Annotated in this window: 48 protein-coding genes and 1 tRNA gene (1 of these 49 cut by a window edge); 10 read left to right on the forward strand and 39 right to left on the reverse strand. The window is 72.0% G+C overall.

The window, feature by feature from the left end; translation table 11 throughout:
• The coding region (locus ABZT74_RS31660; RefSeq protein WP_356440576.1) for a DUF6777 domain-containing protein at nt 1-1066 on the reverse strand (1066 nt) is incomplete at its 3' end.
• Between the two features lie 79 nt (nt 1067-1145).
• Here ABZT74_RS31660 and ABZT74_RS31665 point away from each other — a divergent pair.
• On the forward strand, nt 1146-2573 hold the full coding sequence (locus ABZT74_RS31665) for a lipase maturation factor family protein (RefSeq protein WP_356440579.1): 1428 nt from the start codon (nt 1146-1148) through the stop codon (nt 2571-2573).
• A gap of 26 nt (nt 2574-2599) precedes the next feature.
• On the opposite strand, the gene ABZT74_RS31670 is transcribed toward ABZT74_RS31665, so the two are convergent.
• From ABZT74_RS31670 to ABZT74_RS31705, 8 genes are all read right to left on the reverse strand, one after another.
• Nucleotides 2600-3439 (reverse strand): amidohydrolase family protein, encoded by an 840-nt coding sequence (locus tag ABZT74_RS31670; RefSeq protein ID WP_356440582.1) that lies wholly within the window; start codon nt 3437-3439, stop codon nt 2600-2602.
• A complete protein-coding gene (locus tag ABZT74_RS31675; protein ID WP_356440585.1) occupies nt 3436-3750 on the reverse strand; it encodes an L-rhamnose mutarotase in 315 nt (104 codons plus the stop codon). Before ABZT74_RS31675 ends, ABZT74_RS31670 begins: the two co-directional genes overlap by 4 nt.
• Entirely contained in the window at nt 3747-4733 is a 987-nt protein-coding gene (locus tag ABZT74_RS31680) for an aldo/keto reductase (protein WP_356440588.1), read from the reverse strand. Before ABZT74_RS31680 ends, ABZT74_RS31675 begins: the two co-directional genes overlap by 4 nt.
• Nucleotides 4730-5485 carry an SDR family oxidoreductase gene (locus ABZT74_RS31685; RefSeq protein WP_356440670.1) on the reverse strand — a complete coding sequence of 252 codons (756 nt, stop codon included), beginning with the start codon at nt 5483-5485 and terminating at the stop codon, nt 4730-4732. Before ABZT74_RS31685 ends, ABZT74_RS31680 begins: the two co-directional genes overlap by 4 nt.
• Before the next feature lie 14 nt (nt 5486-5499).
• Entirely contained in the window at nt 5500-6855 is a 1356-nt protein-coding gene (locus tag ABZT74_RS31690; RefSeq protein WP_356164383.1) for an L-fuconate dehydratase, read from the reverse strand.
• Nucleotides 6856-6928: 73 nt separating this feature from the next.
• Nucleotides 6929-7954 carry an ABC transporter permease gene (locus tag ABZT74_RS31695; protein ID WP_356440591.1) on the reverse strand — a complete coding sequence of 342 codons (1026 nt, stop codon included), beginning with the start codon at nt 7952-7954 and terminating at the stop codon, nt 6929-6931.
• Nucleotides 7947-9503 carry a sugar ABC transporter ATP-binding protein gene (locus ABZT74_RS31700; protein ID WP_356440593.1) on the reverse strand — a complete coding sequence of 519 codons (1557 nt, stop codon included), beginning with the start codon at nt 9501-9503 and terminating at the stop codon, nt 7947-7949. The genes ABZT74_RS31695 and ABZT74_RS31700 overlap by 8 nt, the downstream gene beginning before the upstream one ends.
• Nucleotides 9500-10576, reverse strand: coding sequence for a sugar ABC transporter substrate-binding protein (locus ABZT74_RS31705; protein WP_356164389.1), 1077 nt, complete (start codon nt 10574-10576; stop codon nt 9500-9502). Before ABZT74_RS31705 ends, ABZT74_RS31700 begins: the two co-directional genes overlap by 4 nt.
• 194 nt (nt 10577-10770) lie before the next feature.
• Between ABZT74_RS31705 and ABZT74_RS31710 the strand changes: the two genes are divergently transcribed.
• The gene (locus ABZT74_RS31710) at nt 10771-11505 is read left to right on the forward strand and encodes a FadR/GntR family transcriptional regulator (protein WP_356164391.1); all 735 of its coding nucleotides are present in this window, start codon (nt 10771-10773) and stop codon (nt 11503-11505) included.
• 219 nt (nt 11506-11724) lie between these two features.
• Here ABZT74_RS31710 and ABZT74_RS31715 read toward each other — a convergent pair whose 3' ends face one another.
• The 6 genes from ABZT74_RS31715 to ABZT74_RS31740 form a co-directional block, all read right to left on the reverse strand.
• Nucleotides 11725-14748 carry a glycoside hydrolase family 38 C-terminal domain-containing protein gene (locus ABZT74_RS31715; protein ID WP_356440596.1) on the reverse strand — a complete coding sequence of 1008 codons (3024 nt, stop codon included), beginning with the start codon at nt 14746-14748 and terminating at the stop codon, nt 11725-11727.
• Nucleotides 14749-14781: 33 nt separating this feature from the next.
• Nucleotides 14782-16782, reverse strand: coding sequence for an endo-beta-N-acetylglucosaminidase (locus ABZT74_RS31720; protein WP_356440599.1), 2001 nt, complete (start codon nt 16780-16782; stop codon nt 14782-14784).
• 43 nt (nt 16783-16825) lie between these two features.
• Nucleotides 16826-18058: a glycosyl hydrolase gene (locus ABZT74_RS31725; protein WP_356440601.1), complete on the reverse strand. Its 1233-nt coding sequence runs from the start codon at nt 18056-18058 to the stop codon at nt 16826-16828.
• A 69-nt stretch (nt 18059-18127) separates the two neighbouring features.
• Entirely contained in the window at nt 18128-19030 is a 903-nt protein-coding gene (locus tag ABZT74_RS31730) for a carbohydrate ABC transporter permease (protein WP_356440673.1), read from the reverse strand.
• An 8-nt stretch (nt 19031-19038) separates the two neighbouring features.
• The gene (locus tag ABZT74_RS31735) at nt 19039-20010 is read right to left on the reverse strand and encodes a sugar ABC transporter permease (RefSeq protein WP_356440603.1); all 972 of its coding nucleotides are present in this window, start codon (nt 20008-20010) and stop codon (nt 19039-19041) included.
• 6 nt (nt 20011-20016) lie between these two features.
• Nucleotides 20017-21303: a sugar ABC transporter substrate-binding protein gene (locus tag ABZT74_RS31740; protein ID WP_356440606.1), complete on the reverse strand. Its 1287-nt coding sequence runs from the start codon at nt 21301-21303 to the stop codon at nt 20017-20019.
• A gap of 220 nt (nt 21304-21523) precedes the next feature.
• Here ABZT74_RS31740 and ABZT74_RS31745 point away from each other — a divergent pair, with 220 nt between their 5' ends.
• A complete protein-coding gene (locus ABZT74_RS31745; RefSeq protein ID WP_356164404.1) occupies nt 21524-22573 on the forward strand; it encodes a LacI family DNA-binding transcriptional regulator in 1050 nt (349 codons plus the stop codon).
• 413 nt (nt 22574-22986) lie between these two features.
• Nucleotides 22987-24327: an amidase family protein gene (locus tag ABZT74_RS31750; RefSeq protein ID WP_356440609.1), complete on the forward strand. Its 1341-nt coding sequence runs from the start codon at nt 22987-22989 to the stop codon at nt 24325-24327.
• Nucleotides 24328-24471: 144 nt separating this feature from the next.
• On the opposite strand, the gene ABZT74_RS31755 is transcribed toward ABZT74_RS31750, so the two are convergent.
• On the reverse strand, nt 24472-24645 hold the full coding sequence (locus ABZT74_RS31755) for a hypothetical protein (protein WP_355863918.1): 174 nt from the start codon (nt 24643-24645) through the stop codon (nt 24472-24474).
• Nucleotides 24646-25176: 531 nt separating this feature from the next.
• Between ABZT74_RS31755 and ABZT74_RS31760 the strand changes: the two genes are divergently transcribed.
• Complete coding sequence (locus ABZT74_RS31760; protein WP_355863916.1) at nt 25177-25737, forward strand: HD domain-containing protein; 561 nt, start codon at nt 25177-25179, stop codon at nt 25735-25737.
• Between the two features lie 274 nt (nt 25738-26011).
• On the opposite strand, the gene ABZT74_RS31765 is transcribed toward ABZT74_RS31760, so the two are convergent.
• The 6 genes from ABZT74_RS31765 to ABZT74_RS31790 form a co-directional block, all read right to left on the reverse strand.
• The gene (locus ABZT74_RS31765) at nt 26012-27526 is read right to left on the reverse strand and encodes an SDR family NAD(P)-dependent oxidoreductase (protein WP_356164406.1); all 1515 of its coding nucleotides are present in this window, start codon (nt 27524-27526) and stop codon (nt 26012-26014) included.
• A gap of 101 nt (nt 27527-27627) precedes the next feature.
• Nucleotides 27628-28956 (reverse strand): wax ester/triacylglycerol synthase family O-acyltransferase, encoded by a 1329-nt coding sequence (locus ABZT74_RS31770; protein ID WP_356164407.1) that lies wholly within the window; start codon nt 28954-28956, stop codon nt 27628-27630.
• 155 nt (nt 28957-29111) lie between these two features.
• On the reverse strand, nt 29112-31445 hold the full coding sequence (locus ABZT74_RS31775; protein WP_356440612.1) for a GH92 family glycosyl hydrolase: 2334 nt from the start codon (nt 31443-31445) through the stop codon (nt 29112-29114).
• Between the two features lie 330 nt (nt 31446-31775).
• Nucleotides 31776-32996, reverse strand: coding sequence for a glucose-1-phosphate adenylyltransferase (gene glgC / locus ABZT74_RS31780; RefSeq protein WP_355863907.1), 1221 nt, complete (start codon nt 32994-32996; stop codon nt 31776-31778).
• An 85-nt stretch (nt 32997-33081) separates the two neighbouring features.
• Nucleotides 33082-34233: a glycogen synthase gene (gene glgA / locus ABZT74_RS31785; protein WP_356440676.1), complete on the reverse strand. Its 1152-nt coding sequence runs from the start codon at nt 34231-34233 to the stop codon at nt 33082-33084.
• 127 nt (nt 34234-34360) lie between these two features.
• A complete protein-coding gene (locus tag ABZT74_RS31790) occupies nt 34361-35110 on the reverse strand; it encodes a (2Fe-2S)-binding protein (RefSeq protein WP_356440615.1) in 750 nt (249 codons plus the stop codon).
• 210 nt (nt 35111-35320) lie between these two features.
• Here ABZT74_RS31790 and ABZT74_RS31795 point away from each other — a divergent pair, with 210 nt between their 5' ends.
• On the forward strand, nt 35321-36697 hold the full coding sequence (locus tag ABZT74_RS31795; protein ID WP_356440618.1) for a DMT family transporter: 1377 nt from the start codon (nt 35321-35323) through the stop codon (nt 36695-36697).
• Here the strand turns inward: ABZT74_RS31795 and ABZT74_RS31800 are convergent.
• A complete protein-coding gene (locus tag ABZT74_RS31800) occupies nt 36687-37892 on the reverse strand; it encodes a transglycosylase family protein (RefSeq protein WP_356440621.1) in 1206 nt (401 codons plus the stop codon). The genes ABZT74_RS31795 and ABZT74_RS31800 overlap by 11 nt on opposite strands.
• 550 nt (nt 37893-38442) lie before the next feature.
• On the opposite strand from ABZT74_RS31800, the gene gndA reads away from it, so the two are divergent.
• Complete coding sequence (gndA, locus tag ABZT74_RS31805) at nt 38443-39882, forward strand: NADP-dependent phosphogluconate dehydrogenase (RefSeq protein WP_356164417.1); 1440 nt, start codon at nt 38443-38445, stop codon at nt 39880-39882.
• 985 nt (nt 39883-40867) lie between these two features.
• Here gndA and ABZT74_RS31810 read toward each other — a convergent pair.
• From ABZT74_RS31810 to ABZT74_RS31835, 6 genes are all read right to left on the reverse strand, one after another.
• Nucleotides 40868-41569 (reverse strand): aspartate/glutamate racemase family protein, encoded by a 702-nt coding sequence (locus ABZT74_RS31810; RefSeq protein WP_356440624.1) that lies wholly within the window; start codon nt 41567-41569, stop codon nt 40868-40870.
• Complete coding sequence (locus ABZT74_RS31815; protein ID WP_356164421.1) at nt 41569-41913, reverse strand: GNAT family N-acetyltransferase; 345 nt, start codon at nt 41911-41913, stop codon at nt 41569-41571. The genes ABZT74_RS31810 and ABZT74_RS31815 overlap by 1 nt, the downstream gene beginning before the upstream one ends.
• 69 nt (nt 41914-41982) lie before the next feature.
• A complete protein-coding gene (panD, locus tag ABZT74_RS31820; protein WP_356440627.1) occupies nt 41983-42402 on the reverse strand; it encodes an aspartate 1-decarboxylase in 420 nt (139 codons plus the stop codon).
• A 204-nt stretch (nt 42403-42606) separates the two neighbouring features.
• A complete protein-coding gene (locus tag ABZT74_RS31825) occupies nt 42607-43548 on the reverse strand; it encodes a diacylglycerol kinase family protein (RefSeq protein WP_356440630.1) in 942 nt (313 codons plus the stop codon).
• Between the two features lie 77 nt (nt 43549-43625).
• A tRNA-Cys gene (locus ABZT74_RS31830) sits at nt 43626-43712 on the reverse strand.
• A gap of 193 nt (nt 43713-43905) precedes the next feature.
• Complete coding sequence (locus ABZT74_RS31835; RefSeq protein WP_356440633.1) at nt 43906-44541, reverse strand: TetR/AcrR family transcriptional regulator; 636 nt, start codon at nt 44539-44541, stop codon at nt 43906-43908.
• Nucleotides 44542-44740: 199 nt separating this feature from the next.
• Here ABZT74_RS31835 and ABZT74_RS31840 point away from each other — a divergent pair, with 199 nt between their 5' ends.
• The 3 genes from ABZT74_RS31840 (at nt 44741) to ABZT74_RS31850 (ending at nt 49400) form a co-directional block, all read left to right on the forward strand.
• Entirely contained in the window at nt 44741-46336 is a 1596-nt protein-coding gene (locus tag ABZT74_RS31840) for a DHA2 family efflux MFS transporter permease subunit (protein ID WP_356440635.1), read from the forward strand.
• Complete coding sequence (locus ABZT74_RS31845) at nt 46336-48498, forward strand: MmgE/PrpD family protein (protein ID WP_356440638.1); 2163 nt, start codon at nt 46336-46338, stop codon at nt 48496-48498. Before ABZT74_RS31840 ends, ABZT74_RS31845 begins: the two co-directional genes overlap by 1 nt.
• A gap of 203 nt (nt 48499-48701) precedes the next feature.
• Nucleotides 48702-49400, forward strand: coding sequence for a GDSL-type esterase/lipase family protein (locus ABZT74_RS31850; RefSeq protein ID WP_356440640.1), 699 nt, complete (start codon nt 48702-48704; stop codon nt 49398-49400).
• A gap of 77 nt (nt 49401-49477) precedes the next feature.
• On the opposite strand, the gene ABZT74_RS31855 is transcribed toward ABZT74_RS31850, so the two are convergent.
• From ABZT74_RS31855 to ABZT74_RS31900, 10 genes are all read right to left on the reverse strand, one after another.
• Nucleotides 49478-49960 carry an SRPBCC family protein gene (locus ABZT74_RS31855; RefSeq protein WP_356164433.1) on the reverse strand — a complete coding sequence of 161 codons (483 nt, stop codon included), beginning with the start codon at nt 49958-49960 and terminating at the stop codon, nt 49478-49480.
• A gap of 22 nt (nt 49961-49982) precedes the next feature.
• Entirely contained in the window at nt 49983-51218 is a 1236-nt protein-coding gene (locus tag ABZT74_RS31860) for a beta-ketoacyl-[acyl-carrier-protein] synthase family protein (protein ID WP_356440643.1), read from the reverse strand.
• A complete protein-coding gene (locus tag ABZT74_RS31865) occupies nt 51218-51457 on the reverse strand; it encodes a phosphopantetheine-binding protein (protein WP_081220508.1) in 240 nt (79 codons plus the stop codon). The genes ABZT74_RS31860 and ABZT74_RS31865 overlap by 1 nt, the downstream gene beginning before the upstream one ends.
• Before the next feature lie 74 nt (nt 51458-51531).
• The gene (locus tag ABZT74_RS31870; protein ID WP_356440646.1) at nt 51532-52554 is read right to left on the reverse strand and encodes a beta-ketoacyl-ACP synthase III; all 1023 of its coding nucleotides are present in this window, start codon (nt 52552-52554) and stop codon (nt 51532-51534) included.
• Entirely contained in the window at nt 52551-53606 is a 1056-nt protein-coding gene (locus tag ABZT74_RS31875; RefSeq protein WP_356440648.1) for an acyl-CoA desaturase, read from the reverse strand. Before ABZT74_RS31875 ends, ABZT74_RS31870 begins: the two co-directional genes overlap by 4 nt.
• Nucleotides 53603-54586 (reverse strand): VlmB-like protein, encoded by a 984-nt coding sequence (locus tag ABZT74_RS31880; RefSeq protein WP_356440650.1) that lies wholly within the window; start codon nt 54584-54586, stop codon nt 53603-53605. The genes ABZT74_RS31875 and ABZT74_RS31880 overlap by 4 nt, the downstream gene beginning before the upstream one ends.
• Nucleotides 54587-54588: 2 nt before the next feature.
• Nucleotides 54589-55227 carry a flavin reductase family protein gene (locus tag ABZT74_RS31885; RefSeq protein WP_356164442.1) on the reverse strand — a complete coding sequence of 213 codons (639 nt, stop codon included), beginning with the start codon at nt 55225-55227 and terminating at the stop codon, nt 54589-54591.
• Nucleotides 55224-55718 (reverse strand): hypothetical protein, encoded by a 495-nt coding sequence (locus ABZT74_RS31890; RefSeq protein ID WP_355871126.1) that lies wholly within the window; start codon nt 55716-55718, stop codon nt 55224-55226. Before ABZT74_RS31890 ends, ABZT74_RS31885 begins: the two co-directional genes overlap by 4 nt.
• On the reverse strand, nt 55718-56278 hold the full coding sequence (locus tag ABZT74_RS31895; RefSeq protein WP_356164444.1) for an SRPBCC family protein: 561 nt from the start codon (nt 56276-56278) through the stop codon (nt 55718-55720). Before ABZT74_RS31895 ends, ABZT74_RS31890 begins: the two co-directional genes overlap by 1 nt.
• Nucleotides 56279-56280: 2 nt before the next feature.
• Nucleotides 56281-57346: the 3' portion of an aminotransferase class III-fold pyridoxal phosphate-dependent enzyme gene (locus ABZT74_RS31900; protein WP_356440654.1), read on the reverse strand. The gene runs 221 nt beyond the window's last position; the window shows 1066 of its 1287 coding nt (coding positions 222-1287); the start codon falls outside the window, past its right edge; it ends in the stop codon at nt 56281-56283.

Raw genomic sequence — 57346 nt, forward strand, 5'->3', positions numbered from 1 at the left:
AGCCCGCGGGCTCGCCGGCGCCGGACGCGCGGTCGCGGCGGGAGACGCCCATGACGGTGTCGTCGGTCGGTGTGGCGGAGGGCCCGGTGCCGGATCCGGCCGACTCCTCCGGGGTGGTGGTCGGGCCGCTCTGCGGCGGCTCGCCGCGCGTCGCGTCCGGCGTGACGCAGTCCTCGTCCCGGGGAGCGCTGCCGGAGGCCGAGTCGTGCGGGCCGGGGGACGCCTCCGGGCGGTCGGGCGGGGTCGTCCCGCCGGGCCGCGGTACGGGGTGGTCGTGCCGGTGGCCGTCCTGCCCGACGGGCCGCTCGATCCAGGTGTCCGCCGCGACGTCGAGGATCGTGAGGCCGGTGATCACGACGGGTGCCGGGGTCACGACGACCACCCGGGCGGGCCGGTATCCGCTCCAGGGCCTGCCGCGGGTGGGCGGGTCCGCGTCCGTCGCGGCGGGCCGGCCGAGCGGGTTGCCGCAGGCGCAGCGCACCCGGGGCACGCCCCGGTCGTCGACGAGGACGGCCGTACCGGCCTGGAGCACGGCCGGGAACCCGGTCGCCTGCCCGTCGCGGAACCCGTGGTCGGTGACCCGGGTGTCCGCGCGCAGCACGACCGAGGTCAGACCGCGCAGGTAGTCGGGGACGGACTCGGGTGAGATGCCGGAGGACTGGGCGAAGGCGCGGGTCCTGGCCCGGTCGGCGGCGAGAGCCTCGACCTGTCGCCCGGCGTCGCAGCTGCCGGTGTTCCGGGTGCCGCCGTAGAGACCGGGCGTGGCGCCCGACACGGAGCGCGGGCCCCGGCCGCCGGTGGCCGAGGGTTGCGGCGTTCGGGTGACGGGCGGCGGGGTGCCGACGGAGGTGACGGTCGACTCCGTGAAGGGGTCGGGGCCCCGTTCCGAGAGCGGCTGGAGCAGCACCTCGCCGTCTGCCGGTCCGTTCGCCGCCGTGTCCCGGTCGTGGCCGCCACCGCACGCGGCGAAGAGCAGAACCGCCGCGAGGGCGCCGCCGGTGGACGAGGGGCCTGGTGGGTATCTGCACCACGTTCTCCCGTTCATCGCGGGCCAGTCGTGGATCATTCTCTGCGTCACCCTCTTGGCGCACGCAAGCGGAGTACGGTCACCCAGCGTCACAATGGACGGGAGAGGAGCGCTCGGCGTGGAGTGGTTCACGGCACCCGACTACTGGTTGTCCCGGCTGGTCTTCCAGCGGGGGCTGGCCGTGCTGTATCTCGTCGCGTTCCTGGGCGCGGCCCTGCAGTTCCGGGCGCTGATCGGGGAGCGCGGGATGCTGCCGGTGCCGCGATTCGTGCGGCGGGTGGGATTCCGGGACGCCCCGAGCGTGTTCCACCTGCGCTACTCGGACCGCTTCTTCGCGGCCTGGTCGTGGACGGGCTGCGCGGTGTCGGTGGCGCTGATCGCGGGCGTCGACGGGTATCTGCCGCTGTGGGGCTCGATGCTGCTGTGGCTGCTCCCGTGGGCGATGTACCTGTCGGTCGTCAACGTGGGCCAGACCTGGTACGCGTTCGGCTGGGAGTCCCTTCTCCTGGAGGTCGGGTTCCTCGCGGTCCTCCTCGGCAACGACGAGGTCGCGCCGCCCGTCGTCGTCCTGTTCCTGTTGCGCTGGCTGCTGTTCCGCGTCGAGTTCGGGGCGGGGCTGATCAAGATGCGGGGCGACCCCTGCTGGCGCGACCTGACCTGCCTCGACCACCACCACGAGACCCAGCCGATGCCGGGGCCGCTGAGCTGGTTCTTCCACCACCTCCCCAAACCGCTGCACCGCGTCGAGGTGGCGGCCAACCACGTCACCCAACTCGTGGTGCCCGTCCTGCTGTTCACCCCTCAGCCGATCGCGACCGCCGCGGCCTGCCTGATGATCCTGACCCAGCTGTGGCTGGTCCTGTCCGGCAACTTCTCCTGGCTGAACTGGACGACGATCGTGCTCGCCGTGAGTGCGGTACGGATCCCCGGCACCGCTCCGCACACCGCCGCGGCGCCGCTCTGGTACGAGATCGTCGTCCTCACCGTGTCCGCCGGGCTGCTCGCCCTCAGCGTCCGGCCGGTGCGCAACATGCTCTCGCGGCGGCAGGTCATGAACCGCTCCTTCGACCCGCTCCGCCTCGTCAACACCTACGGGGCGTTCGGCAGCGTCAGCCGGGTGCGCCACGAGGTGGTGATCGAGGGCACCGCGGACGAGGTGCCGCACGAGGACACCGGCTGGCGGGAGTACGAGTTCAGGGGCAAGCCCGGCGATCTCCGGCACTGGCCGCGCCAGTTCGCTCCCTACCACCTGCGCCTGGACTGGCTGATGTGGTTCGCCGCGCTCTCCCCCGGCTACGCCGACGCGTGGTTCGGAGGGCTGGTGGAACGCCTTCTGGTGAACGACCGGGACACGCTGCGGCTGCTGCGCCGCTCGCCGTTCCCCGCGGACACCCCGCCGCGGTACGTCCGCGCCCGCCTCTTCCGCTACCGGTACACGACGTGGCACGAGCTGCGCGAGACGGGCGCGTGCTGGCACCGGACGTACGTACGCGACTTCCTTCCGCCGACCCGGCTGGAGGGTGGCGCGCGACGGCGGGTGCCCTGAGCCGCCGCGGGGCCGGGGCCCGCGGTTCAGAGTCCGTAGACGCGCGTGGCGGTCCCGGCGAACACCGCCTCCCGTTCGCCCGGGCTCAGACTCATCGTCAACTCCTCGGCGAGGTACATGACTTCGCCGTAGGACGCGGCGAGCGTGCACACCGGCCAGTCCGAGCCGAACATCGTCCGGCCGGGCCCGAAGGCGGCGAGGGCGGTGTCCGCGTACGGCCGCAGGTCGTCCGGGGTCCGCCGGGCCGGGTCGGCCTCGGTGACCAGCCCGGAGAGTTTGCAGGCGGTGTTGGGCAGCGCTGCCAGTTCCCGGACGGCGCCCGCCCAGGGTTCCGGGGCGCCGGAGGCGATCGGGGGCTTGCCCAGGTGGTCGAGGACGAAGGTAAGCCCGGGGTGGGCGGCCGCGGCCCGGGCGCACATGGGCAACTGGTGCGGCAGGACGACGAGGTCGTACACGAGGCCCGCCTCGGCGACGGCATCGAGTCCGCGCCGCACGTCCGGGCGCAGCAGCCATCCGGGGTCGCGTTCGCCCTGGACCTGGTGGCGGATGCCCTTGAGCCGGTGGCCTCCGGGCAGCTCCCGCAGTCGTGCCAGTTCGTCGGCGACGTCGGCGCGGGTCAGGTCGGTCCAGCCGACGACGCCGGCCACCAGGGGGTTCCTCTCCGCCAGGGAGAAGAACTCCGGGGTCTCCTCGGCCACGGTGACCGTCTGCACGAGGACGGTACGGTCCACGCCCGCCGCCACGGCCTCGGGTTCGAGATCCGCCATCCCGAAGTTCCTTCGCAGTGGCCGGAGTTCGGCGCCGGTGATCCAGTCCTGGTCCCGGACGGCGAGGTCCCACACGTGGTGGTGCGCGTCGACTCTCACGGCAGTTCCCAGACCACCGGCAGTCCCGCGTCGGCGCCCGAGCCGGAGTAGTCGTGCGCGACGTCGAGGAGTTCGGCCATGCGGGCCTGCCAGGCGATGTTGGCGGGCAGCTTCTCCAGTTCAGCGAGCATCCGCCCGTAGTCCTCGCACTCCAGGAGGTGGAACAGGTCGGTGCCGCTGCGCCAGATGGTCCAGGAGGTGGCTCCGGCGGCACGGATCGCCGTGACGAGTTCGGCCGGCACCCGCCGGTGCGCGGCCTCGTAGGCGGCGACGCGCTCCGCGCGGACCTTGGTGTGCAGGGCGACTCTCATGACGGCTCCGGTACGGGGAGGGGGGCCGCGTGCGGCAGCAGGCCCTCGGCGCGCAGTTCCCGCCAGAAGGCGGCCGGCACCGGGGTGGCGAACTGCTGCGCACAGTCCTGGACTTCGGCGGCGGACCGGGCGCCCACGAGGACGCTCGCCACGGCGGGGTGTGCCGCGGGGAGGGCGAGTGCGGCGGCGCGCAGCGTGGTCCCGTGCCGCTCGGCGATCTCCTTCAGCCGGAGCGCCCGGTCCAGCAACTCGGGCGGAGCGGGCGCGTAGTTGTACGTCGAGCCGGGTCCCGGGTCCGCGAGCAGACCGGAGTTGAAGGCGCCGCCGACGACGACGGAGGTGCCGCGCCGCCGGGCGGCGGGCAGCAGGTCGGTGAGCGCGCGGTGGTCGAGCAGGGTGTAGCGGCCGGCGCACAGCACCACGTCGACGTCGGTGTCCTGGACGAAGCGCGTGAGCATCGCGGTCTGGTTCATCCCCGCGCCGATCGCGCCGACGACGCCCTGCGAGCGCAGTTCCTCCAGGGCCGGGTAGGCCTCGTGGAAGGCCTGCTCGGCGTGGTCGTCGGGGTCGTGCAGGTAGACGACGTCCACCCGGTCGAGGCCGAGGCGCTCCAGGCTGGCGTCCAGGCTCCGGCGTACCCCGTCGGCGCTGAAGTCCCAGACGCGGCGGTGGGTGGCGGGCACCGCGAAGCCCTGGGCGAGGTCGTCGCCGCCCGGGTCCGCGGGTTCGAGCAGGCGGCCGACCTTGGTCGAGAGGGTGTACTCGGCACGGGGCCGGTCGCGCAGGGCCGCGCCGAGCCGCCGCTCGGAGAGTCCGATGCCGTAGTGCGGGGCGGTGTCGTAGGTACGGATGCCGCAGTCCCAGGCGGTGTCGACGGCCGCGCGGGCCTGTTCGTCGGTCACCTCGGTGTACAGGTTGCCGATGCCGGCGGCGCCGAAGGAGAGCGCGCCGACCGGGACGCCGCTGGCGCCGAGGGTGTTCACCGGCCCGCCGGGCGCAGTCGCAGCCCCTGCATGCCGCCGTCGACGGCGAGCGCGGTACCGGTGGTGGCGCCGGACAGGGGGCTCGCCAGGTAGGCGATGGCGCCGGCGACCTCCGGTGCGGACACGAGCCGGCCGGTGGGCTGGCGGGCCTCCAGGGCGGCGCGTTCGGCGGCCGGGTCGGGGGCGGCGTCGAGGAGCCGGCCGACCCACGGGGTGTCGACCGTGCCGGGGTTGACGCAGTTGACGCGGATGCCCTCGCGGACGTGGTCGGCGGCCATCGCGAGGGTGAGGGCGAGGACGGCGCCCTTGGAGGCCGAGTACAGCGCGCGCTGGGGCAGGCCGGCGGTGGCCGCGATGGAGCAGGTGTTCACGATCGCCGCGTGCGAGGAGGCCCGCAGGTGCGGGAGGGCCGCCCGGGTGGTCCGCACGATGCCGAGGACGTTGACGTCCAGCACGCGGCTCCATTCCTCGTCGTCGTTGTCCTCGACGGTGCCGCGGGCGCCGATGCCCGCGTTGTTGACGAGCACGTCGAGGCCGCCCAGGCCGGCGACCGCGGCGGCCACCGCCGCGCGCACCGAGGCGTCGTCGGTGACATCGGCGCGGTGGCCGGTGAGCGGCGTGCCCACCGACGACGGGTCGAGGTCGAGGACGGCGACGCGGGCACCTCGGGCGGTGAGGAGGTCGGCAGTGGCCCGGCCGATGCCGGAGGCGCCGCCCGTCACCAGCGCGGTGAGCCGGTCGAAGTCGCGGATGTCCTGAGGGTCCGTCATGCTGCCTTTCCCTTGCGTTCGTCGGCGTCCCGCTGAGCGAGGTCGGCGGTCCAGAAGGTGCCGTCCGGGTAGGTGAACTCCGCGATGGACGCGGGGCGCATGGTGGCGGAGAACCCCGGAGCGGTGGGGGCCGTGTAGCGGCCGTCGCGGATCACCACGGGTTCGGTGAAGTGGTCGTGCAGATGGTCGACGTACTCGATGACCCGGTCGTCGGTGGTGCCGGCCAGCGCGACGAAGTCGAACATCGAGAGGTGCTGGACGAGTTCGCACAGTCCGACGCCTCCCGCGTGCGGGCAGACGGGGACACCGAACTTGGCCGCGAGGAGCAGGATGGCGAGGTTCTCGTTGACCCCGCCGACCCGGGCCGCGTCGATCTGCAGGACGTCGACCGAGCCCGCCTGGAGGAGCTGCTTGAACACGATGCGGTTCTGGACGTGTTCACCGGTGGCGACCTTGACGGGGGCGACGGCCGAGCGCACGGCGGCGTGCCCCAGGATGTCGTCCGGGCTCGTCGGCTCCTCGATCCAGTACGGCTCGAACTCGGTGAGCGCGCGCGTCCAGTCGATCGCCTCGTCCACGTTCCAGCGCTGGTTGGCGTCGATCGCGATGCGGATGTCCGGGCCCACCACCGCGCGGGCGACCCGGCAGCGGCGGATGTCGTCCGCGAGGTCCGCCCCCACCTTCAGTTTGATCTGCCGGAACCCCCCGGCGACGGCCTCGGCGGCGAGCCGGGTGAGCTTCTCGTCGCTGTAGCCGAGCCAGCCGGGCGAGGTGGTGTAGGCCGGGAAGCCCTGGGCGAGCAGGGTCGCGGTGCGCTCCGTCGCTCCTTCCCTCCCCCGGCGCAGGAGGTTCAGCGCCTCGTCCGGGGTCAGCGCGTCCGTGATGTAGCGGAAGTCGACCTGGCCGACGAGCCAGGCGGGATCGGCCTCCGCGAGGAACCGCCACAGCGGTTTGCGGGCGCGCTTGGCCGCCAGGTCCCACACGGCGTTGACGACGGCGCCGATCGCCATGTGCATCACGCCCTTCTCCGGTCCGAGCCAGCGCAGTTGGCTGTCGCCGACCAGGTCGCGGGAGAGGGTGCCCGGGTCGGCGCACAGCTCGTCCACCGGCCGGCCGAGGACATGCCCCCGCAGTGCGTCGATCGCGGCGACCTGGACATCATTGCCCCGCCCGATGGTGAAGGTGAAGCCGTGCCCCTCGGCCCCGTCCGCCGCGTCGCTGCGCAGGACGACGTACGCCGCCGAGTAGTCGGGGTCCGGATTCATCGCGTCCGAGCCGTCGAGCTCGCGCGAGGTGGGGAAACGGATGTCATAGGTGTCGACCGCGGTGATGCGTGCGGGGGTCGGGGACACGGAAGGCCTTTCGGTCGGTGGCAGGGGGTCCTCGGTGGGGCGTCCGCCGGTCCGCGCCCCGGTGTTCGGTCGCTCAGTCCTGGGCGCGTCCCGTCGTCACCCGGGCGATCATGAGGGCGACGAGGATGATCCCGCCGTAGATGGCCTGGATCCAGAAGGACGGCACCTGGGCGAGCGTGAGCAGGTTCTGCACCACGCCGAGGAGGAGGACGCCGGTCAGGGCGCCGAACATGGTGCCCTTGCCGCCGTCGAGACTGATCCCGCCGATGACCGCGGCGGCGAACACCGTGAAGATCATGTTGTTGCCCTGGTTGGCGCTGATCGCGCCGACGTAGCCGGTCTGCATGATCCCGCCGACGGACGCGAGCACACCCGCGACGACGAACACCCCGAGCATCACCCGCTCGACACGGATTCCGGCCGCGCGGGCGGCGTCGGCGTTGCCGCCGATGGCGTACAACGCGCGTCCGACGCGGTGGTACTTGAGGACCAGACCGGCGACGGCGAAAGCGACGGCTGCCAGCCACACCGACAGCGGGACGCGCAGGAACGTCGTGGTGGCGAGGGAGAAGAACGCGTCGGGCATGCCGAACAGGGTCTTGCCCTTGGTCGCGCCGACCAGAAGTCCCCGCAGGACGATCAGCATCGCGAGCGTGACGATGAAGGCGTTCAGCTTGAACTTCACGACGAGGATGCCGTTGAAGGCTCCGATGGCCGCGCCCACGACGAGGATCGCGAGGAGGGCGAGCGCCGCCGGGAACTCCGTGCCCCAGCCGGACTGGGCGGCGGGCAGCACGAGCAGCGCGCCGACCGCGGGGGCGATGCCGACGACGGACTCCAGGGACAGGTCGAACTTGCCGGTGATGAGGACGAGCGACTCGGCGAGCACGACCATCGCGAGGGCAGCCGACGCGCCGAGGATGGAGATGATGTTGCGTTCGGTGAGGAAGGAGTCGTTGACGAACGCGCCGAGCACGACCAGTAGCAACAGCGCTGGAACGAGCGCGAGTTCGCGGGCCCTGCGCAGGAGTACGGCCTTGGCGGCGCGCGGGTCGGGGGCGCGGGAGGGGGTGAGTGGCGAGGTCTTCGTCTCAGTCATCCCGGTCTCCCCCGCCGCTGCCGGGGGTCCCGGGGGTGTCCGCCGCGGCGGTGCCGTTGCCATGGTCCACTCCTTCGATGGAGGCGATCAGCTCGTGGTCGCGCCAGCCCGCCGGATGCTCGGCGACGACGCGGCCGTGGAAGAGGACGAGGACGCGGTCGCAGCGGCGCAGGTCGTCGAGTTCGTCGGAGACGACCAGCACGGCGGTGCCGTCCTCGCGGGTGCTGTCCATCCGGGACAGCAGGGACTCCTTGGACTTCACGTCGACGCCCGCGGTCGGGTTGATCAGGACGAGCAGGCGTGGGTCCGAGGCGAGCGCGCGGGCCATGACGACCTTCTGCGCGTTGCCGCCCGAGAGGTCGGAGACGGGCTGCTCGGGTCCTTCGGTGTGGATGCCGAGGCGTTCGATGAGCCCGGCGGCGAAGCCGCGTCTGCGGCCGGTGCCGATGAAGCCGTGGCGGCCCAGCCGGTTCAGGACGCTCAGGGTGGCGTTGTCGCCGACGCTCATCCCGGGCACCAGGCCCTGCTCGTGCCGGTCCCGCGGGACGCAGCCGACTCCGGCCTTCAGCGCGGCGGCCACGTCACCGAAGGGGAGCCGCTCGCCGCCCAGCCGGGCGCTGCCGCCGGTCGGGGTGTGCAGTCCGGCGAAGGACTCGGCCAGTTCGGTCTTGCCGCTGCCGCTGGACCCGGCGAGCCCGACGACCTCGCCCCGGCGCACGGTCAGGTCGATCCGCTCGTACGCGGGGGAGGTGAGCCCCGTGGCGTCCAGGACCACGGGCGCCTCGTCGTCCGACTCCCGCGGGGAGATCGCGAGTTCGGCGATCGACTCGCCCGCCATGGCCTCGATCAGTGCCGGGCGCGGGAGTTCGGCGACCGGCGCCGTGGTGATCCAGCGGGCGTCCCGCAGGACCGTGACCGTCTGGCAGACCTCGTACACCTCCTGGAGGTGGTGGGAGATGAACAGGAAGGTGACGCCGGAATCCTGGAGTCCCCGCATCCGGGTGAAGAGCCGTTCGATCTCCCGGCTGTCGAGCTGCGCGGTCGGTTCGTCGAGGACGATGAACCGGGCGCCGAAGGAGAGCGCCCGCGCGATCTCGACCATCTGCCGGTCCTCGACCTTGAGGTCGGCGGTGCGAGCGTCCGGGTCGACGCGCACGTCCCAGGTCTCCAGCAGCCGCGCCGCCTCGGACCGGAGCCGGCGCCAGCTGATGAAGCCGCCCCGGCCCGCCGGCTGCCGGTTGATGAAGAGGTTCTCGGCGACCGTCAACTCGGGTACGACGGTGGGCTTCTGGTAGACGCAGGCCACGTTGCGCCGCCAGGCGTCACGGTCGGCGAGCGGCGGTGCGGGCCGGCCGTCGAAGCTGATCGACCCCTCGTCCGGCGCCTGGAGGCCGGTGAGCAGGGTGACGAGGGTGGACTTGCCGGCGCCGTTGCGGCCGACCAGGGCATGGGACTCGCCGGGGAACACGGCGAGCCGACCGTCTCGGAGAGCGACGGTGGGACCGTACCGCTTGGTGATCCCCCGCGCCTCGACCAGTGGAGTGCTCATTTGACCGTGTTGCCCCACAGCTTCGGGTCGTCCACGTTCTCCTTGGTGACGAGCGGGGCGGGGAGCTGGTCCTCCAGGATGCCGCCGGGCAGCTTCACGATCTCGGAGTCGTGGTCGGTCGGACCGGGTTTGAACGTCTTCCCCTGCATCGCGGCCTTGATGTAGTACATGCCGTACTTGGCGTAGGCGTCGGCCGGCTGGGAGACGGTGGCGTCGATCTCGCCCTTGCGGATGGCGTCGAACTCCTGCGGGATGCCGTCGTTCGAGACGATCGTGATGTGCCCGGCCGCACCCGCCTTCTTCAGCATGCCCTTGGACTTGAGGGTCTGCAGGGTGGGCGCGAGGTACACGCCGCCCGCCTGCATGTAGATGCCCTTGATGTCGGGGTTGGCGTTCAGCAGGGTGTCCAGCTTGGAGGCCGCGGTGTCTGACTCCCACTTGGCGGGGATCTCCAGGACCTTCAGCTTCGGGAAGTTCTTCTTCACGCAGGAGCGGAACGCCTCGGAGCGGTCCCGGCCGTTGACGGACGCCAGGTCGCCCATGATCTGCACGACCTTGCCGGAGCTGATCTGCTTGCCGAGGTACTGGCAGGCCTTCTCGCCGTACGCGACGTTGTCGGCGCGGACGACCATGGCGACCTTGCCCTTCTCCGGGGCCACGTCGACGGCGACCACGGGGACGCCCTTGCGCTCGGCCTGGTCGAGGCCCGCGGCGATCGCGGCGCTGTCCAGCGGGGCGACCACCAGGCCCTTGACGCCCTGGTTGAGCTGGTTGTTGATGTCGGTGATCTGTTGCGAGGGGTCGCTGTTGGAGTTGACGGTCTTGAGCGCGTCCACGCCCTGCGACGTCGCCATCTTCGGCACGTAGTCGTTGTACGACTGCCAGAACGGTGAGGTCAGCAGGGGCAGGATCACCCCCACCTTGCCGCCTCCGTCACCCTTCCCGCCGCCCGAGGCGACGTCGTCCTTCGTGCTGCCGCACGCCGCGAGCACGAGGGTCGCGCAGGCGGCCACCGCCACCGCACACACGGTCCGCGACGGGATACGCCTGTTCCGCACAGTTCTGCCGGCCATCTGACGGCTCCTCATTGAGCGTGATCGAGCAGGACGGGTGGCCGGAGGTCCCTCTACCGACCGGGACGAATATTTATCAGACCACTTCGGCCTTCCGACACCCTCTGGAGCCAACTATTCACAGTTTCCGGCCATAGTGGTCCGACCACTTCGGTCGTTAGACTGCGGCGCACCCGGCAACAGGAGGAAGTGGCGTGGACGAGAGCCAGCCCGTGGGGGCGGAGCCCGGCAAGGACCCCGCCCCGCCGAAGGGCACCGTGACCCAGCGCGCCATCGAGCAGATCAAGGCGCTGATCCGGGAGGGCCGGCTGGAGCCGGGGCAGCGACTGCCGACCGAGCGGGACCTGGCGTCCCAGCTGGGCATCTCCCGCAGTTCGATGCGCGAGGCGATCCGGGCGCTCACGGTCCTCGGTGTGCTGGAGGCACGGCACGGATCGGGCATCTACGTCACGCAGTTGGAGGCGGGTGACCTGCTGGAGACGTTCGGGGTGGTGGCCGATCTCTCCCGCGGCCACCAGCTCGTCGAACTGCTGGAACTGCGCCGCATCCTGGAGTCGACGGCCACCGCGATGGCGGCCGCGCGCATCACCCCGGACCAACTGGCCGAGGTGGAGAAGCAGTTGACGGCGATGAACGCGACCGACGATCCGGAGCAGATCCTCGCCCACGATCTCGCCTTCCATCGCGAGATCGTCGCCGCCGCGGGCAACGAGACGATGACCGCGATCCTGGACGGGCTCTCCTCCCGTACCTTCCGCGCCCGCGTCTGGCGCGGCTACCAGGAGGAGGGCGCCTTCGACCGCACCCGGCGCGAGCACGCGGCGATCCACCGTGCGCTGGTCTCGCGCGACCCGGAGGCGGCACGGACGGCGGCGGCGGCACACGTCGGCGAGGTGGAGCAGTGGCTGCGCTCGCAGCTCGCGCCGTAGCCCGCGTCCATGAAGGCCCGCGTCGTCCACGGCCCGTTCGCCCGCCGTCCGGCACGGCGGGCGGCGAGGAACGCGCCCGGGCACCGATCCGACGGGCGGCGTCCCGCACGCCCCCCGCGGCCGTGCCGGGCGAGCGTCCGGACGGGTCCCCGGCCGGGACCCCGGCGTCGAGCCGCGCCGCGGACCGGCCCTGCTGCGGCCGGTCCGCGGCGTCGCGCCTCAGGCCCGCTTCAGCCGGAGCGTGACCAGCTCGAACGGCCGCAGGGCCACCCGCAGTCGCGTCCCGTCCCGCTCGGGTTCCGTCGCGTCGGCGAGCGGTCGCTCCAGCAGGTCCGTCACCGTGACCTCGTCGAACGCGAAGCCCACGGTCAGGGTCGCCCGCGAGCGGCCGCCACGCGACTCGTGGAACCGTACGATCACGTCACCGCTCTCGTCGTCGGCCAGTTTGACCGCCGTCACCACGACGGCGTCCTGCCCGACGCCGACCAGCGGCAGGACCTCCTGGGGGCCCGAGCCCGCCAGCCGCCGTTCCGGCAGGTTGATGCGCCAGCCCTCACGCACCGCGTCGCCGATCGCCGCGCCGGGAACGAGGGCGTGACGGAAACGGTGGATGCCCTGGTCGGTCTCCGGGTCCGGGAAGCGCGGCGCGCGCAGCAGCGAGACCCGGACCGTGGTCGTCGTACCGGAGTCGCTGTCGCGTACGGCGCGGGTGACATCGTGGCCGTACGTCGAGTCGTTGACCAGGGCGACGCCCCATCCCGGTTCCTCGATGTGCACGAACCGGTGGTTGCAGGCCTCGAACTTGGCGGCCTCCCACGAGGTGTTGGTGTGGGTGGGCCGGTAGAAGTGCCCGAACTGGGTCTCCGACGCGTAGCGTTCGGCGTGCACGTCGAGCGGGAAGGCGAGCTTCAGGAACTTCTCCGTCTCGTGCCAGTCGACCTCGGTGTCGATGTCCAGGCGCTGTTCGCCGGGCGACAGCGAGAGCACCTGAGTGACCTTCGAGGCGCCGAAGGAGCGGACGATCCGTACCGAGACACCGTCCTCACCCGGCGCGACCTCATCGGCGTCGGCCAGATCGGTGACCGTGTTCCGGTAGAACTCGTCGACGTCCCAGGCGTCCCACATGTTCGGGAAGTCGGGGTGGAGTTGCAGCAGGTTCGCCGCCTGCCCCGGTGCGACCGTCTCCCGGTCGGCGGACAGGTCGAACGCCGACACGACGAGCCCCCTTTCGTCGATCTCGACGCGCAGCACCCCGTTGTCCAGGACGTAGCCGCCGTCCACCCGGGGGGCGAGGGCCGTCTCGCCGAGCACCGCCGGGGTCCGTGCGCCGCCGGCCGGCACCCCGTCGCGGGCGTGCGGCGCCGAGTTGAAGACCAGGGGCGCCGAGCCCTCGCCCGCCAGCGCCCGCTGCGCCGCCCCGATGACTGCCTCCAGCTCGGCGGCGACCCGCTCGTAGGTGCGGCGCGCCTCGCGGTGGACCCAGGCGATGGACGAGCCGGGCAGGATGTCGTGGAACTGGTGGAGCAGGACGGTCTTCCAGATGCGGTCCAAGTCCTCGTACGGATACGGGAATCCGGTGCGGACGGCGGCGGTCGCGGCCCACAGTTCGGCCTCGCGCAGCAGGTGCTCGCTGCGCCGGTTGCCCTGCTTGGTCTTCGCCTGGCTGGTGAGGGTGGCACGGTGCAGTTCCAGGTACAGCTCGCCGACCCAGACGGGCGCGTCGGGGTACTCCGCCTCGGCCTTGCGGAAGAAGTCCTCGGGGGTCTCCCAGGCGACGGTCGCGGAGCCTTCGAGGTCGCGGAGGCGGCCCGCCTTGGCGATCATCTCGCGGGTGGTGCCACCGCCGCCGTCGCCCCAGCCGGTCGGAGCGAGCGAGTGCCGGGCGGCGCCCTTGTCCTTGAAGTTGCTCGCCGCGTGGGCGATCTCCCGCCCGTTCATGGAGCAGTTGTAGGTGTCGACGGGCGGGAAGTGGGTGAAGATCCGGGTGCCGTCGATGCCCTCCCAGCGGAAGGTGTGGTGCGGGAACTTGTTGGTCTGCGACCAGGAGATCTTCTGGGTGAGCAGCCACTTGGAGCCGGCCGCCTTGATGATCTGCGGCAGCCCGGCGGCGAATCCGAAGGTGTCGGGCAGCCACGCCTCGTCGTTCTCGACGCCGAACTCGTCGAGGAAGAAGCGCTTGCCGTGCACGAACTGACGGGCCATCGCCTCGGAGCCGGGCATGTTGGTGTCGGACTCGACCCACATGCCGCCGGCCGGCACGAACCGGCCGTCGGCGACCGCCTTCTTCACCCGGGCCCAGACCTCGGGCCGGTGCTCCTTCACCCAGGCCCACTGCTGGGCCTGCGACATGGCGAAGACGAAGTCGGGCTCGTCCTCGATGAGAGCGGTCATGTTGGAGGTCGTGCGGGCGACCTTGCGGACCGTCTCGCGCAGCGGCCACAGCCAGGCCGAGTCGATGTGCGCGTGCCCGACGGCGCTGATCCGGTGGGCCGACGGCACGGCGGGCGCGGCCAGCACCTCCCGGAGCAGTGAACGGGCGTGTTCCGCGGTCCCGTTGACGTCCTGGAGGTCCACGGCGTCCAGGGCCCGCTCCACCGCGCGCAGGACGTCCCAGCGGCGCGGGGACTCCACCGGCAGCTCGGCCATCAGCTCGCCGAGGACCTCCAGGTCGATGACGAGGTTCCACACCTCCTCGTCGAGCACGGCGAGGTCCATGCGGGCGAGCCTGTACTGCGGCTCACTGCCCGCCGTCTCCTTGTCGCCGAGCTGCGTGGGCCGGAAGGGGTGGTAGTCGAGGATGACCGGGTTGGAGGCCGCCTCGACCCGCAGGTCCACCTGCTCGCCGCCCTCGGCCGGGGCGGCGACCCTCACCCACTGGTTGCGCGGGTTGAGGCCCTTCACGGGACTGCCGTCCGGCCGGTAGACGAGTCCCTCGCACTGGAAGCCGGGCATGTTCTCGTCGAAGCCGAGGTCCAGCAGGGCCTCCACGGTCCGGCCCGCCCAGGCCTCCGGAACGGTTCCGGTGACCCGGAACCAGCTGGTGCCCCACGGAGCACCCCAGCGCGCGCCCACCTCGATCGGTTCCGTCGGGGCGGCGAGCCCTTCGGCGACCGGCACGGGTTCACCGGGCGCGTTCCACACCGCCACCTCCAGCGGAACGGACTCGGGGTACACGGCCGGACGGATGCGTTCGTCCAGGACGCGCTTGAGGCGGGACTCGACCAGGGTGCGGTCGTCATGCATGTGAGTGCTCCGTGGGGTAAGGGATGCGGGTTGTTACCAGGTGTGCGTGGTCGTGGCGGGCGGGGAGACGCTGAACAGTTCCCCCACTGAGCGCAGTTCGAATCGTGCGGCCGGTTCTCCCTGTTCCGGGGCGAGCCCTGCGACGTGGAAGGCGCGCTGGCAGGTGCCGCCGAGGAAGCGGCGTGTGCCGTCGGGGAGGATCCGGTACAGCTCGTAGTGGCGCACCGGTCCGGGTACGGGCTGCCAGGCGAGGCGCAGGTCGCCGCCCTCGGCGTCGGTGACGCGCAGGCCGGTGGGCGCCTCCGGGGTCTCGGCCGCGTCGCGGACAGCGAGTCCGCCGAGCCGCCAGCGCAGCGGCCCGCCCGCTCCGGTCAACCGGACGCCGAGGGCCCGGACGGTCCCCGTCAGCCCGGCGAGGGACACGGTCGAGGTCTGCCAGCCGCTGCCCGAGGAGACCGGGAGGAAGGCGTACGGGGGTGCCGCGCCTGCCGTCGTGGGGTCGTCGGTGGCGACCGCCAGCTCCAGCGAGACGTCACCCGCGTCCGTGCGGTGCGTCAGCTCGACGACGGTGTCCTCGCCGAGCGGGAGCCGGGTCGCGTAGAGGTCCACGGTGACCGGGGCGTCCGGATCACCGGAGACGAGGACGCTGCTGCCGCCGCGCCAGGCGTCCGCGAAGTCGAAGGTCACCGAGGGGCGCCGGCCGTCGGTGCGCACCACCCAGCGGCGGGCGGGCAGCCGGTCCTGGAGGCCGAGATGGTTCCAGGCGGTGTCTCCGGTGGCGCTGCCGTCCTCGTACCACTTCAGGCCGTGACCGGTGTTGAAGACGGTCGCGAAGGGGAGCGAGGTGACGGTGGAGCGGTCGGCGACGAAGACGGCGGGCGCACGCCAGCGGCCGGTGGTGTCGGGCCGTGCGGGGTCGAGGGAGGCCCCGGTCCAGAAGCCGTCGTCGGCCGCGTGGAAGTCGCCCGGGGTGCGGCCGGCCGGCAGGTGGTTCCGTGTCCACTCGGGCCGGTAGTAGCCGACGGAGGTGACGTGCGGCTTCGTGGCGGGGACGACGGCGTCCCAGTTCACGGAGGCGTTGGTGCCGTTCGCCTCGACGTCGACACCCGCCCACAACGCATGGCGGCTGCGCCCGAGTTGTTCGGCCGTCGTCCCGGACGCGGCCAGTCCGGCGGAGGTCCAGCGGAAGTCGAGGAACATGGAGTCGGCCGCCTGGAAGAACGCCTTGTTCTGGTTGTTCAGCGCTCCCTGCCAGCTGACCGAGCCGTTCACGGTCATCGCGTCGTACCAGGTGACGCGCTGTCCCCTGGCCGTGCCGAGCGACCTCAGCTCCCCGAGGAAGCCGAGCATGTCGGCGGCGAGGGCCGGATCGCCGCCGCCCGTCTCGGCGTTGACGAACCAGCCGTCGAAGCCGTACGCCTCGGCGACGGCGACGAGTTGCGCCGCGAGCGGGTGGCGCCCCTGCGCGTCCTTCCGCACGAGGTCACGGGTCCAGCGCAGTTGACCGCCGTACGCGGCGGGCGGCAGGAACACGTTGCCGAGGACCGGGACGCCGTGCCGGTGCGCGGCGTCCACGATCGGCGCGTTCGGCGCGAGGATCAGCCCCTCGCCCGACGAGCCGCCCCAGAAGACGAGTTCGTCGAGGTAGGACCAGTGGGTCAGGGCGTAGTAGTCGGCGGTGGCCGCGCCCTGCGAGGGGTTCTGGGCCGTGGGGCCGAAGGAGACGAGCGACTGGACGCGGGCCTGTCCGGAACGTGCCGTGGTGTTGGCGGGGACGGGGGTGAAGCGGGCGGCGAGCGGCACGGCGGAGGCGTTGAACGCGAGGTCGGTGTCGGTGTCGGCGCGCCACGACGTCAGGCTGCGCCAGGTGATGCCGGTGCCCGGGGTGCCCGTGGGCAGCGAGTCGGGGTACCAGTAGGAGGCGTACGGCTGGAGGTCACGGGGTGCCGCGGCCGCCGTGCCCTGCGATGCGGACAGGAGCCCGGCGGCGGCGCCGGCTCCGGCGAACAGGACGGTTCGTCTGCTGAGGTTCACGATGTGCTCCGTATCGTGTGGGGAACGGATTACGGTGCTCGACTCAGGCGGTGACCTGATCCGGTGTGACGACCTCGGTGATCCCGCGGGCGACCAGATGTTCGCGGTCGGTGGCGCGGCTCGCGAGGACGGTGGTGGGGCGGACCCCGTCGGCGGTCAGCCGGGCGAAGGCCTCGAAGACGGGGCCGCCCGGCGCGCACACCGAACGGCCCGGCGCGGTGTCGACGACGAGCGCGGTGGTGCGGGCGGCGGGCACGCCGGGACGGTCCCGCCCGACGATCCGGGCGATCGTGTGCCCCGCGGGCTTCGTCCGCCGGTCGCTCGTCAACAGGCCCAGGCTGTACTCGAGTTCGGGGAAGTCGGCGAGGTCTCGGCTGACGTCGTGCGAGCACCACCAGGTCACGCCCCACAGGTCGGGGCAGTCGAGTGCGTTCGTGACGGTGGCTTCGGTGAAGGCGGCGGCGTGCCCGGCGGGGATCAACGGAGCGGGCGCGCCGACCTCCTGGAGCCAGACCGGCCGGTGCGGGTCGTGCGACCAGGCCTTGGACAGCTCGATCAGATAGGCGGCGTGGTGCTCGGTGGCGACGCCGGTCCGGCCGTGACGTTGCGCCGTGCCGTTGAACACCCATGAGTGGACGGCGGTCATGGCGCCCAGCCGGGCCGAGTGGCCGGCGGTGAACGGCTGGTCGTCCTGGTACCAGGCGGCGTCGTACGAGGCGTGCAGGTGTGGCTTGCCCGGGGCGCCCTCCTCGCAGGCGTCGAGCAGCCGCCGCAGCCACGCCCCGGCCTGGTCCTCGGTGATGCGGTCGGGGTCGGGGTGAGGTCCGGCCGCGAACTGGTTGACCTCGTTGCCGATGGTCATCCCGATGAAGTTGGGCCGGTCGGCGAGAGCCGATGCCAGGGTCCGCAGGTACGCCGCCTCCGCCGCGACGACGTCCGGGTCGGTGAAGATGTTCCGCCGGTGCCAGGTCCGTGTCCACGCGGGCAGGAAGTCGAAGCTGGACAGGTGCCCTTGCAGGCCGTCCACGTTGACGTCGAGTCCGCGCTCGGCGGCCGCGTCGGCGAGCGCGACGAGCTGCTCGACGGCCCCTGGGCGGATCAGGGTGCGGTTGGGCTGGAAGTAGGGCCACAGCGGGAAGACCCGGATGTGGTCGAGGCCGAGCGCCGCGATGGAGTCGAGATCGGCGCGGACGGCGTCCAGGTCGAAGTCGAGCCAGTGGTGGAACCACCCCTGGCTGGGCGTGTAGTTGACGCCGAAGCGCACGGCAGAGGGCATGCGGGGATCCTTGCGAATCGGAACGGCAGGACGGCGGAGTACGGGTCGGTGGCCCGCTCCGGGCGGGCGTCAGCCCTTGACGGCTCCCTCGCCGACACCGCGGAAGAAGTACCGCTGGAGGCAGGCGAAGAGGGCGATCAGGGGTGCCACGGCGATGACCGTGCCGGCGGCGACGAGGCGTTCGTCGTTGGCGAAGGTGCCGTGCAGGTAGTTGAGTCCGATGGTGAGGGTGAACTTGGAGGGGTCGCTGAGCACGATGAGCGGCCACAGGAAGTCGTCCCAGGCCCCCATGAAGGCGAAGATCGCGACGACGGCGAGGGTGCCCTTCACCGAGGGCAGCGCGATCCGCAGGAACCGCTGCCACACGTTGGCGCCGTCGACGAAGGCCGCCTCCTCGATCTCGTAGGGGAGGTTGAGGAAGGCGTTGCGCATCAGCAGGACGTTCATCGCGCCGACGCAGCCGGGCAGGACGACCCCGATGAGCGTGTTGTTCAGGCCGAGTTCCCGCATGGTCGTGAACTGGGCGATGATGATGCCCTCGACGGGCACCAGCATGGCCAGGACGAAGACCAGGGTGGCCACCCGCCGGCCGCGGTAGCGCAGCCGGGCCAGGGCGTACCCCGCGAGGGCCGAGCCCACGCAGTTGGTGACGACGTTGGCGCCCGCCACCTTGAGGGAGTTGAGGGCGTAGTCCCACACCGGGATGGTGTCGGCGACACGCTGGTAGTTGTGCAGAGTGGGATCGCCGGGCAGGAACCGGGGCGGCGAGCTGAAGATGTCCTCGGTGGGTCCCTTGAGCGACGTGGACAGCTGCCACACGAAGGGGCCGACGGTCAGGGCGAGGACGGCGAGCAACAGCAGGTAGCGCAGGACGAGTTCCCACAAGGGGACCCGTCGTCCGTGTTCGTCGGTGATCCGGCGGCGGCGCGGGCGCTCCGCCTCCGGGAGCGGTTCGGTGGTGCGGGTCTTCATCGGCGTGCTCATGCGTCCTCCTTCCGGTCGGCGCGCAGCACGAGCAGCATCAGCGCGACGGTGACGACGAAGACGACCACCGAGATGGCGGACGCGTAGCCGACGCGGCCGGTCAGTCCGGTGCCGGTGCGCTGGACGAGCATGACGAGGGTGGTGTCCTCGCCGGCCGGGCCGCCGTCGGGGCCGGCCATCAGGTAGACCTCGGAGAACACCTTGAAGGCGGCGACCGACGAGAGCGCGCCGACCAGCACCATGGTGGAGCGGACGGCGGGCACGGTGACCGTGAGGAAGCGGCGCACCGCCCCCGCTCCGTCCACGGCGGCGGCCTCGTGCAGTTCCCGTGGGACGTTGGCGAGCGCGGCCAGATAAATGATCATGTAGTAGCCGAGGCCCTTCCAGACCGTGACGGCCATGGCGCTGAGCAGGAGCAGCCACTGGTCGCTCAGGAAGCCGACCTTGCCGACCCCGATCGCCTCCAGCAGCGAGTTCACCAGCCCGCGCTCGTCGAGGAGCCAGACCCAGATGAGGCCGACCACGACGATCGACGCGACGACCGGGGTGTAGAAGGCGGACCGGAAGAAGGCGATGCCGGGGATGTTCTTCTGGACGAGGAGGGCGAGCAGGAGCGGCAGCAGGACGAGCGCGGGGACGACCCCGAGGACGTACAGCGTGCTGTTGCGCAGCCCGGTCCAGAACATCTCGTCGTGCAGCAGCTCCCGGAAGTTGGCCAGGCCCACGAACTCGCCGGAGATCAGGGTGCGGCGGTCGGTGAAGGAGTTGATCACCGTCGAGACGAACGGGTAGAGGATGAAGACACCCACGACCACGAGGCCCGGGGCGGCGAACAGCCAGGGGCTGGTGCTCAGTTGGCGTCGCACGCGAGTGCCGGGCCGGTGCTCCGGCGGGGCCGGCCGGGAGCCGGCCCGCGGCTCCCGGGACAGCGTGCGGGGCTCCCGCGCGGTACTGGAGGAACTCGCCATGACCGCTCAGCCCTGCTGCCGCAGCAGCGTGTCACAGGCCTTGACAGCGTTGTCCAGCGCCGCCTTGGGGCTCTGCTTGCCCTGCAGCGCCTTGGCGATCTCGTTGCGCAGCGCCGTCTTCATCTGCTCGCTGAACAGGACCGGCGTGTAGTTGACCGCGTTCTTCAGGGACTTGGCGGCGGCGACCCGCACGCGCGTCTCGTCGGTGCCGTCCTCCTTGGTGAAGTACGGGTCGTCCAGCGAGCCCGCGGTGCTCGGGAAGATCGCGACCTTCTTGGCGAAGGACATCTGGTTATCGGCGTCGGTGACGAAGTGCGCGAAGGCGACCGCGGCCGGGGTGTGCTTGGTGCGCGCGTTGACCATCACGCCCATCACGTACATGTTCACCTTGCCGGTGCTGGTGATCTGGTCCGTGATGCCGATGTTCTTGTAGAGGTTCGGCGCCTGCTTCTTGAAGTTGCCGAGGTCCAGGGCGCTGCCGGGGTTCATCGCGACGGCGCCGGTCAGGAACTTCTTGCCCGACGACTCGGGGGTGGCGGTGAGCGCCTGCGGATCGAGCGCCTTGGCGTCGTACAACTCCGCGTACTTGGTGAGGAGTTGTACGCCCTTGGCGTCGTTGAAGGAGAACGCGGTGCCCTCCTTGTTCATCAGCTCGACGCCGTAGCGGCCGAAGTCCTCGACGGTGGGCACGTTGGCGAGGGTGGCGACCTTGCCGTCGCTCTTGTCCGCCAGCCGGAGGGCGTCCGTGAAGAGTTCGTCGTACGTCGTCGGGGGCTGGGCCGCGTCGAGGCCCGCCTTCTCGAAGAGCGACTTGTTGTAGAACAGCGGCCCGGTGTTGAGGTACCAGGGGAAGGCGTAGGTGCCGGTCATGCCCGGCACCTGATGGCCGGCCCAGGCTCCCGCCAGGTACTCCTTCTTGTACTGGGCGGCCGACTTGTCGAGGTCGAGGGCGAGTCCGGCCTTGGCGAGCGGGGCGACGAGGTCGGGAGAGACGTTCACGACGTCGGGCAGGGTGCCGCCCGCCGCGTCGGCGCTGATCTTGTCGGCGTAGCCCTCGGCGGGCTGGTCGATCCACTTCACGTGCGTACCGGGGTACTTCTTCTCGAAGTCGGCGACGACACCCTCGAAGTAGGGCTTGAAGTTGGCCCTCAGGTTCCAGGTCTGGAAGGTGATGTCGCCCTCGATCTTGCCGGAGGCGTCCGTCGAGCCACCGCTGTCGCCGGAACCGCAGGCACTCAGCGGCAGGACGAGGGCGACGGCGACGGCGACAAGTGCTCTGCGGGGTATGGGCACGGTGACACGGCTCCCTTGCGGCGTCTGCGGGTGGTGGCGCCAGCGACCATGCCCGGCGGCCGTCGGCGAAGTCAATGGATTGGCATCCACTAAATGAATCGGGATGACATTAGTGCAGGTCAGAGCGGTGCGACAGGCCTCTTGCGCGAGATCGCTAATGCGCTTTAGGCTGACAGGACTCAAGCGCTTTAGTGCATGACCCGAAGAAATGGGGAGTCCCGTGCCAGCCAAACGGTCTCCGGCACGCCGGCCGACGATGAAGGACATCGCGCGGCGCGCCGGAGTCTCCGAGAGCGCGGTCTCCTTCGCGCTGAACGACCGGCCCGGCGTCTCCGAGGTCACCCGCGACCGGGTGCGCCGGGTCGCCGAGCAGCTCGGCTGGCGGCCGAGCACCGCGGCGCGCCAGCTCTCCGGCGAGGGCGCGGCCACCGTCGGCCTGGTGGTGGCGCGGCCCGCCGACGCCCTGGGCGTGGACTCGTTCTTCCTCCAGCTGATCTCGGGCATCCAGGAGGTGCTGGCGGAGCGTCATCTCGGCCTGCTCTTCCAGGTCGTCGAGGACGTGGACGCCGAGTGCGCGGTCTACCGGCGCTGGTGGGCCGAGCACCGCGTGGACGGCGTGCTCGTGGTGGACCCACGCGTCGACGATCCCCGTCCGGGGCTCCTCGACGAACTCGGCCTGCCCGCCGTGGTCATCGGCGGGGCGCCGGACGCCCCGCATCCGGGCATGTCCACCGTGTGGGCGGACGACGCGGGCGCGATGGCCGCGGTCGTCGACGCCCTGTACGCCCTGGGCCACCGCAGGATCGTGCACATCGCGGGTCTGCCGGGGCTCGCCCACACCGAGCGGCGCATCCGCACCCTGCGTGCCGAGGCGGAGCGGCGCGGCCTGCCCGAGGTCCGCTCGGTGACCACCGACTACTCGGACGCGCAGGGCGCGGCGGTCACCCGGCGTCTGCTGGAGGGTGCCGAGCCGCCCAGCGCGCTGATCTACGACAACGACGTGATGGCTCTGGCCGGTGTCGCCGCCGCGAGCGAGCTGGGCTTCTCCGTGCCGGGCGCGGTGTCGGTGGTCGCCTGGGAGGACTCGCCGCTGTGCCGCATGGTCAAGCCGTGGCTGTCCGCGCTGTCCCGGGACACGGTCGAGTTCGGCCGGACGGCGGCGCAGGAACTGACGGCACTCCTGGACGGCGGTCCGGCGCGGACGGTACGGGTCCCGGTTCCACGGCTGATCGAGCGCGAGAGCACGGGACCCTGCACGACGGAGGTGTGAGGCGCTGGGGGGGCGCACGGGGGTGACGGAGCGTGGGAGGCGCAAGGGGTAGACCTTCGTGAGCGGCGTCCACCCTACGCCCCTGTGCCCCGCCTCTCACGTCTCTTCGTCCCGTGACCGGTCTAGCGTGAGCGCGTCGATCCGCAGGACCCGACGACTTCCGGCATTCATCGGAGGTCTGATGATCGATCCACCCCACATGACACTCAACGGAGCTTTGGGCGGCCGGAGTTGCTCCAGTGATCGGACGAACCGTCAAACTGTGGGAACGCCGGCCGACGCCCGCGCGAAAGCCCCACAGGACCGCACCGCATGTCCGAGGCGGACGGCTCTCGACGCGGCGGCCCCCCTCCGGGCAGAGTGCACCCCGTACACGTACTACTCACCAGTAGGACCTGGAGCGAGGAGCGCCCGTGACCACCTGGGTCGGCCGGACCGCCACCGAGATCGCCGCCGCCGTCCGCGAACAGCGGGTCGCACCGCGCGAGGTGGTGGCCGAACACCTCGCGCGCATCGAACGGTTCGACGGCCGGGTCGGCGCCTTCCGGACGGTGCGGGCCGAGGCGGCACTCGCGGAGGCGGACGAGCTGCTCTCCCGGGATCTCGGGAGCCTCCCCCTCGCGGGTGTGCCGGTGGCGGTGAAGGACAACCTCGCGGTGCGCGGCGAGGCGACGCGCATGGGCTCGGCCGCGACCCCGGACACCCCCGCGGACGAGGACCACGTCACGGTGGCCCGGCTGCGCGCGGCCGGTGCCGTGGTGGTGGGACTGACCAACGTGCCCGAGCTGTGCGTGTTCGGCACCACGGAGGGGGTGCACGGCACCGCCCGGAACCCCTGGGACCTGTCCCGGACGGCGGGCGGTTCCTCCGGCGGGAGCGCCGCGGCGGTGGCCGCCGGGATGGCGCCCATCGCGCTCGGCAACGACGGTATGGGTTCGCTGCGGATCCCCGCCGCGAACTGCGGCCTGGTCGCCCTGAAACCGGGCCACGGCGTGGTGCCGGCCGGGATCGGCCACGGCGACTGGTTCGGCATGTCGGAGAACGGGCCCCTGGCCACGACGGTCGAGGACGCCCGCCTGATGTTCTCCGTCCTGGCCGACACCGGGCAGGCGCCGCCCGCGGAGCCGGCCACGCGCACCATCGCCGTCTCGGTGCGCAGTCCGCTGGCCGGCATCAGGGTCACGCGACCGTATACGACCGCGGCCCGTCAGGCGGCCGCGCTGCTGGCCGAGGCGGGACACCGCGTGCGGCCCGCGGACCCGCCGTACCCGCTCTGGCTGAGCACGACCTCGCTCGCGCACTGGACGGCGGGCACTGCGGTGGACGCCGAGGACCTCGACCCGCGCAGGCTCGCCCGGCGCACCCGGGTGCACGCTGCCGTCGGGCGCCGCTTCGTGACCGGGGTCCGCACGGGGGTCCGTCGCGAGCAGCTGCGCGCGCGGCTGGCGCCGTTCTTCGCGGAGCACGACGTCCTGCTCACCCCGGCGCTCGCGCGCCGCAGCCCCGCCTCCGTGGCCTGGCACGAGCGGGGCTGGCTGCGCAACATCCTGGCCAACACGGCCTATTCGCCGATGACTCCGCCGTGGAACCTCACCGGCTGGCCCGCGATGGCGGTCCCGTTCGGCACCCTGCCGAACGGCGCCCCGTGCGCCGTGCAGCTCGTCGGCCGTCCCGGCTCCGAGGCGGCTCTGCTGGACGTGGCCGGACAGCTGGAGGTACTGAACCCGTGGCGGCGCACCGCGCGGCTCGACTAGCTCGGCCGGGAGGGGCGGACTCACCCTCGCCGGAGAAGACGGGAGCCGCGGCCGGTCGCCGGCCGCGGCTGCTCCGAGAGGCATGGGCGTGAACCGTGCACGCCCATGCCCTCAGCGATCGCGATGGACCGATCCCCGCGCCGGTCAGTCGACGCTGGGGAGGATGTGGGGCTCGGCGAGGTCGTCCTCGTAGCCCGCGAGGCGGATCGGGGCGGACCTGGCCCACACCTCCAGGCTGCCGAGCTTGATGTCGGCACCGCCGGCGCGCTCCGTACGTTCCTTGGGGCGCTGATCGCGATTCGTCTTCTCTGGTGTCACCGCGCACTCCTTATGTGTCGGGTCACCCTCGGGACGTGCGGTCCGGTCTGCTCCGGCCGCCTGACGTCCGCTCGGGTGTGAGTCGAAGGCAGTTAGGGACGCGGTGGCGCCGGTAACTCGGGTGAGATCAGGCCGTGGTGACCGGCTTGTCCCGGGACGGACCGTGGGTGTGGGTGGACCCCAGTAAGGCTGCCCGTCGGCTACAGGGTAACCAAATGAGCGGGTGACTGCTCGATGGGGCCGAAAACTTCGCGTTACCGTCGCGGGTCGCCCGGGCCCCATCAGGCCCCGATCTGCGGCGATTTGAAACACGATGCCCCCTTCGCCGCCACCCATTCGGCTCAATACCGACCATAGGGGCGGGCATCAGGACGTGTCAGGGGCCAGTCTGAGGTCACCGGCGACCGACGGGCGTCGCCCCTGTCGGACACCACCGGAGGCGGTGCGCAGTTCAGGTCCCGTTGGCCGGTTCGCAAGGAGGCCATGGTCTGCTGACGACCGGCACAGGCTTTCTCGTGGGAGGACCGACGCATGGAGCTGCGCGGCGTCGACGATCTGATGGATCTGCTGCACGCCTGCCGGGGCGCGTGGGACACCCCCGACGGCACCGGCGATCCGGTCGATCTGCACGATCACGGCCTGCAGACCGCCGCGTTGCTGCGCCGGGAACGGCCCAGCGACAAGGAGCTCCAGGTCGCCGGGCTGGTGCACGACATCGGGCATCTGCTCAGGCCGGGCGACGACGCCGGGCACGCCGACCACGCCGCCGCGGCGGTGCGGCCACTGCTCGGTGACCGGGTCGCACGTCTCGTCCAGCTGCATGTGGGAGCGAAGCGCTACCTTGCGGCCACGTCGCCGGGCCGCGGACTGTCCCCGCAGAGCGCGCTGACGATGACCGCCCAGGGCGGCGCGATGAGTCCGCGGGAGGCGGCCGCCTTCGAGCGGGACCCGCTGGCCGAGGACGCGGTGACCCTGCGGCAGGCGGACGACGCGGGAAAGGTCGTCGGACTGGACGCGGGAATCATGGAGGACTGGCGGCCCGTACTGGAACTGGTGGCGTCCCGCACGGCCCGCCTCGGCGCCGTCGACTGACGGCGCCCCGAACAGGGCGGCGAGCCGGCCGGGACCACGCGGCCCCGGCCTGACCTGACCCGTCCCCAGCACAGACGGTCCGGACCGCGGCTCGGCGCGGGAGCGCTGCGGGCGAACGCGCCGAGCGACACCGGCGAATGCGTCGACGGAACCGGGTGTGGGCCGAGCCGCGTCCCGGCGATGCCGCCCGGCGTGCCGGTGGCGTCCGCCGGACCTGCCGACGGACGCCACCGGGACACCTCACCGACAGCACGTCATCCGACGCGCCGCCCGTTCACCACTTGCCGGGCGCGTAGTCCTTGAGGAAGACGCCGTACAGGTCCTCGCCCAGCTCGCCGCGCACGATCGGGTCGTAGACGCGGGCCGCGCCGTCGACCAGGTCGAGCGGGGCGTGGAAGCCCTCGTCGGCCAGCCGGAGCTTGTCGTAGTGCGGGCGCTCGTCGGTGATCCAGCCGGTGTCGACCGAGGTCATCAGGATGCCGTCGCTCTGGAACATCTCCTGGGCGCTGGTGCGCGTCACCATGTTCATCGCGGCCTTCGCCGCGTTCGTGTTCGGGTGGCCCGCGCCCTTGTAGCCGCGGCCGAACACGCCCTCCATCGCCGAGACGTTGACGATGTAGGAGCGCCCGGCGGACGCCTTGCGCGCGGCCTCGGCCATCTGCGGGCGCAGGGCGCTGATCAGGATGAACGGCGCCGTGTAGTTGCACAGCTGGGTCTCCAGCAGCTCCACCGGGGAGATCTGCTCGATGGTCTGCACCCAGGTGTTGCTGTCGACGACGTCCGGCAGCAGGCCGCCCGCGTCGATGGCGGTGCCGTCACGGTGCCGAACCACACTGGCGTTGCCGGCGACCAGGGCGAGGTCGGCGACCTTCTGCGCGTCCAGTCCGGACACCCCGGCGGGCAGCGCGGTCAGTCCGTCGACGGCACCGGAGTTGAAGGCGCCGATGATGTGGCGGGCGGGCAGCTCACCGGCCGGCAGCGGGGCGCTCTCGCTCTCGACGAGCGCGGCGTAGGCGGAGGGCAGCCGCCGTACGGTCTGGGTCGCGTTGTTGATCAGGATGTCGAGCGGCCCCTGCTCCGCGATCCGCTCGGCGAGGGACACGGCCTGTGCGGGGTCCCGCAGGTCGATGCCGACGACCTCCAGGCGGTGGATCCAGTCCGCCGAGTCGTCCATGGCCTTGAAGCGGCGGACCGCGTCGTGCGGGAAGCGGGTGGTGATGGTGGTGTGGGCACCGTCACGCAGCAGGCGCAGCGCGATGTACATGCCGATCTTGGCGCGGCCGCCGGTGAGCAGGGCGCGCTTGCCGGTGAGGTCGGCGCGGGCGTCGCGGCGGGAGCGGTTCAGGGCGGCGCAGTCCTGACAGAGCTGGTGGTAGAAGTAGTCGACCTCGACGTAGCGGGTCTTGCACGTGTAGCAGGAGCGCGGACGCTGGAGTATCCCGGCGATCCGGCCCTCCTCCGTCACCGACGACGGGAGGATGCCCTCGGTCTCGTCGTCGATGCGCTGGGCGGAGCCGGTCGCGGTGGACTCGGTGACCTGCTTGTCGTGGGCCGTCTTGGCGGCGCGGCGGTCCTGACGGCGGCGCTGCTTCACGGTCCGGTAGACGCCCGCGGTGGCGCGGCGCACGGCGATGGCGTCGGGGTGGTCGACGTCGATCTTGTCGAGCTCGTCGAGCACGCTGAGGCAGACGGCCAGCCGCTCGGGGTCGATACCGGGACCGAACGCGACGTCGGCCATCTCTGTCGTGTCCACGGCGGGGGTCGCCCTGCCGTCGTCTGTCACCGTCATCGCTGCTGCCGTTCCTCGGGTTGTGCGCCGCGTTCGAACCGCGCTCGCTTTCGAAGGCGGAATTTTACGGACCAATCGGCGCGGCACCAAACCCGTGGTGATCATGGCGTGCAGGCGGTGATCAGTGCGCGCACCTCCTCGGTGAGCGAACGGGCCAGCAGATCGAGGTCCGGGACGGCCTCCGCGTCGGCGACCAGGCCGTAGTGGACGCTCCCCCGGTAGGTCGAGACGGCCACGGCGAGGGCCTGGCCGCGGGCCAGCGGGGCGAAGGGGTAGACCTCCGTGAGCGGGCAGCCCCCGAGCTTGAGGCCGAGGCTGGGCAGCGGAACGCTGGTGACGAGGATGTCGAAGAGCAGCCGGGCGGCCTGGCCGACGACCGGGCCGCCGAGCCGGTGCCCGAGGGGCGGCACGTGATCGGCGAGCAGCGCGACCGCGCCGGCGCCCCGGTTCGGCCCGGCGTCCTTGTTCCGGTCCATCTCCGTCCGCACGGCGCGCAGCCGGCCGAGCGGGTCGGGATCGTCGACAGGAAGCCGTATCAGGTAGCCGGAGAGCCGGTTCCCCTGCGGCTGAGCGGTGCGCGGGCGGCGCCGGGAGACGGGGATGAGGGCGCGCGGGGCGACCCCCTCACTCCCGTCGCCGCGTTCGTCGAGCCACCGGCGCAGGGCGCCCGCGACCACGGCGATCAGGACGTCGTTGACGGTGCCGCCGACGGTCTTGCGGACCCGGTGGACGTCGTCGAGGTCGATCACGACGCCGGCGGTGCGCCGGGTGCCCGTGGGCGCCGAGGTGAGGGCGGGCGAGGACTGGGCGGCGAGGGTGGCGCGGGCGACGGAGGCGCCGATGTCGAGGGCCCGGCCCACGTCGGAGAGGGTGCCGCGAAGGAGGTCGGGCAGTCGGCGCACGTCCGGGAAGAGTCCGCGGGGCGGCTCGGCGGGGCGGGGGCGGGGCTCCGGAAGGTCCATCGGGTCCATGATGGCCGCGGCGAGCATGAGGGCCCTGAGCCCGTCGGCGAGTGCGTGGTGGAACTTGAAGAGCACCGCGAAGGAGACTCCGTCCTCCCCGGGCAGCACGTGCGCCTCCCACGGCGGGCGTCCGCGCTCCAGCGGGCGCTCCATCAGCCGGCCGGCCTCGGCCTGGAAGTCGGCGGTCGGCGCGTGCAGCAGGACGTGGTCGAGCGGTTCGAAGTCGGCTGCGGGCTCGCGGGTCGCACTGCCGAAGGCCAGCGGGGCCAACGGCTGCCACACGTCGCGGATGCGCATGCGCAGCCCGGGCACGGCGGCAGCGCGGGCGGCCAGCAGGTCCGCCGCGTGGGCGCCGGCCGCCGGCGAGTGCGCGGCGAAGACGCCGAGGGCGCCCAGGTGCATGGGATGCCGGGCGGACTCGATGTTCCAGAAGGCCAGGTCGAGTGGTGCGAGCAAATCGGAAGTCAAAGGCTTGCTCTCGCGTCGACGACGGGTGAACCTGCAGTCAAACCCGGACCAGTGATTACGGTCAAGTACGATCAAGCTACGCACAGTTAACACCAGATTAAGTCCCGCCCCTCGCGGGAGGGGCGGGACTCGGTCGCATCAGGACATGCCGGGCGTCACTTCAGGACCGGGGGCGCGGCCGAGGCCGACGTTCCCCACCCGGACGGCTCGGAGCCGACCGTGAATCCGAGGGAACGGATGCTCCTCAGCTTGTCGGTCGTCAGATACGTACGGCCGTACGACGAACCGTCGACGCGGGCCCCCTGGATGTAGCGGTCGGTGTCCGAGGTGCCCGGCGCCGTGACGGTGAGGGCGCCGTGCGGGTAGTAGTGCCGGTCGAGGGTGAGGTCGACCCGGTCGAAGACGGGCGTGGACAGACCCCACGTGTCGAAACCGGGCTGCACCGGGAAGATCCCGATCGAGGACAGCACGTTCCAGGCGGACATCGTGCCGAGGTCGTCGTTGCCGGTCATCCCGGTCGGCGCGTCCGTGAACAGGGTCAGCGCCGCGTGCACGACATCGGTCGTCTTCCACGGCTGCCCGGTGGACAGGTAGGTGTACGGGGCGATGAGGTCGGGCTCGTTCTGCGGGTTGTACTTGTCCGCGTTGTAGTAGGCGTACGGACCGTTGACCCAGACCTCGCGGGCGGTCTTCGCCGGGTCCTTCAGGAGCTGGTCGTAGGCGAAGAACGAGTCGAGACGGTCGTTGGCCGCCTGCTTGCCGCCGATCAGATCCACCATGCCCGGCAGGTCCTGCGGCACGAGCCACTGGTACTGCCAGGAGGTGCCCTCGTGGAAGCCCTCACTCTGGGCGGGGTCGGCGGGTCCGGTGAAGGCGCCCGCGGCGTCCCGGGCGCGGAAGAAGCCTGTCGAGGGGTCGTGGATCGTGCGGTAGTTCTGGGCCCGCGCGAGGTAGCGTGCGGCGTCCTGGTCGTGGCCCAGATCGCGCGCCATCTCGCCGAGCATGGCGTCGGACAGGGCGTACTCCAGCGTGGCCGAGGCGCCGTGGTCGTAGTCCGAGTCGCCGGGCTTCGCGTGCGGGCGGCCCTTGACGTACGGGGCGAAGCCGTTCGCGATGTACTCCCGGTTGGCCTCGCGGCCCAGCGCCGGGGAGCCGGCGGGCGGCACGCCGTCCGCGTTCTTCTTCAGCGCCCGGTAGGCCCGGTCCTCGTAGCCCTTGAGCAGGCCCTGCTGGTAGGCGTTGGTGAGGAACGGGGTGACCGGGTCGCCGGTCATGATGTTCGTCTCGGCCGTGCCGTAGCCCCACTTGGGCAGCCAGCCGCTCTCCTCGTCGATCCTGATGACGGAGATCGCCATGTCACGCGCCTCGCGCGGCGCGAGCAGCGACAACAGCTGCGACTGGGTGCGGTAGGTGTCCCACAGCGACCAGTTCTGGTAGTACGTGAAGCCCTTCGCGCGGTGGACCTTCTGGTCCCAGCCGGTGTAGCGGCCGTCCGCGTCGCTGCCGACGTTCGGCGCGAGGAAGGAACGGTAGAGCGACGAGTAGAACGTGCGGCGCAGGGTCTGCGTGCCGCCCTTCACCCGTACGTCGTCCAGCCGGTCCTCCCAGGCACGGCGGGCCGCGCCGCGGACCGCGTCGAAGGAACGGCCCCCTTCCGCGCGGAGGTTGACCGCCGCGCCGGAGGCGTCCACGTAGGAGAGCGCCGTGGTCGCCTCGACGGTGCGGTCCTCGGTGGTGTCGAAGCGCACGAAGGCACCGGTGCGCCCGGTGGTGCCCGACGTCTTCTCGGAGCCCTGCGTGACGGTGTCGCCGTTCCAGGTGCCCGAGGTGGTGAACGGCCGGTCGAACCGGGTGACCGTGTACACCGTGTACGGCTTCGTGCCCTGACAGAAGCCGCTGCCGGTGATCGCCGTCCGTACGGTCCGGTTGTCGAGGATCTCGACCTTGGTGGAGACGGTCTTGTGCAGCGACTGGCCGGCGTTCAGCAGCACGTTGGCCTTGTCGGTGGCCGGGAACGTGTAGCGCTGCACGCCGGTGCGCTCGGTGGCGGTCAGCTCGGCCTCGATGCCGCTCTTCAGGCCGACCTTGTAGGAGCCGGGGCTCGCCGACTCGGTGTCGTGGCTGAACTCGGCCGCGTACTGCCCGTAGTCCGTCCGGGTGACGTCCCCGGTCGTGGGGAGCACGGGCAGGTCGCCGCCGAGCCCGCAGCCGACGCCTGACAGGTGGACGAGCGAGAAGCCGCGGATGTGGTTCTGCGAGTGGTCGTAGCCGGTGTTGTGCCCGGTGTCCGGCGAGAACTGCACCATGCCGAAGGGCACGGCGGCGCCGGGGTAGGTGTTGCCCTCGTTCTCCGTTCCGATGAACGGGTTGACCAGATCGGTGAGTTGGCCGTCGCGCGGCTCGGCGGCCTGTGCGGTGGGCAGGGCGAGCAGCGCGGACGCTGTCACCAGCCCGGCCGTGCACAGGCGCAGGCGCCGGGTCCATCTCATGCGGGAGACCTCCGGTGGGGTGGGCGACATCGTTGTCGTTGTCTTCTTGCATGGTCGGGGCGGGGGGCCGGCTTTCCCGGCAACCGGCGGGGATCCCCCGGGACGCGTCGCGCCCGGACGGGATGACATCGTTGTCAGTGGTACACGACGTTGTCATCCACAGCAGTTGGCATGACAGCACGCGATTCCGCGCCCTGTCCAGGGACATGACAAGACGTGCACAGAACGGCCCCGGGCACCCGGCTCGGTGAGCCGGGTGCCCGGGGCCGTTCGTCCTCGCGCGGCGGCCGGGGTCCCGGGCCGCCGCCACCGGGGCGGTCAGGGCTTGCCCTACGGCACGCGCTGGCCCTTGCCCAGCGCGATCACCCCGCCCTTGGAGACCGTGTAGAGGTCGGCGTCCCGCTCGGGGTTGACGCCGATCGTCGCGCCCGGCGGCACCTCGACGTTCTTGTCGAGCACGGCGCCGCGGACCACCGCGCCGCGCCCGATCTTCACGTTGTCGTGCAGGATCGAGCCCTGCACCACCGCCCCCGGGTCGACGAGCACGCCCGGCGAGAGCACCGACCGGGTCACCTGACCGCGGATCAGGGAGCCCGCGCTGATGATGGACTCGCTGGCGATGCCCCCGGCGTTGAAGCGGGCCGGCGACAGCTGGCCGGAGCTGGTGTAGATGGGCCAGTTGCGGTTGAACAGGTTGAAGGCGGGCCGCTCGGCGATCAGGTCCATGTGGGCGTCGTAGTAGGCGTCGAGCGTCCCGACGTCACGCCAGTAGCCCTGGTCGCGGGTGGTCTCGCCGGGCACGTGGTTGTCGCTGAAGTCGTACAGCTGCGCCTCGCCCCGCTCGGTGAGCGCGGGGAGGATCGAACCGCCCATGTCGTGCACGGAGTTCTCGTCCTCGGCGTCCCGCTGGAGCGCCTCGATGAGGGCCTTCGTGGTGAAGATGTAGTTGCCCATCGACGCGAAGACGCACTCGGGGGCGTCCGCGAGGCCCGGCGGGTCGGCTGGCTTCTCCAGGAACCCCCGCACGGTCTGGCCGTCCGAACCGGGGCTGATCACCCCGAAGGACGACGACTCGGAGCGGGGCACCCGTATGCCGGCCACCGTCACCCCCGCGCCGCCCTCGATGTGCTGCGCGAGCATCTGCCGGGGGTCCATCCGGTAGACGTGGTCGGCGCCGAACACCGCGACGTACTCGGGCTGTTCGTCGTGGATGAGGTTGAGCGACTGGAGGATCGCGTCCGCGCTGCCCAGGTACCAGCGGGGGCCGAGGCGCTGCTGCGCGGGGACCGGTGTCACGTAGTTGCCGAGCAGGCTCGACATCCGCCAGGTGGTGGTGATGTGCCGGTCCAGCGAGTGCGACTTGTACTGCGTGAGGACGCAGATGCGCAGGATGTCGGCGTTGACGAGATTGGAGAGTACGAAGTCCACGAGGCGGTACGTACCGCCGAAGGTCACCGCTGGTTTCGCCCGGTCCGCCGTGAGCGGCATCAGCCGCTTGCCCTCACCGCCCGCCAGTACGATTCCCAGCACCGAAGGTCCACCGCGCCGCATGCCGCCGCCCCTCTAAGCCCGGTCCGGCCGTCCCGGATGGAGGGATCCGGCCGTTGTGGTTCCGAAAATTGCGCCTGCCTGACCACTACCCCGGTTTGAGGACTTCCTCGTACAACTGGACGGTCCTTCGGGCGACGGCGTCCCAGCCGAACTCCTCGACCGCGCGCCGCCGTCCGGCCTCGCCCATGCGGCGAGCCGTCCCGGGATCGGCGATCACGGAGTCCAGGGCTGCCGTGAGGCCCGCCTCGAAGTCGTCGTCCAGGGGCACCAGGAGACCCGTCTCGCCGTCCTCGACGGCCTCGGGGATGCCGCCGACGCGCGAGGCCACCACGGCCGTTCCGCAGGCCATCGCCTCCAGGTTGACGATGCCGAGCGGCTCGTACACCGAGGGGCAGGCGAACACGGCCGCGTGGGTGAGGAGTTGGATCACGTCCGGCCGGGGCAGCATCTGCGGGATCCAGTGCACGCCGTCCCGCACAGCACTGAGCTCCTCGTACAGCTCACGGAACTCCCGGTCGATCTCCGGGGTGTCGGGGGCGCCCGCGCAGAGCACCACCTGGGCGGACGGGTCGATGTCCCGTACCGCGCGCAGGAGATGGGGCACGCCCTTCTGCCGGGTGATCCGGCCGACGAACAGGACGTACGGGCGGGCGGTGTCCAGGCCGATGCGCTCCAGCACGTCGGTGCCGTGGTCGGGGCGGTAGAGGGAGGTGTCGATGCCGTTGTGCACCACGCGCACCCGGTCCGGATCCAGGTCCGGGTAGCAGCCGAGGATGTCGTCCCGCATGGCTCCGGAGACCGCGATCACGGCGTCCGCGGCCTCGATGGCGGTGCGTTCGGCCCAGCTCGACAGGGCGTAGCCGCCGCCGAGTTGCTCGGCCTTCCAGGGCCGCAGCGGTTCGAGGCTGTGGGCGGTCATGACGTGCGGAATGCCGTGCAGGAGTTTGCCGAAGTGGCCCGCGAGGTTGGCGTACCAGGTGTGCGAGTGGACGAGTTCGCGGCCTTCGAGGGAGGCGGCGATGGAGAGGTCCACGGAGAAGGTGCGCAGCGCGTCGTTGGCGCCGTCGAGCGTGGGCCACGGCCGGTGGCGGACCACCCCGCCGGCACCGCCCTCGCCCCAGCAGTGCACGTCGAGGTCCGTGAGGGCGCGCAACTCCCGCGCCAGGAACTCGACATGGACGCCGGCACCGCCGTACACGTCCGGCGGGTACTCCCGGGTCAGCAGGCCCACGCGCACACAGAACCCCTGTCGTAGTCGGCAGATGCCCTTCATGGTCACTCAGTTGACGCCGATGCGGAAGAGCGTGCGGGAAGTGGTTCCGCCGGCTTCGGGCGGGCGGGGTGCGCGGGGCGGTTCGGATCCGTCAGCTCCGGCCGGGCGCGGGCCGTGGCGGGCGGTCGAAGCAGCAGTCGCCGCACACGCCGCCGCCGGGCACCCGGTAGTAGAGGCAACAGCTGCGGCGGCGCAGCGTCCGCGGGTCGAGCGTGCCGGCGAGATCCGGGTGCGCGAGGAGAGCGGCGGCCAGTGTCCGGGCCCGCTCCCCCGCCTCCGGCCGTCCGTGGCCGCGTGCCCAGCGGTCGAGCTGGCGCACGGTTCCGGCCAGCGCGGAGCCGGCGTTGCCCCACAGCAGGCCCGGGGAGACGCGGTACCGGTCGCGCAGGGCCGCGCTCAACGGGACGAGATGCCCGGCGCGCACGACCTCGTCGAGTTCGCTCACCGGCCGGGCGCGGACCTCGGTCAGCCACAGGTCGTCCGGGGCGCCGGCGTCCGGGTCCCAGCGGAGCAGTTCCGGGTCGAGGTCGGGCACCTGCCCGTGGACCACGGCGGACCCCAGCGCGATCGACCAGAGGCGGGCCGCGAGGCCCTGTTGCGCCACCGACGCCGCGACGCGGGCCTCCGGCGCTCCGATGCTCTTCGCGACTTTCTCGACGCGGAAAGTCATCGGATCTCCGTAAACCTCCCCGGGGCCGTCGGCTCGCGGTCGCGCGTACGCCCGCGCGAGGGTCGGCAGGGGGCCGCGCGGGGGTACCCCGGTGCGTAGTACGAAGAAACCGCCGAGTGCGCCGAGCGCCGTCAGCTGGGGGTCGAGGTCCACGAAGACCAGTAGTACCAAGCCCCCTAGGGGGTACCACCAGTGGATCGCTCCGTGGTGTCGCCCACCCTGGGGAGGACGAGGCCCGATCTGTACTCCATCGGCAGTAGGACCCGATGGAGCCTCAGGGACGACGACGAGAACTAAAACGCGAGGCATCGTTGTTTCCATGGAAGCCGACCGTTCGTCGCGCCGGGTCGAAAGCCCGCGCCGTACGCAGAGGAGGGACTCATGAGTGCCCTCGCTCTGTCCGTGGTGCTCTCGTTCGTCTCGGCCGTCGCGTACGCGGGCGGCGCCATCATCCAGGAGCAGGTCGCGCTGACCTCTCCCGGCCAGGCCTACGCCCCGGTGCGCCGTCCCGGCTGGTGGGCCGCCGTGGCGCTGACCGGCGTGGGGGGACTGCTGCACGTGGTCGCCCTCGCCTTCGGCCCCCTGTCTCTCGTCCAGCCGCTCGGCGCGCTGACGATCGTCTTCGCCCTCCCGATGGCGGCCCTGTTCGTCGGCCGCAGGGCCGGAGCCGCCGCCTGGCGTGGCGCGATCATGGCCACGGTGGGTCTCGCGGGACTGCTCGCTCTGGTCGGCGCATCCGACGCGAACTCCCTGAACAGTGCCCAGCGTCTGGCGCTGGGCGTGGTGGCGGGCGGCTCGGTCGCGGCGCTCATGGTGGCGGGGCGCGCGGCGCACCGGCACCCGGCCGTGCGGAGCATCCTGCTGGCGGTCGGCGCGGGCATCGCGTTCAGCATGTCGTCGGTGTTCACCAAGACCGTCGCCGTGGACTGGTCGCGGCACGTCTCGCTCGCGGACCTGTCGAGCCTCGCGGCGATCGGAGTCTTCGCGACCGCCGGCATGCTGCTCTCGCAGGCTTCCTACCGCGGCGCGGGCCTGGAGGCGCCGCTGGCCACGCTGACGGTGGTGAACCCCGTCGTGGCGGCCGCGGTCGGCATCACGATGTTCGGCGAAACCTTCCGCTACGGCACGACCGGCACGGCGCTCGCCCTGGGCTGCGGTGTGGTCGCGGCGGGCGGTCTGATCCTGCTCACGTCGGAGCGCATCAGCAGCGGCGCGGCACGCTCGGTGAGCGGCTCGGCGGAAGCGGTGCCGGAGACGGACGCCCGGCCGCGGGAGGACGTCGCGAGCCCGGCCGACGAGCCGGCGCCCGCCGCCCTGTCGGGTCCGCCGGCGCCCGCCGCCCTGTCGGGTCCGCCGGCGCCCGCGGCTGCCGGTCCTGTCGGCCCGCTGGTCCCCTCGGACCTGGGCGCTCTCACGTCACTCACGGCCTCGGAGGCGCACGTTCGGGAACTGCTGGCGGGGCTCCAGGAGCAGCCCGGCGACGAGGCGGTGTACCTCTCGGCGCCGCACAGCGCCGACGGGATCGTGCCGGTGCCGACGGCCCGGCCCACCGGCGGGACCGTGCTCGTGCCGGAGGCGCAGCCCGGCGGCGGGACGGTGCTGGTTCCGGCGCCGGTGAAGGCGCCCGGCCCCGAGGCCGACGCCGCCGTGCGGGAACCGGCGGCCAGGGACGAGTTGCCGTACCTGACCGCCATGCTCGGGGTGCCCTACGTGCCGATGCCGTTCGTGAACCACCGCCGCACCCGCGTCAAATCCTGACGCCGCCCGCCCGGAGGTACGCCACCGGGTCGATGTCCGAACCGAAGCCGGGCCCCGTCCGCACCTCGAAGTGCAGATGCGGGCCCGTGCTGTTGCCCGTGGATCCGGAGCGGCCGATGCGCTGGCCGGCCACCACGCTCTGGCCCGCCTTCACGGAGATCGCCGAGAGGTGGCCGTACTGCGTGTAGCGGCCGTCGGCGTGCCGGATCACCACCTGGTAGCCGAACGAGCCGCCCCAGCCCGCGGTGACCACGTGACCGGCGGCCACCGCCGCGACCGACGTGCCGGTCGCGACCGGGAAGTCGACGCCCGTGTGGTAACCCTTCGACCAGGACGACCCGGCGGCGCGGTACTGCGTGCCGGTCGCCGCCTGCACCGGGGCCACCAGCGAGTGGGACTTCCGGGTGGTCGTCGTGTGTGTGGACGCCTTGTCGGCGGGGGTCTTCTTCGCGGGCGCCTCGGCGGCCTTCTTCTTCGCCGGCGCCGGAGCGGTGTGCGGGTGCGCGGGAGCGGGCGCTGTGCCGTGCAGGGCGAGCCGCTGGCCCGGCAGGATCAGGTCCGGGTCGGAGCCGACGGTCGTACGGTTCGCCGCGTAGAGCCCCTGCCAGCCGCCCTGGACGTGCCGCGAGCCGGCGATGCCGGACAGCGTGTCGCCGTGCACCACGGTGTACATCTCGGCGGTGCCGGCCTGCGACTGCGGTGTGTTCTGCGGTTTGACGTCCCGCACGGAGCGCTGCGGCGCCTGCTTCGAGCGCTGCGCGGTCTGCGGGGTGCTCCGCGGTGTGGTCGCCGCGGGGTGGACGTCGGGGGTGCCACCGCCCCTGGTCAGTCCGCCGCGCACCGAGCACACCGGCCAGGCGCCGGGTCCCTGCCCCTTGAGCACCTTCTCGGCGATGGCTATCTGCTGGTCCTTGGAGGCCTGGTCGGCACGGTGGGCGTAGGCCGTCCCGCCGTACGCCGCCCAGGTGGACTGGCTGAACTGCAGCCCGCCGTAGTAGCCGTTGCCGGTGTTGATGCTCCAGTTCCCGCCGGACTCGCAGGCGGCGACCTTGTTCCAGGTGCCGACATCGGCCGCGTGCGCGATTCCGGTTCCGACGAGCGGGAGCGCGATCCCCGCGCCGCCCACCGTGACGGTGAGTGAGGCACGGTTGATCCTGCTCGGCTGATACCGGCGGTGCCGACCGCGTACGGCCATGAGGGAGCCCCCCTAGACATGCGTCAGGAGCGGCAAAAGTAAGCGTTGGGAACAGGACAGGACAAGACGGCAATCGGTCGCTCCCGAACGGCGGTTGACAGGCCGGGAGAGCACAGGTCGCCTCTTCCGGCCCTGCACGCCGGGTGACCGTCCCGGATCCCGTAAGGAAGGGGACTCGCCGCCGTCCTCGGCCGGTGGAGGTCGGATGCCCCGGTCGGACGAGGGGCCGGGGACGAGGTCACGGGCATGGGATCCGCGATCCGGGGGAGGCGTTCCGGTGCGTGCGCGTCCCGTGCGACGGGTGGCCGGGGGCTCGGGGCCTGGCCGAAACCCGCCCTCCCGGTGGCACCCGGTTCTTCCGCGTGCCTCTGCGTGGACTCCGCCGACGCGTCAGGATGGCTCTGGGGCACCACCAACGAGCGGGACGGACGGCGAGGACGCACACGACCGACACGGGGACCTGTCGACACAGGACCCACCGATACCGGGACCTGTCGACTCCACCCCTTCTTCCCGGCCCACCCAGCGGAATTCTTAGGAGCCAAACCGTATGAGCACTTCAGCCCAGATCGGCGTCACGGGTCTCGCGGTCATGGGGCGCAACCTCGCCCGCAACTTCGCGCGCAACGGGTACGCCGTCGCCGTGCACAACCGCACCGCCGCCAAGACGAACGCACTGGTGGAGGAGTTCGGCGACGAGGGCACCTTCGTCCCGGCCGAGACGGCGAAGGAGTTCGTGGAGGCGCTGGAGCGGCCCCGACGTCTGGTGATCATGGTCAAGGCGGGCGAGCCGACGGACGCGGTGATCCAGGAGTTCGCGCCGCTGCTGGAGCCCGGCGACATGATCATCGACGGTGGTAACGCCCACTTCGCGGACACCCGGCGCCGCGAGCACGCGCTGCGCGAGCAGGGCATCCACTTCGTGGGCACGGGGGTCTCCGGCGGTGAGGAGGGCGCGCTGCACGGGCCGAGCATCATGCCGGGCGGCTCGACCGAGTCGTACGCCTCGCTCGGCCCGATGCTGGAGAAGATCTCCGCCAAGGCCGACGACGGTTCGCCGTGTGTCACGCACCTGGGCCCCGACGGCGCCGGGCACTTCGTGAAGATGGTCCACAACGGCATCGAGTACGCCGACATGCAGCTCATCGGCGAGGCCTACCAGCTGCTCCGTGACGTCGCCGGGTACTCCCCCGCGCAGATCGCCGACATCTTCCGCACCTGGAACACCGGCCGGCTCGACTCCTACCTGATCGAGATCACCGCGGAGGTGCTCTCGCACGTGGACGCGGCGACGGGCAAGCCGTTCGTCGACGTGGTCCAGGACCGGGCCGAGCAGAAGGGCACGGGACGCTGGACCGTGCAGATCGCGCTGGACCTGGGTGTGCCGGTCTCGGGCATCGCCGAGGCGGTCTTCGCCCGCTCGCTGTCCGGGCACGCCGACCTCCGTGAGGCCTCGCGGGGCCTCGCGGGGCCGAAGGCGCGGCAGCTCGGCGAGGCGGAGGCGGCGGCCTTCGCGGACCGGGTGGAGCAGGCGCTGTACGCGTCGAAGATCGTCTCGTACACGCAGGGCTTCCACGAGATCACCGCGGGCAGCGACGAGTACGACTGGGACATCGACCTCGGTGCCGTGGCCTCCATCTGGCGCGGCGGCTGCATCATCCGGGCGGCCTTCCTGGACCGTATCCGCGCCGCCTACGACGCCCGTCCCGACCTGCCGAGCCTGCTGTCGGACGACACGTTCGCCCAGGAGATCGCCGCGGCCCAGGACGACTGGCGCGAGGTCGTCGTCGCGGCCACCCGCCAGGGCGTCCCCACGCCCGGCTTCTCCGCGGCCCTCGCCTACTACGACGCCCTGCGCGCCGAGCGTCTGCCCGCGGCCCTCACCCAGGGCCAGCGCGACTTCTTCGGGGCGCACACGTACCGCAGGACGGACCGGGAGGGCTCGTTCCACACCCTGTGGGGCGGGGACCGGTCGGAGGTCGACGCGTAACCGGACCCGGGCGAACGGCACACGCCGGAACGGCCGAAGCCGCCACACCCCAGCGGGGGTTGTGGCGGCTTCGGCCGTGCTTCAGGGGCAGCGGCCCCAGGTACGGGGCCCGCGCTCGGCGGGCCCCTCGCTCCTCAGGACAGCGGTCCGGGCTGTGGCTGGGGCTCCGGAACGGGGTCCGGACCCGGCGGCTTGGGGACCGGCGACGGGGAGGGTACGGGCTCGGGGCCGCCGGGGCCGGGAGTCGGGTCGGGCCTCGGGGGCCCGGGCGTGGGGTCGGGGCCACCGGGGTCCGGCACCGGGTCCGGGAAGGGTGACGGGCCCGGCGGCTCGGGGCTCGGCCCGGGGGTGGGCCCCGGCGGTACGGGGGCGGGATACGGCTGCGTCATGGCGGTCCTCCAGCCATTCGGTACGTCGGCCCTGGACTGTTCCCCGCGTACCCAGCAGCCGACCATGCACTCACCCCGTCGCGCGAGGATGCGGTCCAGGTGGGGCAACGGAGCGTGCGGGGGTTACCCGCGGGGGCGGGCTGCAATGTGCACGCGGCCGAAGCCGGCCGAGCCGGCCAGGCCCCGCCGCCCACGGCGCATCAGGGTCCGCCGGCGGGCCTCGGTCACCGGGGCCGACGCCTGGCCGGCCGTCGATCGCCGACCGAGGTGTGGAGCGCCGCGGGCCGGCCTACTGGTCGGCTCACCGGCCGGGCCGGTTGACGGTCGAACACCGGTCGAGACAGCGGAGGACCGGGCCCCACGCCTCCCTGTCTCCGGTGGGACGGGTCGCCCGCACGTCCGGGATCCGGGCGGAGGCCGCGCGAAGAGAGCCGGTGGACGGCCGGGTCACGCCGCGGAAGGCCGTCACACGGCGCGGCCACCGAACGAGAACCGAACGAGAGGTGCTGCCGGCGCCGCTGCAGCACCGGGGCACGGCGCTGGCCACTGCCCGTCCTCGGCGGCTCGGGGCGCACCCCGGGCCGCGGGTCGCCGGTCTACCCGGGCTGCGGCTGACGCTCGGCGGTGGAGGCCGCCGCCGCCAGGCCGGGCCGGGGGCTCGACAGCACCGGGATCGTGGTGCTGGTCAGGTCCTGTGCCGGAGTCATGGACGCCTGGGCGAGGACGATCGCGTCGGCTTCGGTGACGGCGTCGGCGGCCTCGGCCACCGCGCGGGCGCAGCCGTCCGTGTCACCCGCCTCGAACAGGTCCCACGCGCCGTCGACGAGAACCGTGCGGACCTCGACGGGCCGTCCGGCGCGGCGGGCCTCCCCCTCGACGAGGGCGACCGTCGGTTCCAGGGTGCTCGCCACGGTCGCGAGGACGACGACCCGCGGACCGGCGGCCACCGCCGCGGCGGCCATGGGCCGGTCCACGCGCAGCACGGGCACCCCGGCGTCGGCCCCCTCGGCGATGGCGCCGATGGTCGAACAGGTGCAGAGCACGGCCCGCGCGCCGTCGGCGACGGCCGCGACGAGCAGGGTCCGGACGTCGTCGGCCACCGCGTCGGGCCCCTCGCGACGGGCTCGCGCCAGCAGTTCCTCGGCGACGAGGTGCCGCATGTCCAGGCCCGGGTGGTCCTCGTCGCGCAGGGCGTCGAAGACGGGGATGTGGGCGGGCGAGGTGTGCAGCAGGGCGAGGGGCCCGTACGACCCGGAAAGGGGCGCTCCGGACGACGCCGGGGGCGGCGCCCCGGACATCAGAAGCGTCCGGGGTGCGCCTTGAGCCACTCCAGCGCGGCCTTCCGCAGCGCGGGGTCGGCCGCCGGGGCCTCCTCGGGGTGACGCTCCGCCCACTTCACGACGTACGGGCAGAGCGGCGCGACCACCGTGCCCTCGCGCGCGGCGATGGCGTACAGCTCGCGGGCCAGGGAGCCGGCGATGCCGTGGCCCTCGTGCTCGGGTTCCACGATGGTGTGCACCGGGACGAGGGCGCGGGCGGGCTCCTCCAGCACGAAGTACTCGATGTGCCCGACCACCTCGTCACCGGCGAACGCCTCAAGACGTCCGGCCGGCCGGTCGTCACGGATCTCGATGTCGCTCACGGCCACTCCTCGGGTCCTCGGTTCCAGGTGCTGCGGCGCCACTCCGCCCCGTGACACGGACGCCGTGGTTCAGGCGGTGACGGCCTGAGGGCTGCGCTGCTGGTCCGAGCCCGGGACCGGCTCGGACGGATCGGCACCGAGGGAGACGATCCGGTTGTCGCGGTCCACATGCACGACCCGCGGCCGCAGCGCCCGCGCCTCGGCGTCATCGACCTGAGCGTAACTGATGATGATCACCAGATCATCGGGCCGCACGAGATGGGCGGCGGCGCCGTTGATCCCGATGACCCCGGACCCGCGCTCCCCCTCGATGACGTACGTCTCCAGGCGGGCGCCGTTGGTGATGTCGACGATGTGGACGAGCTCACCGGGCAGCAGATCGGCGGCGTCGAGCAGATCGGCATCGATCGTCACGGACCCGACGTAGTGCAGGTCGGCCTGGGTGACGGTGGCACGGTGGATCTTGGACTTGAACATGGTGCGCAGCATGCGTTGCTCCGAAGGTCGGCTCCCTGCCTGCGTGCGCAGGTCAAGGGCGCTTTTCACTCTACAACGGGTGGCTTCGGACCGACTCGCGGTCTGCCGTTCAGGCACTACACCCGGCCCAGGGCCGGAATCCCGGCTTCACGTCCTCGTAGAGCGAACCCTCGCTGGTCCTCCGCGATGCGCCGGCACTGCCCCCGGCCGCCCCGACTACCCCTCGGGCAACGGCGCCACGACCCGCAGCGCCCCCGGCACCACGTCCAGCGTGAACCGCTCCCCCGGTGTCTCCAGTACGTCGCCGTCGTACTCGAAGACGAGGGGGTGGCCGTCCGTGCGTTCCACGACGATGCTCCGGCCGCGGGCGTAGACCACGCCCTCGCGGCCGACGTGGCCGCCGTCCCGGGAGAGGGCGGGGAGTTCGTGGAGCGGGAGGGCGGTGCCGACGACGCACACGTCGAGGAGGCCGTCGTCCATGACGGAGTCCGGGAGCAGCTTGAACCGGCCGCCGCGATGCCGGCCGCCGCCGACGTTCGCGAAGACGGTCGGGCCCTCCTGCACCACCTCGCCGTCGACCAGGACCCGGCCCGGGTACGGGGTGAAGGCCCGTAGAGAGGCGGCGACCGCCTTCTCGTACCGTTCGCGGCCGGCGTCGGTGATGTCGCGGGCCGTGATGAGGGACTGGGCGACCACGCCGGTGGAGGCGCCGAGCAGGGCCGACGCCCCGTTCTCCGCGACGCGCGCCAGGTCGATCGCGCGGAAGTACGGTTCTGTCACGGCGAGTTCGAGAGCTTCGCGCCAGGGACGGTCGGCCCAGATCTCGCGGTAGAAGGAGTTGCCGGTTCCGGTGGGGAGGATCAGCAGGGCGGGCACCCGGGCGGCCTGCTGGGGTGAGGAGTTCCCGGTGTTCGCCAGGCCCGCGGCCACGTCGTGCGCCGTGCCGTCGCCGCCGAGCGCGACCACGATGTCGGGTCCGCCGGGTGCCAGCGCCTCGGCGGCCAACTTGCGGGCGTGGCCCGGTTGTTCGGTGACGGCGAGGGTGACGGTGTGGCCGGCGTCGGCGAACCGGCGGCGTACCGTCTCGGCCGTCGCGGGCAGGTACGTACCCGATACGGGGTTGGCGATCACCAGGACCGATGCGAACGGGGCGCTCATGACGACGGGCACTCCAAGCCGGGTGGACAGCACGGCGGCGCCGCCGGAGTCCGGCGGCGCCGCTCGGGAACACGCTGCGGAGAGGGCAGGATTCGAACCTGCGCGGGCCGAAACCCGAACCAAGTTGCCTCGGTACCCCGTTGGGCCGCTTCGGGTACCTCTCCTCGCTCCGGTCGGCGGGCTCTCGTCCGCTCCCCGGTGCACCGCAGACATTTCCGCATCCGCCTGACATTCACCTGAGACGGGCGCCTCAGGCCGCTCGCAGAACGGCGCCCTTGGATCGGCGACGTGGTGGACAACGCGCGGGAGCGCGCCCCGGCGGGACGCGCTCCGTTCCGTTCCGGACGGTCTCCCGGTTCAGTCGAGGTCCGGGTCACCGAGGCCGCGGTGGGCCAGTTCCAGGATGGACGCGGTGACCTCTTCGAGGTCGATGGGTTCGTCGCGGCTGATCAGGTCGTCGAGGAGGCCGTCCGCCGCGTGGAAGACCAGGCGGCAGGCGAGGCCGGTGTCGCGGGCACGGAAGGCTCCGACCAGCGAGCCGCGGGCGACGAAGTCGCACATCAGGTCCACCACGCGCTGGTTGGAGGCGTGGCAGAGCTCCAGGGCCTTGGCGTTCGCGGAGCGGTAGACGATGCGGTGCAGGTCGGCGTTGTGGACGGCGTGCTCGACCATGGTGCGGATCAGACGGTCCAGGCTCGGCCACCAGGCGCCGCCCTCGTCGAGCATCGCGCGAGTGTCGCGCAGGAAGCCGTCGACGTACTCCTCCCACATCGCTCCGAGCAGGTGGTCCTTGGAGTCGAAGTAGAGGTAGAAGGTGCCCTTGGCCACCTCTCCCGCCTCGGCCAGCTCGGCGACCGTGGCGGCCGCGAAGCCCTTTTCCTGGAAGACCTCGGAGGCGCCCCTGATGAGCGCCGAGCGGCGGTCGTCGGGGCTCATGGTCCGCCGCTTGCGGCGCGCGGGCTTCCCGGGGTGGGCCTCTGCTGCCGTCGCCATGGGCTCGCCTCCTGTCAGGGGGTCCTCCGCCAGGTCCGCGAGGATCGCCTCCAATCTACCTTCCCGCACTGACTGACCGTCGGCCAGTTGACTGACTGACCGTCGGTCATTAGCCTCGAAGAGTCCTGCCGCACAGCCGGGACCAGCCCCGCACCGTCCTCGAGACCCGTCCCCCAAACCTTGATACGAGGGAACCGCGATGAGCGACACCACTGCCCCGGGCCAGCGGAAGGGGCTTTTGCTCGCCTTCCTCTGCTTCGGCGTGTTCATGGTCTATCTCGACGCCACGATCGTGAACGTGGCGCTGCCCGACATCCAGGAAGACCTGTCCACGGACATCACCCAGCTCCAGTGGATCATCGACGCGTACACGTTGACCTTCGCGTGTCTGCTGCTGACGTCCGGCACCCTGGGCGACATCCTCGGCCGCAAGAAGATCTTCCTCGCGGGCCTGATCGGCTTCACCCTCAGCTCCGTGGTCTGCGCGCTGTCCGACTCGATCGGGGTGCTGCTCGTCGGCCGCACGCTCCAGGGGGTCTGCGGCTCCATCATGATCCCGGTCTCGCTCGCGCTGGTCTCCGCCGCGTACACCGCCCCCGCCGACCGCGCCAAGGCGATCGGCATCTGGGCCGGCGTCGGCGGCATCGCGCTGTCGACCGGTCCCGTGCTCGGCGGAGTGCTCGTCGACCACTACGGCTGGCAGTGCATCTTCTGGGTCAACGCGCCGGTCGGGGTCATCGCCACCGTCGTCCTCGCCAAACTGCTCACCGAGAACCGCTCCCCCCGGAAGCGGCAGCTCGACCTCGTCGGACAGCTGCTGTTCATCACGACGATCGCGTCGCTGGCGTACGGGCTGATCGAGGGCAACAGCGAGGGCTGGACGTCCGGGATCATCCTCGGGTCGTTCGCCGGGTCGGTCGTGACGCTGCTGCTCTTCGTGCTGTGGGAGCTGCGGCACCCCGACCCCATGCTGCCGATGAGCTTCTTCCGCAGCCCGATCGTGGTCGTCGCGGGCATCGTCAACTTCCTCAGCCTGTTCGGCCTGTTCGCGGCGATCTTCCTGCTCACGCTCTATCTGCAGAGCATCAACCAGCTCAGCTCCATCGAGACCGGGGTACGGTTCCTCGCGCTGACGGTGCCGATCATGATCGCCTCGTTCGCCGCCAGCATCGTGGCCGCGAAAGTCGGGCCGCGGCTGCCGATCGCCATCGGTTCCGCGCTGTCGGCGGGCGGTCTCCTCGGGCTCACGCTCCTGGAGGTCGGTTCCGGATTCGGCAGCTACTGGTGGTCGCTGGCCCTCCTCGGCGTGGGCGTCTCGTTCACCGGCGCGCCCGCCACCGTCGCGCTCCTCGGGTCCGTACCGCCGGAGCAGGCCGGTACCGCCTCCGGCGTCTCCAACACCTTCCGCCAGGTCGGCACCGTCTTCGGTGTCGCTCTCGCCGGCGCCCTGCTCCTGCGACACCTGCGGGACGGGATGCCCGACGCGCTGGCCAAGACCGACGTGCCCGCCCAGGCGCAGGCCAAGGCCGTCGACCTGCTCGGCGACGGCGACCTGTCCCGTGTCGCCGCCCTCCCGCCTCAGATCCGGGGCACGGTGATGGAGGCGGTCAGCCCCGTCTACGTGGAAGGCATGCACATCGCCATGGAGATCGCCGGGGCCGGCGCCCTGGTCGGCGGGCTGTTCGCGCTGATCTTCCTCAAGGGCAGGCAGCCGGCCGTCCGGGCCGGGTCCGCCGCGGTGGACGACCGCGGGCAGGACGGCCTCCCGGTCGAGCCCGCCGGACAGCGCTCCTGATGCCCGGATCCGGTACGACTCCCGTGGGGCGGGACGCTTCAGGCGCCCCGCCCCACGGGCCGGGCCCGGCGAAGGACGCCCGAGTCCGGCCGGAGTCCCGGTCGCCCGGCGGTGACAGCATCATCCGCCGACTCGCCATCTGGGGCAGTCGACTCGACCTCGGCGACGCACCCGACCGGGTCGTCGCGCACCTCAAGAGCCAGATCCTCAGCCAACTCGGGGCCGCCCGCGCCGGGTACGGGCACCCGCTCGGCAGGCGCATCAGCCAGGCGTACGGCAGCCCGCTCCAGCGCGACCCGAAGCATGCCGTGCACTCGCTCTCCATGGCGACCGTCTGCCTGGACTTCGACGACACCGCCTACGCGGGCCACTTGTCGCACTCCACGGTCAACGTCCCGCTGATCTACGCGAGTCCGCTCCGCCTCGACGGGCGACAGCTGTTGACCTCGGTACTCGCGGCCAACGAGACCGCCGCCCGCATCACCGCCGCCGCGACCCTCGGGCCGTTCCGCGGCCAGACCGCCGGGCACACCCATCTCGCGGGGGCCGTCGCCGGGCGGCTGCGCGCGGAGAACGCCTCCGCCGACACCTGGGCCCACGCCCTGGGCATGGCGTTCTCGGTGCCGACGTGGAGCCTGTCGCGCGGGTTCTTCAGTACGGACGCGAAGCTGCTGGTGGCCGCCGTGCCGGTGCAGATCGGACTGAGCGCCTGCGACGGGGCCCGCTTCGGGCTCACCGGGCCCGAGGACGTACTCGAACACCCACAAGGGTTCCTGCACCGGTTCGCGGACATACCGCTCCCCGAAGAGGCACTGGCCGGACTCGGCAGCCTCTGGCACACGGAGACCTTCTCGTACAAGATCCACCCGGGCAGCGCCTACACCAGTGCCGCCGTCGACTGCGCGGTCGAACTGCACAGCGCCCTGGGCGGAGTTGACCATCGGGACATCACCGAGGTCGTCGTGGAGGGCTCGATCTTCACCGCCGGGCTCGACCGGATCGCCCGGCAGCACCCGATCGGCCCCGACTCCAGCGTGGCCGCCCTGAACTTCTCCCTCCCCTACAACGTCGCCACCGCGCTGCTCACCGGCTCCCTCCTCCCCTCCGACCTCGCGCACCCGGCGGTGGACCGCCCCGACCGCTGGGAACTCGCCGACCGCGTACACACCCGGCACGACCCGGCGTTCAGCCGGCACGCGCTGCTGGCCACCGCCCCGCTCGGCCAGGCGCTGCGCCGCGCGGGTGAGCGGGCCGAGGCCTGGGTACGGGCCATCGACGCCCGGGCCGCCGAGGCCCTGCCGCCCGCCTGGCTGGAACCGGAGACCGATTTCCGGTGGGCCACCAAGAACCTCGGTGCCCGTGTCACCGTCCGGCTGCGCGACGGCCGCGAGCTGAGCGTCGAGCGGCGCGGCGCGGTGGGTGCCGCGAGCGGCGCAGACGGCACCGACCACGCGGCGCTCGCGCGCGCCAAGTTCCTCGCGTGCGGCGGCGATCCGGAGGCCGCCGACCTGGTCGGCCGGCTCGAACACCTGAGTCCCGATGAGGTCGCGCGGCTGGTGGAACTGGCACTCGCCGGGCCCGACGACGACCCCGTCCCGGGCCCGCCCACAGACACCCATGTCACCGGCGATGTCACCCACGACGTCCGGGACTTTCGAAAGGACTCAGCAATGGAGACCGCCGTTCTGGAGGAGGCCTACGCGGGCCTGATCGCCGCCGCCACCGCCGCGCCCCTCGGCCACCAGGCGTCCGCGCCGCGGCCCGACGAGCGCGACGCCGACTGGACCCTCGCCCATATCGCCCTGAGCGACCGGCTGTTGGCCTCGACCGCCCGACAGGTGCTGGCGGGAGACCCCGCCGGACTCGACAACGGGCCCGCCATGGACCCGAAGGCCGTCGAGGAACTGACATCCTCGGTCGATCGCGACGTCCTGGTCGAACTCGTCCGCCGCAACGCCGCCGAGTTCATCGGCCTACTCGCCCAGACGCCAGAGAATCAGCGGGCGACGCCGGTCATCGTGCGGCTCGTCGGCGACAAGGGCGAGGAACTGTTCAGCGGGGCCGTGCCGTGGGGCGAGATCGTGCGCCTGCGCGCCGAGGACCACATCCCCGCGCACACGGGCCGGCTCCGGCGCATGGCGCGGGCGCCACAGGAGTCGTGAGAAGAGGGCGCGTCCGGCGCCCGCGCAGGTATCACCGCGGCCCGCCCCGCTCAGGGGGAGAGCGTGGGCCGTCGACCCAGGGGGGATGTCCGATGGCGGGGCCAGGACAGGGAAGAGACCGGGTGCAGGGCGAGGCACGGGGGGAGGACCGGATCGAAGGGCGGAGTGGCGTCCGGGCGCCGGGCGGAGCGCCGCGCAGGGGCGTGGGCGACGCCGACGCGGCTCCTGCCGGCGAGCACGCGGATCCGCGGTGCCTGGGTCCGGGTGAGGGCGCCGAACTGCTCGCCGGCGCCGGCTGGCGGCGGGCGGTGGTGCTCGGCGACAGCACCACCGACTCGGCCGGGATGACCGTCGTACCGGGCTGGGCGCGCGCGCCGTGGACCGACCGCGTGACCGACGCGCTGCGCGACGCGCATCCGCGGTTCGCCTGTCTGCATCCACGGGGACGGCGGGAGCTTCCGCTCTCCCACGTACGGTCGACCCAGCTCGGGGACGCCCTCGACTTCAACGGTGATCTCGCGCTGCTCGCCTGCGGCGGACCGGAGTTGAGGGCGCGCTCCTTCGATCCGGACGCCATGGAGTTCGAGTTGAGCAGGATCCTGGCCGCGTTGCGCGGCGGGAACTGCCAAGTGGTGCTGGTGGTCAGCCCGTTCGACCTGACGAAGGCCGGCGAGGTGCCCGCCGCCGAGCACGCCGGCCTCCGGGCCCGGCAGCGCCTGCTCGTCGAACGCATCGAAGCGGTGGTGCTGCGCCACGGATGTGTGCACGTCGACCTCGCCGCGCACGAGGGCACATCCTTGGCCGATCTGTGGGGCGCGCGTCCGGGGCGGCTGAGCAGCCGGGGGCACGCGGTGGCGGCGTCCGCCGTGGTGCGGACGCTGGGACGTCTGCTCGCGCCATGAGGAAGGGGCGCCGCGGTTCCCGCCGGAGGTGACCGGCGGGGAACCGCGGCGCCCCTTCCCCTTCGCTCCCTGCTCCCCTACTGCTCCAGCGCGGCCTTCAGCCGCCCCAGGGTCGCCCGCATCCCCGCGGTGTTTGCCCGGTGCCGTACCGCGGGCTTGGTGCCCGTGAAGAATCCGAGCAGTTCGGCCGGCCGGCCCCTGCGCCCCGTGCGCAGGTCCTCCCAGTACTCGGTGACCCGGGTGCCGTCCTCCTCGGGCGTGAACCGGTAGCCCCAGAGCGCGATCGGCAGGCCGAAACTGGTGACGCGGAAGGCGAAGTCACGGCCCTCCTCGGCCCGCACGACACGGCAGTCGGTGAACCAGAGCCAGAGGCCCTTGCGGTTGAAGCCGGTGAACCTGGTGCCCGCGACGACCGGGCCACGGCCGCGCACCCGGACCCCGACACACTCGGGGGAGAACGTGGCCATCCTCCGTACGTCGCTGATCGCGCGGTAGGCCCGCTCCGGGGTGGCGTGCACCAGCACGCTCTCCTCGACCTGCCATCTGCGTTCCTCGGACACGTCCCACGGCTCCCGTTCGCTGTCAGGCCCTGCTGAACACGAGTACGGCGTTCTGGCCGCCGAACCCGAAGGAGTTGCTCACCGCGACCTCGACCGGCAGCTCGCGGCCCGCCTTGGCCACCACGTCCAGGTCGACCTCCGGATCGAGGCTCTCCAGGTTCGCGGTGGGCGGGACGAAGCCGTTCTCGATCGTGAGCACCGTGGCCACGGCCTCGATCGCCCCCGCGGCGCCGAGCGCGTGACCCACCACCCCCTTGATGGAGGTTACCGCCGGGTGCTGTCCGACGACCCGGCGGATCATGCGTGCCTCGGAAACGTCGTTGAGCGGCGTGGAGGTGCCGTGCGCGTTGACGTGCGTGACGTCCGAGCCGTCGACTCCCGCGTCCGACAGGGCGCTGCGGACGGCGAGTTCGGCACCGGCGCCCCGCGGGTCGGGGGCCGTGGCGTGGTGGGCGTCGGCCGAGGCTCCGTAGCCGCTGACCATGGCCCGTATCCGGGCGCCGCGGGCCCGCGCGTGCTCGGCGCGTTCGAGTACGAGGACGGCGGCGCCCTCGGCCGGAACGAAGCCGTCACGATCGGCGTCGAAGGGCCGGGAGGCGGTCGACCGGTCGTCGCGGCGTTTGGACAGGGCGCCCATCTGGCTGAATCCGGAGACGATCGACGGTACGAGGGGAGCCTCGGTGCCGCCGGTCACGACGATGTCGCACAGGCCGCTGCGGAGCAGTTCGCGTGCCATGCCGATGGCGGTGGTCCCGGAGGCGCAGGCGGTGGCGGTCACGAAGTTGGGGCCGCGCGCCCCGCATTCCATCGCCACGTAACCGGCGGACATGTTGATGGACAGCATCGGGATGAGCAGGGGCGAGACCTTGAGGGGGCCCTCGTCGCGCAGGACGTTGTGCTGCTTCTCCCAGGCGGCGGCGCCACCGATGCCGTTCCCGAGGACGACGCCGACCCGGGTGCCGTCCCAGGTGGACGGGTCGAGGCCGGCGTCCGCGATGGCCTCGGCGGCCGCGGCGATCGCGAACTGGTTGCAGCGGTCCAGGCGCCAGGCCTTGCGCCTGCCGACGGCCTTGGCCGGGTCGAAGTCGGGCACGGCGCAGCCGAAGTCGGCGGGTGTTCCCTCGAGTGCGGGGACCGGGCCGGCGGCCGTGCCCTCGCCCTCGCGGATGCGCTTCCAGGACGCCGGGACCCCGATCCCCGCGCAGCTCACCATCCCGACCCCGGTGACGGCGGCGTCGAAGCGGGAGGTGCCCGCCATCAGACGGCCACGCCCTTCGCCTCTATGACCTCCGCGGCGCGGGAGATGGTGTCCCGCGAGCTGATGTCCTCGTCGTTCACCGGGACCCCGAACTCCTCCTGGGCGGCCAGCGACAGTTCCACCATGGCCAGCGAGTCGAGTTCCAGGTCGTTGAAGGTCTGTTCGGGGCTGATCTCATCGGCTTCCAGACCGAAGCCGGCCTGCAGCAGCTTGACCATACGGTTGTAGACGTCGCTCATGACTGCATCTCCTGTTGGTCGTGATGGGTGTGCGGTAGGTGTGCGACTGATCGCCGGTGGTCGGTCACGGCGGGTCAGGCCGGCCGGATGTCCGGCCAGGTCAACGTGCAGGCGCCCCAGGTCAGGCCGCCGCCGAAGGCGGTCAGCAGGACGCGTCGGCCCGCGCTCAGGGCCCCGGAGCGGTCCGCGTCGCCGAGGGCGAGCGGGATGGACGCGGCGGCGGTGTTGCCGACACGGTCGATGTTGACGAAGCAGTCCGCGCGGTCGACGCCGATCCGGTCGGCGACGGCGTACAGGATCCGCAGGTTGGCCTGATGCGCCACCACGAGATCCGGCAGCCCTCCGGTCCAGCCCGTACGGTCCAGCACGCGGCGCGAGGACTCGGTCATCCGCTCGACGGCGTTGCGGAAGACCGCCTTGCCGTTCATCCGGAAGTACGGGTCCGCCGCGTCCCCTGCCGTCGGGTACGGGTCACGCGATCCGCCGGTCCGTACGGTGATCAGGTCGCTGCCGCTTCCGTCGCTCCCCAGGTCGAAGGGGCCGAGCGCGCCCGGCTCGTCCGGCTCCCCGGCGCGCAGGACCACCGCTCCGGCACCGTCGCCGAAGATGGCGCGGCTGGAGCGGTCCTCGGGGTCGAGGATGCGCGAGAAGGTCTCGGCGCCGATCACGAGGACGCGTTCGGCGGTGCCGGCGGCGATCAGCCCCGCCCCGGCGGCAAGTCCGTAGAGGAAGCCGGTGCACACCGCCGCCAGGTCGAACGCCGGCACGGTGCCGAGCCCCAGTCGCGTGGCCACCAGAGGGGCGGTCGCGGGGCAGGGGTGGTCCGGGGTGGTCGTCGCGACGATGACCGCGTCGACCGCTGAACTCCCGGTCGCGGAAGCCGACTTCAGGGCCCGGCCGCCCGCCTCGACCGCGAGGTCGCTCGTCGCGGTCGAGGCGTCGGCGATGTGTCGCTGGCCGATGCCGGTGCGGCTGCGGATCCACGCGTCGGAGGTGTCGACGAGCTTCGACAGTTCCTCGTTGGTCAGCGCGTACGGAGGGACACAGGTGCCGAGTCCGCACACGACCGCCGCGCGGCCGGCGCCCGTGGCGTTCATGAGACCCCGCTCTCCAGCCGCGCCACCTCGTCGCTGACCTCGTCGAGATAGTCGGCCACCTCGGCGTAGGACTCGAGGATCGACACCTCCACGTACGGCAGCCCGCTGCGCAGGCAGAACTCCTTGACGATGGGCTGTGCCTTGCGCAGGTTGGTGCGGGGCATCGACGGGAACAGGTGGTGTTCGATCTGGTAGTTGAGGCCGCCGTAGAAGAAGTCGCTGAACCGGCTGGGCTTGAGGTTGCGGGAGGTGACCACCTGCCGGGTGAGCCAGTCCAGGTCCTCCTTCTCCCCGTCGCGGACCGGCATGCCCTTGTGGTTCGGCGCGAACATCAGGCCCATGTAGAAGCCGAACACGGCCTGGTGGAGCGCGAGGAACGCGATCGCCTTGCCGGGCGGCAGAACGTAGAACAGCGCGGCGACGTAGAGCACCAGGTGCAGCGTGATGACCGTGAGTTCGGACTTCTTGTACTTGGTGAGGGCACCCCTGCTCGCGGCCACATAGCCCGACATGTGCAGGCGCAGGCCTTCCAGCGTGATCAGGACGAAGAACATCCAGGACTGATGGCGGACCACGAAGCGCTGGAGCGGTGTGGTGCGCTTGACCCGGTCCCCGGCCTCGAAGATGACCTGCCGGCGCAGGATGTCGGGGTCCATCGAGAGGTGGTTGGGAAAGTTGTGGTGGGCCGTGTGGTGCTTGACCCACCAGCCGAAGCTGACGCCGGTGAACAGGTTGCCGTGCACATAGCCGATGATGTTGCTGGCCTTGCGGGTCCGGACGATCTGCCGGTGGCCCGCGTCATGGCCGACCAGGTCGGTCTGGCCGAACATCAGGCCGAGGAACACGGCCACGGCCAGCTGCCACCAGGTGTCGCCGAGCAGCGCGAAGGCCGTCCAGCCGGCCGCCAGGAGAAGGAAGTTGAACGCGATCTTGTAGACGTACCAGCTGGGGCGGGTGTCCATCAGTCCGGCGTCCTTGACGAGCCGGGTGATCTCCTCCAGGGTGCCGGAGCCCTCGGCGTCCCGTACTCCCCTTTCGTTGACGGTGGTCATATCGCCTCCTCCAGGCCCATGTAGACGAGCCGCTTCCGCTGCATCGACTCGGACCACTCGTGGGCCGTCCCCACGCGTTCCTCGACGGTGGTGTCGACGAGGCGGCGACCCGGCCAGATCTCGTAGTCCCCCGCGAGGTCGCGGTGCGCGTCAAGGCCCTTCTGGAAGAGCGTCTCGCGGCGCAGGGTCATCTCCGCGGCGGGCAGGTTCTCCCACAACTTGCGGCCACGGGTGATGAGTTCGAGGATGCGTTCCTTGTCCTCGGGGTGCGCGAGCAGGTGCTCACGGGCGACCGAGCTGCCCACCGTGAGGTGGCGGATCTCGTCGATGCCCGCGCCGCGCTCGACATCGGCGGCGGCCGGGTCGAAGACGCGCCACTTGAGCTCGGAGAGCTGCGCGGCCGGCGCGAGGACGCCCTCGACGAGGATCGTCAGGACGACCACTCCGCCGATGAAGTCCTCCTGATCGCGCAGGACTTCGAGGCCGAGGTTCTCCAGCGGCACGAGCACGGCGTCGCGGTCGGCGGCGGCGAGCCTGTCGATGGTGGCGAAGAGATCGTGCTCGGCGACACCGAGGCTCAGCAGATGGCTGCGGAACACCATCGAGTGCCGGGCCTCGTCCATCAGCTGGGTCGTGTAGAACTCCATCGTCGCCGTGTCGGGCGCGAGGGCCACCATGTAGCCGAGCGCGCGCGTCGCCTTGTCCTCGGCGATGGAACGGAACGCGAGCTCCTGGGTGAGCGCCTCGTTCAGCGGCCCGGGACGCCGGGTCACCTCGTGCGGCCGTACGTTCTCGTCGTGGCCGAGGACCTTGCCGCGCAGGGTGCCCTGGGGCACCGCACGCAGCCAGTACCGCAGGTCGCACTCGGCGGCGGTCAGTTCGAGGGAGTTGGCGCCGTCGACCAGCGACGGCGCGTGGTCCCAGTCGGCTTCCGACGGAATGGCGGGATCGGGGGCCGTCCCCGTGGTGGTGTCGGTCATGGTCAGCTCCGGGTCGTGTCGTCGGGCGGGGCGGCGGCCGGTACGGAAGGGGCGAGGGCTCCGGAAGCCGGGGCGGAGGGGGCCGGAAGGCGGTGCAGGGCTCCGGCGAAGTTGAGCAGCGGGACCTCCGCGGTGCCGAGCCGGGCGTCGGTCACCAGACCGAGGACCAGCTCGTGGTCGCCGGCCGGCACGGTGCGTGTCACCCGGCACTGCAGCCAGCCGACGGCCCCGCCGATCAGCGGTACCCCGTCCGCGGTGTGCCCCGCCCAGACGCCACGGCCGGGCCGTGTGAGCCCCTCGCCCCGGTCGGAGCGGGCGAAGTGCCGTGCCAGTGGGTCCTGTTGACTGCCCAGGACGTTGACGGCGAACGTGCCGGCCGCCAGCAGGGCGGCGAGTCCCTGGCTGTCCCGGCGCAGCGCGACCGAGACCATCGGCGGCTTCATCGAGGCGAGCGTCAGGGTGCTGACGGTGACCCCGTGGGTGCCCTCGTCGCGACTGCACGTCAGGACGGTCACGCCGGTGGCGAACTTCCGGGTGGTGGCGCGGACGGAGGCGGTGCGACTCCCGGCCGGCCAGCGGGCGGCACCGGTGTGCGTACTCGGAGAAGCCGCGCTCGCCGATGTCGTGCTCGGGGAGGTCATGGCGTCGGCCTCGCGTCGAGCTGTTCGATCAGGCGGGTGCCGTCCGCTTCGGAGGCCGCGAACTCGGACCGGAAGCGCTGGAACGCCGGGTTGGCCACGGGTTCGAAGTCCAGGCCGAAGGGCTTGAGGAAGTTGCCGAACAGGGCCCGGTCGCCGAAGAGATGGATGGGCAGCACGAGCAACGCCCACTCCGGGCCGGCGAGCCAGATCCAGGCGAGCGCGACGATGGTCTGCGTGGCCAGGCTGTGCATCGTGTTGTAGAGGACGTAGTAGGCCTTGGAGATCGCCTTGTCCTCGCTGCGGTGGTAGGCGATCGCGCCCGGGATGTAGCCGATGAGGTCGATGTAGAGGAAGAGGGCCACGGCCGGCAGCCACCGCACCTCGGTGAGGTGCGCGAGGAAGAAGCCGGCCGCGACGGCGAGACCCACCGCGTACTCGACGCGGATCAGCCGGTAGGTGACGGGGGTGTCGAAGGTGTTCTTGGCATCCATCAGACGGCCCCCGCTGTGACCGCGGTGGGGGCGTCGTCCCCGGTGCGGAGTTCCGCGGCGCGCTCGCGGGCCAGTTCGACGGCCCGCACGAGTGCCTCGTCGCCCACGACCTCGGCCTTGGCGAACAGGCTGGTGACGACCAGACCGATCGTCTCGCGGAACACCCGTTCCGCGACCGGGTCGAGGATGCCCGCGAGACTCGGGATCCCGAAGTCGAACTCGGTGAAGAAGTCGATCAGGCTGTCCTCGCCGTCGGCGCGGACCCGCCAGGTGCCGGTGAACTCGGCGAAGTCCCCGTCGGTCTGGGTGAAGGCGATGGTCAGGCCGGCGCGGTCGATGGTGTCGGTCTCGCTCCAGCGCAGGATGCCGTTGCGGAAGTACACCTCCCAGTCGCTGTGTTCCTCGCCGGCCCCGCCCGACGGCCCGGGGGTCGCCCGGGTCACCGTCACGGACCGTACGACGGGGGAGAGTTCGGGATAGCTCGCGAAGTCCTTCACGCGGTCGAACGCATCGCCGGGCGCGACGGCGACCGCGCGGATCGTGACCTGTGCGCTGCGCATGGTCAGACACCTCCTGAGGTCGGTGTGTAGCGGGCGGCCTGGGTCCGGCAGGCGCGGTCCATCGCCTCGTAGAGGAACTCCAGGTCCGTGCTGTCGAGCACGGCGGGCGGTGTGAGGCGCAGGACCAGATGGGAGTTGAGCGAGTGGTTGGTGATGACGCCGTGCTGGATCAGCTCGATGAGCAGGTCACCGGCCGGGCCCGGCCCGGCGAACTCGATGCCGAGCATCAGTCCGCGTCCGCGCACCTCGCGGACCGCCTCGCCGAAGTGGCCGGTGACGATCGAGCGCACGCGGCTGAGGATCTGCTCGCCGAGCGTCCTGGAGCGGGTGACGAGGTCGTTGTCCTTGATCGCCTCGATGGCGCCGCGCGCGGCGGCCATGGCGAGCGGCGCCCCGGAGAAGGTGGAGGTGTGCAGGTACGGGTCCTGGTCGAAGGCCTTGAACACCGCCGGCGTCGCCACGACCGCCGATACGGGCACGACGCCGCCGCTGAGCCCCTTGCCGACGAGCAGGATGTCCGGCACGACGCCTTCGGCGTCCGCGCCCCACCAGGTGCCGAGGCGCCCGAGGCCCGTCTGGATCTCGTCCAGCACGAGGAGAGCGTCGAACTCCCGGCACAGCGCCGCGACCTGGGTCAGATAGCCGGCAGGCGGGATGACCACTCCGGCCTCGCCCTGTACCGGTTCCACGAAGACGCAGCCCTCGCCCGGGATGCGTGCGAGCACGTCGCGCAGCGCCTCGGCGTCCCCGTAGGGCACGTGTGTCGTGCCGGGCAGCAGGGGTCGGAACGGGTCCTGGAAGAGGCTCTTCCCGGTGAGCGTCAGGGCGCCCATGGTCTTGCCGTGGTATCCGCCGTGGGTGGCGACGAGCCGCGTCCGGCCGCGGGTGCGGGCCAGTTTGATCGCCGTCTCGACCGCCTCGGCGCCGGAGCCCGCGAAGTGGACGCGGCTCAGGCCCTCCGGTACGACGGACACCAGGGCGTCGGCGGCGAGCGCGGCCTGCGGCTCCAGGAAGATGCGGGTGGCGACGGGGTGGGTGTGCAGCTGCTCGGCGACCCGGCGGATCACG

Source organism: Streptomyces sp. NPDC005302, assembly GCF_040607345.1.
Classification (GTDB): domain Bacteria; phylum Actinomycetota; class Actinomycetes; order Streptomycetales; family Streptomycetaceae; genus Streptomyces.

Excerpts from the sequence above, each read along its gene's own strand:
- ABZT74_RS31875 (WP_356440648.1), bottom strand. The coding sequence starts at position 53,606 with ATGACCACCGTCAACGAAAGGGGAGTACGGGACGCCGAGGGCTCCGGC.
- ABZT74_RS31810 (WP_356440624.1), bottom strand. The coding sequence starts at position 41,569 with ATGTCCGGGGCGCCGCCCCCGGCGTCGTCCGGAGCGCCCCTTTCCGGG.
- ABZT74_RS31735 (WP_356440603.1), bottom strand. The coding sequence starts at position 20,010 with ATGGCGAGTTCCTCCAGTACCGCGCGGGAGCCCCGCACGCTGTCCCGG.
- ABZT74_RS31880 (WP_356440650.1), bottom strand. The coding sequence starts at position 54,586 with ATGACCGACACCACCACGGGGACGGCCCCCGATCCCGCCATTCCGTCG.
- ABZT74_RS31775 (WP_356440612.1), bottom strand. The coding sequence starts at position 31,445 with ATGAGATGGACCCGGCGCCTGCGCCTGTGCACGGCCGGGCTGGTGACA.
- ABZT74_RS31835 (WP_356440633.1), bottom strand. The coding sequence starts at position 44,541 with ATGGCGACGGCAGCAGAGGCCCACCCCGGGAAGCCCGCGCGCCGCAAG.
- ABZT74_RS31800 (WP_356440621.1), bottom strand. The coding sequence starts at position 37,892 with ATGGCCGTACGCGGTCGGCACCGCCGGTATCAGCCGAGCAGGATCAAC.
- panD (WP_356440627.1), bottom strand. The coding sequence starts at position 42,402 with ATGCTGCGCACCATGTTCAAGTCCAAGATCCACCGTGCCACCGTCACC.
- ABZT74_RS31870 (WP_356440646.1), bottom strand. The coding sequence starts at position 52,554 with ATGAACGCCACGGGCGCCGGCCGCGCGGCGGTCGTGTGCGGACTCGGC.
- ABZT74_RS31730 (WP_356440673.1), bottom strand. The coding sequence starts at position 19,030 with ATGAAGACCCGCACCACCGAACCGCTCCCGGAGGCGGAGCGCCCGCGC.
- ABZT74_RS31890 (WP_355871126.1), bottom strand. The coding sequence starts at position 55,718 with ATGGATGCCAAGAACACCTTCGACACCCCCGTCACCTACCGGCTGATC.
- ABZT74_RS31795 (WP_356440618.1), top strand. The coding sequence starts at position 35,321 with ATGAGTGCCCTCGCTCTGTCCGTGGTGCTCTCGTTCGTCTCGGCCGTC.
- ABZT74_RS31725 (WP_356440601.1), bottom strand. The coding sequence starts at position 18,058 with ATGCCCTCTGCCGTGCGCTTCGGCGTCAACTACACGCCCAGCCAGGGG.
- ABZT74_RS31700 (WP_356440593.1), bottom strand. The coding sequence starts at position 9,503 with ATGAGCACTCCACTGGTCGAGGCGCGGGGGATCACCAAGCGGTACGGT.
- ABZT74_RS31695 (WP_356440591.1), bottom strand. The coding sequence starts at position 7,954 with ATGACTGAGACGAAGACCTCGCCACTCACCCCCTCCCGCGCCCCCGAC.
- ABZT74_RS31860 (WP_356440643.1), bottom strand. The coding sequence starts at position 51,218 with ATGGCGGGCACCTCCCGCTTCGACGCCGCCGTCACCGGGGTCGGGATG.
- gndA (WP_356164417.1), top strand. The coding sequence starts at position 38,443 with ATGAGCACTTCAGCCCAGATCGGCGTCACGGGTCTCGCGGTCATGGGG.
- ABZT74_RS31675 (WP_356440585.1), bottom strand. The coding sequence starts at position 3,750 with ATGAGAGTCGCCCTGCACACCAAGGTCCGCGCGGAGCGCGTCGCCGCC.
- glgC (WP_355863907.1), bottom strand. The coding sequence starts at position 32,996 with ATGCGGCGCGGTGGACCTTCGGTGCTGGGAATCGTACTGGCGGGCGGT.
- ABZT74_RS31845 (WP_356440638.1), top strand. The coding sequence starts at position 46,336 with ATGCCCGGATCCGGTACGACTCCCGTGGGGCGGGACGCTTCAGGCGCC.
- ABZT74_RS31705 (WP_356164389.1), bottom strand. The coding sequence starts at position 10,576 with ATGGCCGGCAGAACTGTGCGGAACAGGCGTATCCCGTCGCGGACCGTG.
- ABZT74_RS31840 (WP_356440635.1), top strand. The coding sequence starts at position 44,741 with ATGAGCGACACCACTGCCCCGGGCCAGCGGAAGGGGCTTTTGCTCGCC.
- ABZT74_RS31825 (WP_356440630.1), bottom strand. The coding sequence starts at position 43,548 with ATGAGCGCCCCGTTCGCATCGGTCCTGGTGATCGCCAACCCCGTATCG.
- ABZT74_RS31885 (WP_356164442.1), bottom strand. The coding sequence starts at position 55,227 with ATGACCTCCCCGAGCACGACATCGGCGAGCGCGGCTTCTCCGAGTACG.
- ABZT74_RS31765 (WP_356164406.1), bottom strand. The coding sequence starts at position 27,526 with ATGACGGTGACAGACGACGGCAGGGCGACCCCCGCCGTGGACACGACA.
- ABZT74_RS31760 (WP_355863916.1), top strand. The coding sequence starts at position 25,177 with ATGGAGCTGCGCGGCGTCGACGATCTGATGGATCTGCTGCACGCCTGC.
- ABZT74_RS31895 (WP_356164444.1), bottom strand. The coding sequence starts at position 56,278 with ATGCGCAGCGCACAGGTCACGATCCGCGCGGTCGCCGTCGCGCCCGGC.
- ABZT74_RS31865 (WP_081220508.1), bottom strand. The coding sequence starts at position 51,457 with ATGAGCGACGTCTACAACCGTATGGTCAAGCTGCTGCAGGCCGGCTTC.
- ABZT74_RS31715 (WP_356440596.1), bottom strand. The coding sequence starts at position 14,748 with ATGCATGACGACCGCACCCTGGTCGAGTCCCGCCTCAAGCGCGTCCTG.